Origin of the sequence: Campylobacter sp. JMF_08 NE1, assembly GCF_027737875.1 — a bacterium.
Taxonomy (GTDB): Bacteria; Campylobacterota; Campylobacteria; order Campylobacterales; family Campylobacteraceae; genus Campylobacter_B.
Window position 1 is genome coordinate 57672 of record NZ_JAOVUC010000007.1, and the last position, 46184, is coordinate 103855.

Annotated in this window: 46 protein-coding genes (1 of these 46 only partly in view); 17 read left to right on the forward strand and 29 right to left on the reverse strand. The window is 41.3% G+C overall.

Annotated features, from left to right (window positions below; translation table 11 throughout):
• The 3 genes in view from OFN91_RS06610 to OFN91_RS06620 are tightly spaced (each overlapping or abutting the next) and all read left to right on the forward strand, a layout consistent with a single transcriptional unit that may run on beyond the window.
• Window positions 1–392, forward strand: partial view of an N-acetylmuramoyl-L-alanine amidase gene (locus OFN91_RS06610; protein WP_270873689.1) — the final stretch only. 1087 nt of this gene lie to the left of the window's left edge; only the last 392 of its 1479 coding nucleotides appear in the window; its start codon lies beyond the left edge, outside the window; its stop codon occupies window positions 390–392.
• On the forward strand, window positions 392–2353 hold the full coding sequence (gene mnmC, locus OFN91_RS06615; RefSeq protein ID WP_270873690.1) for an FAD-dependent 5-carboxymethylaminomethyl-2-thiouridine(34) oxidoreductase MnmC: 1962 nt from the start codon (window positions 392–394) through the stop codon (window positions 2351–2353). The genes OFN91_RS06610 and mnmC overlap by 1 nt, the downstream gene beginning before the upstream one ends.
• Entirely contained in the window at window positions 2350–2709 is a 360-nt protein-coding gene (locus OFN91_RS06620) for a hypothetical protein (RefSeq protein ID WP_270873691.1), read from the forward strand. The genes mnmC and OFN91_RS06620 overlap by 4 nt, the downstream gene beginning before the upstream one ends.
• 286 nt (window positions 2710–2995) lie before the next feature.
• On the opposite strand, the gene OFN91_RS06625 is transcribed toward OFN91_RS06620, so the two are convergent.
• The 4 genes from OFN91_RS06625 to OFN91_RS06640 form a co-directional block, all read right to left on the reverse strand.
• Entirely contained in the window at window positions 2996–3622 is a 627-nt protein-coding gene (locus OFN91_RS06625; RefSeq protein ID WP_270873692.1) for a hypothetical protein, read from the reverse strand.
• Window positions 3610–4116, reverse strand: a complete 507-nt coding sequence (locus OFN91_RS06630) for a hypothetical protein (protein ID WP_270873693.1) — start codon at window positions 4114–4116, stop codon at window positions 3610–3612. The genes OFN91_RS06625 and OFN91_RS06630 overlap by 13 nt, the downstream gene beginning before the upstream one ends.
• 286 nt (window positions 4117–4402) lie before the next feature.
• A complete protein-coding gene (locus tag OFN91_RS06635; protein ID WP_270873694.1) occupies window positions 4403–6070 on the reverse strand; it encodes a formate--tetrahydrofolate ligase in 1668 nt (555 codons plus the stop codon).
• Window positions 6071–6092: 22 nt separating this feature from the next.
• Window positions 6093–6851 carry an exodeoxyribonuclease III gene (locus OFN91_RS06640; RefSeq protein WP_270873695.1) on the reverse strand — a complete coding sequence of 253 codons (759 nt, stop codon included), beginning with the start codon at window positions 6849–6851 and terminating at the stop codon, window positions 6093–6095.
• A 70-nt stretch (window positions 6852–6921) separates the two neighbouring features.
• On the opposite strand from OFN91_RS06640, the gene OFN91_RS06645 reads away from it, so the two are divergent.
• On the forward strand, window positions 6922–7287 hold the full coding sequence (locus OFN91_RS06645; RefSeq protein ID WP_270873696.1) for a diacylglycerol kinase: 366 nt from the start codon (window positions 6922–6924) through the stop codon (window positions 7285–7287).
• A 114-nt stretch (window positions 7288–7401) separates the two neighbouring features.
• On the opposite strand, the gene OFN91_RS06650 is transcribed toward OFN91_RS06645, so the two are convergent.
• On the reverse strand, window positions 7402–8211 hold the full coding sequence (locus OFN91_RS06650; RefSeq protein ID WP_270873697.1) for a hypothetical protein: 810 nt from the start codon (window positions 8209–8211) through the stop codon (window positions 7402–7404).
• A gap of 271 nt (window positions 8212–8482) precedes the next feature.
• Window positions 8483–9100, reverse strand: coding sequence for an MBL fold metallo-hydrolase (locus OFN91_RS06655; RefSeq protein ID WP_270873698.1), 618 nt, complete (start codon window positions 9098–9100; stop codon window positions 8483–8485).
• A gap of 133 nt (window positions 9101–9233) precedes the next feature.
• Between OFN91_RS06655 and aqpZ the strand changes: the two genes are divergently transcribed.
• Window positions 9234–9908, forward strand: a complete 675-nt coding sequence (gene aqpZ / locus OFN91_RS06660) for an aquaporin Z (RefSeq protein ID WP_270868151.1) — start codon at window positions 9234–9236, stop codon at window positions 9906–9908.
• Window positions 9909–10524: 616 nt separating this feature from the next.
• On the opposite strand, the gene OFN91_RS06665 is transcribed toward aqpZ, so the two are convergent.
• From OFN91_RS06665 to OFN91_RS06685, 5 genes are all read right to left on the reverse strand, one after another.
• Complete coding sequence (locus OFN91_RS06665) at window positions 10525–11238, reverse strand: metallophosphoesterase (protein ID WP_270873699.1); 714 nt, start codon at window positions 11236–11238, stop codon at window positions 10525–10527.
• Between the two features lie 100 nt (window positions 11239–11338).
• On the reverse strand, window positions 11339–12619 hold the full coding sequence (locus OFN91_RS06670) for a dihydroorotase (RefSeq protein ID WP_270873700.1): 1281 nt from the start codon (window positions 12617–12619) through the stop codon (window positions 11339–11341).
• Window positions 12619–13545, reverse strand: a complete 927-nt coding sequence (locus OFN91_RS06675; RefSeq protein WP_270873701.1) for an aspartate carbamoyltransferase catalytic subunit — start codon at window positions 13543–13545, stop codon at window positions 12619–12621. The genes OFN91_RS06670 and OFN91_RS06675 overlap by 1 nt, the downstream gene beginning before the upstream one ends.
• 51 nt (window positions 13546–13596) lie before the next feature.
• The gene (locus tag OFN91_RS06680; RefSeq protein WP_270873702.1) at window positions 13597–14238 is read right to left on the reverse strand and encodes a hypothetical protein; all 642 of its coding nucleotides are present in this window, start codon (window positions 14236–14238) and stop codon (window positions 13597–13599) included.
• 9 nt (window positions 14239–14247) lie between these two features.
• Entirely contained in the window at window positions 14248–15345 is a 1098-nt protein-coding gene (locus tag OFN91_RS06685; RefSeq protein WP_270873703.1) for a CinA family protein, read from the reverse strand.
• 119 nt (window positions 15346–15464) lie between these two features.
• Between OFN91_RS06685 and ileS the strand changes: the two genes are divergently transcribed.
• The 8 genes from ileS to OFN91_RS06725 all read left to right on the forward strand — a co-directional run bounded on the left by ileS (window position 15465) and on the right by OFN91_RS06725 (window position 24422).
• Window positions 15465–18227 carry an isoleucine--tRNA ligase gene (ileS, locus tag OFN91_RS06690; RefSeq protein WP_270873704.1) on the forward strand — a complete coding sequence of 921 codons (2763 nt, stop codon included), beginning with the start codon at window positions 15465–15467 and terminating at the stop codon, window positions 18225–18227.
• Window positions 18228–18326: 99 nt separating this feature from the next.
• On the forward strand, window positions 18327–19685 hold the full coding sequence (gene gatA, locus OFN91_RS06695; RefSeq protein ID WP_270873705.1) for an Asp-tRNA(Asn)/Glu-tRNA(Gln) amidotransferase subunit GatA: 1359 nt from the start codon (window positions 18327–18329) through the stop codon (window positions 19683–19685).
• 1 nt (window position 19686) lies between these two features.
• Entirely contained in the window at window positions 19687–21138 is a 1452-nt protein-coding gene (guaB, locus tag OFN91_RS06700) for an IMP dehydrogenase (protein ID WP_270865324.1), read from the forward strand.
• A complete protein-coding gene (metX, locus tag OFN91_RS06705) occupies window positions 21135–22241 on the forward strand; it encodes a homoserine O-acetyltransferase MetX (RefSeq protein ID WP_270873706.1) in 1107 nt (368 codons plus the stop codon). The genes guaB and metX overlap by 4 nt, the downstream gene beginning before the upstream one ends.
• Window positions 22231–22425: an exodeoxyribonuclease VII small subunit gene (gene xseB, locus OFN91_RS06710; protein ID WP_270859252.1), complete on the forward strand. Its 195-nt coding sequence runs from the start codon at window positions 22231–22233 to the stop codon at window positions 22423–22425. The genes metX and xseB overlap by 11 nt, the downstream gene beginning before the upstream one ends.
• Entirely contained in the window at window positions 22418–23242 is an 825-nt protein-coding gene (locus OFN91_RS06715; RefSeq protein WP_270873707.1) for a carbon-nitrogen hydrolase family protein, read from the forward strand. Before xseB ends, OFN91_RS06715 begins: the two co-directional genes overlap by 8 nt.
• Complete coding sequence (locus OFN91_RS06720; protein WP_270873708.1) at window positions 23239–23898, forward strand: HesA/MoeB/ThiF family protein; 660 nt, start codon at window positions 23239–23241, stop codon at window positions 23896–23898. Before OFN91_RS06715 ends, OFN91_RS06720 begins: the two co-directional genes overlap by 4 nt.
• An 8-nt stretch (window positions 23899–23906) precedes the next feature.
• Window positions 23907–24422: a phosphotransferase-like protein gene (locus OFN91_RS06725; protein WP_270873709.1), complete on the forward strand. Its 516-nt coding sequence runs from the start codon at window positions 23907–23909 to the stop codon at window positions 24420–24422.
• Between the two features lie 51 nt (window positions 24423–24473).
• Here OFN91_RS06725 and ribD read toward each other — a convergent pair whose 3' ends face one another.
• The 10 genes from ribD to bamA all read right to left on the reverse strand — a co-directional run bounded on the left by ribD (window position 24474) and on the right by bamA (window position 35834).
• Window positions 24474–25652 carry a bifunctional diaminohydroxyphosphoribosylaminopyrimidine deaminase/5-amino-6-(5-phosphoribosylamino)uracil reductase RibD gene (gene ribD / locus OFN91_RS06730; RefSeq protein ID WP_270873710.1) on the reverse strand — a complete coding sequence of 393 codons (1179 nt, stop codon included), beginning with the start codon at window positions 25650–25652 and terminating at the stop codon, window positions 24474–24476.
• Complete coding sequence (locus OFN91_RS06735; protein ID WP_270865330.1) at window positions 25645–26058, reverse strand: hypothetical protein; 414 nt, start codon at window positions 26056–26058, stop codon at window positions 25645–25647. The genes ribD and OFN91_RS06735 overlap by 8 nt, the downstream gene beginning before the upstream one ends.
• A gap of 38 nt (window positions 26059–26096) precedes the next feature.
• Complete coding sequence (rimP, locus tag OFN91_RS06740; protein ID WP_270873711.1) at window positions 26097–26516, reverse strand: ribosome maturation factor RimP; 420 nt, start codon at window positions 26514–26516, stop codon at window positions 26097–26099.
• Entirely contained in the window at window positions 26509–26874 is a 366-nt protein-coding gene (gene rbfA, locus OFN91_RS06745) for a 30S ribosome-binding factor RbfA (RefSeq protein ID WP_270859239.1), read from the reverse strand. Before rbfA ends, rimP begins: the two co-directional genes overlap by 8 nt.
• A 9-nt stretch (window positions 26875–26883) precedes the next feature.
• Window positions 26884–29556: a translation initiation factor IF-2 gene (infB, locus tag OFN91_RS06750; protein ID WP_270873712.1), complete on the reverse strand. Its 2673-nt coding sequence runs from the start codon at window positions 29554–29556 to the stop codon at window positions 26884–26886.
• 232 nt (window positions 29557–29788) lie between these two features.
• Complete coding sequence (gene thrB / locus OFN91_RS06755) at window positions 29789–30670, reverse strand: homoserine kinase (RefSeq protein ID WP_270862543.1); 882 nt, start codon at window positions 30668–30670, stop codon at window positions 29789–29791.
• 8 nt (window positions 30671–30678) lie between these two features.
• The gene (locus OFN91_RS06760) at window positions 30679–31089 is read right to left on the reverse strand and encodes a glycoprotease (RefSeq protein WP_270873713.1); all 411 of its coding nucleotides are present in this window, start codon (window positions 31087–31089) and stop codon (window positions 30679–30681) included.
• A gap of 51 nt (window positions 31090–31140) precedes the next feature.
• Window positions 31141–32025 carry a UDP-3-O-acyl-N-acetylglucosamine deacetylase gene (gene lpxC, locus OFN91_RS06765; protein WP_270873714.1) on the reverse strand — a complete coding sequence of 295 codons (885 nt, stop codon included), beginning with the start codon at window positions 32023–32025 and terminating at the stop codon, window positions 31141–31143.
• A gap of 48 nt (window positions 32026–32073) precedes the next feature.
• Entirely contained in the window at window positions 32074–33453 is a 1380-nt protein-coding gene (locus tag OFN91_RS06770; RefSeq protein ID WP_270873715.1) for a M23 family metallopeptidase, read from the reverse strand.
• Window positions 33454–33584: 131 nt separating this feature from the next.
• Complete coding sequence (bamA, locus tag OFN91_RS06775) at window positions 33585–35834, reverse strand: outer membrane protein assembly factor BamA (protein WP_270859233.1); 2250 nt, start codon at window positions 35832–35834, stop codon at window positions 33585–33587.
• 79 nt (window positions 35835–35913) lie between these two features.
• On the opposite strand from bamA, the gene OFN91_RS06780 reads away from it, so the two are divergent.
• The 3 genes from OFN91_RS06780 to OFN91_RS06790 all read left to right on the forward strand — a co-directional run bounded on the left by OFN91_RS06780 (window position 35914) and on the right by OFN91_RS06790 (window position 37638).
• Window positions 35914–36744, forward strand: coding sequence for a prephenate dehydrogenase (locus OFN91_RS06780; protein ID WP_270865337.1), 831 nt, complete (start codon window positions 35914–35916; stop codon window positions 36742–36744).
• A 270-nt stretch (window positions 36745–37014) separates the two neighbouring features.
• Window positions 37015–37446 (forward strand): hypothetical protein, encoded by a 432-nt coding sequence (locus tag OFN91_RS06785; RefSeq protein WP_270865339.1) that lies wholly within the window; start codon window positions 37015–37017, stop codon window positions 37444–37446.
• A gap of 9 nt (window positions 37447–37455) precedes the next feature.
• Window positions 37456–37638, forward strand: a complete 183-nt coding sequence (locus OFN91_RS06790; protein ID WP_270866612.1) for a hypothetical protein — start codon at window positions 37456–37458, stop codon at window positions 37636–37638.
• Window positions 37639–37825: 187 nt separating this feature from the next.
• On the opposite strand, the gene OFN91_RS06795 is transcribed toward OFN91_RS06790, so the two are convergent.
• From OFN91_RS06795 to accD, 5 genes are all read right to left on the reverse strand, one after another.
• A complete protein-coding gene (locus OFN91_RS06795; protein ID WP_270866611.1) occupies window positions 37826–38752 on the reverse strand; it encodes a tRNA dihydrouridine synthase in 927 nt (308 codons plus the stop codon).
• A 63-nt stretch (window positions 38753–38815) separates the two neighbouring features.
• On the reverse strand, window positions 38816–39817 hold the full coding sequence (locus OFN91_RS06800) for a LapA family protein (protein ID WP_270866610.1): 1002 nt from the start codon (window positions 39815–39817) through the stop codon (window positions 38816–38818).
• A 2-nt stretch (window positions 39818–39819) separates the two neighbouring features.
• Entirely contained in the window at window positions 39820–40176 is a 357-nt protein-coding gene (dksA, locus tag OFN91_RS06805) for an RNA polymerase-binding protein DksA (protein ID WP_270859227.1), read from the reverse strand.
• Between the two features lie 7 nt (window positions 40177–40183).
• Entirely contained in the window at window positions 40184–40636 is a 453-nt protein-coding gene (locus tag OFN91_RS06810; protein WP_270862535.1) for a 23S rRNA (pseudouridine(1915)-N(3))-methyltransferase RlmH, read from the reverse strand.
• Window positions 40636–41541: an acetyl-CoA carboxylase, carboxyltransferase subunit beta gene (gene accD, locus OFN91_RS06815; protein WP_270866609.1), complete on the reverse strand. Its 906-nt coding sequence runs from the start codon at window positions 41539–41541 to the stop codon at window positions 40636–40638. Before accD ends, OFN91_RS06810 begins: the two co-directional genes overlap by 1 nt.
• An 86-nt stretch (window positions 41542–41627) precedes the next feature.
• Between accD and recO the strand changes: the two genes are divergently transcribed.
• Window positions 41628–42242, forward strand: coding sequence for a recombination protein RecO (recO, locus tag OFN91_RS06820; protein ID WP_270866608.1), 615 nt, complete (start codon window positions 41628–41630; stop codon window positions 42240–42242).
• Window positions 42243–42249: 7 nt separating this feature from the next.
• Here recO and OFN91_RS06825 read toward each other — a convergent pair whose 3' ends face one another.
• From OFN91_RS06825 to OFN91_RS06835, 3 genes are all read right to left on the reverse strand, one after another.
• Complete coding sequence (locus tag OFN91_RS06825; RefSeq protein WP_270866607.1) at window positions 42250–42978, reverse strand: tetratricopeptide repeat protein; 729 nt, start codon at window positions 42976–42978, stop codon at window positions 42250–42252.
• Between the two features lie 47 nt (window positions 42979–43025).
• Window positions 43026–43805 (reverse strand): OmpA family protein, encoded by a 780-nt coding sequence (locus tag OFN91_RS06830; protein ID WP_270859222.1) that lies wholly within the window; start codon window positions 43803–43805, stop codon window positions 43026–43028.
• A 62-nt stretch (window positions 43806–43867) separates the two neighbouring features.
• Window positions 43868–46184 (reverse strand): YadA family autotransporter adhesin (locus OFN91_RS06835; protein WP_270873716.1); only part of this gene is annotated, 2317 nt, incomplete at its 5' end.

Here is a 46184-nt window from a genome sequence, read left to right on the forward strand (position 1 = left end):
CATTTTTTTTAAGCCCAGCCAAATCAGAGCGTAGCAAAAATGTCGCAGCATTTGAAAACCAAGGCGACATGGAGGATATGAACGCGTTTTCGCAAGAGACATTTTTAAATTTCTTAAATAGAGAAAAAATAATCGCCTCAAACAAGCTTGCAATCGATATCCAAAGCTATATGTTAAATTCCGTCCAAAAAAGCTACAAAAGCAAAGACGGCGGTGTCAGAGAGGGGCCGTTTTGGGTGCTAGTGGGGGCTACAATGCCAGCTGTGCTCGTAGAAATGGGCTATATCTCACACCCAAGCGAGGGCAAAAACCTAGGCACCTCTGCATACCAAGATCGCATAGCCCAAGGTATCGCAAACGGCGTAGATGCGTATTTTCAAAAGAATAAGTGATGAAATTTATCAACGACGCACCATTTAGTGAAATTTACGAGGATTTTTATTTTAATTTCAAAAATCCTCTTGGCGAGAGTGAATATGTCTTTATAAGCGCGCTAGATACGGCGTTTGCGAGTAGTGCGCCTATCATCGTGGGCGAGCTAGGATTTGGCGTAGGGCGCAACTTTTTGCTCTGCGCAAAAAAAGCACTTAAATTTAACAAACGCCTACACTTTGTCTCAATCGAAAAAAATCCACTAAACAAAGACGAATTAACCGAAATTTGGGCTAAATTTAGCGAACTCTCATCAGTTTCTAAAATTTTAATCAAAAAACTCCCGCCCCTTACCAAGGGAATCCACCGCATAAATTTTTCCAAAAAAATCACGCTTGATCTTTGCATTGGCGAGGCTAGCGAGCTAATTGGTGAGCTTGATTTCAAGGCCGATGCGTGGTTTTTAGACGGATTTTCACCCGCAAAAAACGAAACCATTTGGAGCAAAGAGATTTTTGCCGCCCTTACGCCACTTTGCAAAAAGGGCGCGATTTTAGCGACATACACAAGCGCTGGCTGGGTGGCAAAATCACTGCGCGAGGCAGGGTTTTTCGTCGAGAAAACAGACGGATTCGACACCAAACGCCACATGATTAGGGCGAAATTTTTGCGCGAAGATGATGAAGTAGAGAATTTTTATTTTGCTAGAAATTACCCAGAAATTTTGCCAATACAGTTTTCAAATTTCGCCGATTTATCCGCCACGCACTGCCTATACGACCCTAATTCATACGATGAAGAGCGCGCACCGCAGGCGCAAACCCCCACAGCAATCGTAGTGGGAGCAGGAATTGCTGGGCTTTGCACGGCTTTTAAGCTTAAAAAGGCCGGTTTTAGCGTCAGCGTGATAGATAAAAGAAGCGAAGCTGGGCTAAATGGTAGCGGGAATTTCACAGGCGTATGCGCCCCACTGATCACCAAAGAGGGCGTGAAGCTTGGAGAAATGCACATACACGCATTTGATTTGGCTCTTAGCTTTTATGCCAAACACGCTCCCAAAAAGCTAGCTAGCCTGCTTGGGGCGCAGGATTTTGCCTATGATAGCGAGCTTTTATCGAGATACCAAAGCGCAGGAAACCCCGAAATTTACGAATTTAAAGCGCACTCAAAACCATATCCAAGCATAATGATAAAAAACGCCGTCCTAGCTCACCCGCACAAGCTCTGCAAACATTTCGCCAAAAAACTCGGCGTCAAATTTAACCACGAAATGCTAAATTTCAAAAAGCAAAATGAAAAATTCGAAGTGATTTTAAAAGACCGCGCAAGCCTATTTTGCGATATTTTAGTCCTTTGCGCAGGAAGCGAGAGCGAGGAGTTTTTCGGTCGCGGCGCAGTATCACAAAACGCCAAATTTAACCTAGATCCTAGCGTGCAAATCAGCTCCGTGCGCGGACAAACCACGCTAATTCGCCCGCTAATCAAAACCAAATTTCCACTCAGTGCCTCTGGCTACATCTGCCCAGCCGTGGGCAAAAGGCAACTCATCGGCGCAACTTACGATAGGAAGTGCTACCACGACGAAGCAAGGGCAATCGACGATGTCAAAAATCTAGAAAGCGTTGGCGAGTTTTTGAGCAAAAAGGCCAAAATCATCGGCTCTAAGGTCGGATATAGGGGATATAGTGGCGATAGATTTCCGCTAATTGGCCCAGTGTGCGAGCCAGAAACTCTGGCGCGAGATTTCAAGGATCTGCCATGGAGCAAAAACAAAAAATCCGCCAGACGCGCCAAATTTATCCCAAATTTATATCTTAACACAGCGCATGGCGCGCACGGGCTAAGCACCGCAGTTTTGGGCGCAGAGCTTATATGTGATTATGCACTTTCGCGCCCGCTTTGCGTGCCACGCTCGATCGCAAACGAGCTAATGCCATCGCGCTTTTTGATTCGCAAACTCAAAAAAGGACTAATCAAATGAAAAAACTAATCCTAATAATTCTAATCCTTTTTGCCCTCAGCGCGCTCACACTTTACGGCATTTCGAGGACAAATCCAAATTTGTTTGCCGAGATTAAAATTTTAGCTATTTTGCTAAATACCGCGCTTTTCGCCCTTGCGCTTGTGATAATCGCAATCAAAGAAAAGGACGCCGTGCGCTTTCCGTTTCTCACGGCTGTGATTTTGGCGCTGTTTTCTGGGCTCATAAACGGCGCGATAATCTTTAAAAACCGCTACTATATCATCGCAACGGCGGTTTTGTTTATCGTTTTTGTGGTCTATTTGCAGATCAAACACCGCAGATTTTCGAATAAAATTTACAAAACCGAAGAATAGTTAAATTTTAATTCAATAATAAATTTTGATAAATTTTAAATTTAGCGAATTTGAAATTTTAAAATTTCCCCATTTCGCTGGCGCAACCCCCAAACCCTGCCCCGAAATTTCGCATTGTTAAAAAGGCGTTTTTGGCGCATGATTTGTCATTGCGAGCGCGCACCGCGCGCATGGCAATCTACGAGTAAAAAATTTCTACCGCTAAATTTGCTGTCATTGCAAATACACCTTACTCACAATGACACATTAACAAATTCACAAATTTTGTAAGTTGAGAATTTGTTACTCATCTTTTATCCTTTTCATTAAAATTTTTGTTTATCAAATTTTGTTTTAAAATATCGATAATTTCATAATCTTTATATCCACAAGTCCAATCACCACCTTCAAACAAGCCCTTTTCAGCGAATAATCTAAATAAGAGAAAATTTTTCATATAAACATCATAAATTTTTGCTATGACTTTTTCTTCATTATTTTTGTTATAAACATTCCAATGATGAAATGTGCTAACGAAATTATTTTGATTGTTATTTGTTTCTACGCGACTAAAACGCAAATTTTCAATATCCAAATTTGTATAATTTTTATCTATAATTTCCATATAATAGCTTTTAGAAATTTGACATTTATAACCAAATGTAGCAAATTTGGCTATGTCATAAGCCGATAATCCTAATAAAATAAGAGCCGAAACAACTAAATATTTTTTATTAAATTTATTCATTTTTTTATCAATTATCACCAATATAATCAACATTGGAATAAGTGGAAAAATATACATAAATAATGGAATAAGCACAAGCAAAATACAGATAAATTTTATGGTTTTATTTGTATTTGTAAGTATGATTTGTTTAATTAAAATTGCAGAAACAATACTTATAAATAAAATTAGGATTAAAATTTCCATTTTTTATCCTTTGTATTAAAATTTTTTATACTCAAATACACTAAATTATTTCTTATTTCACTTTCTTGTTTAGGAGTTAAACTATGAAGTATTATTGTTGGGAGAATTTTAAATATTCTTTTTTTAAAAACAGCCACTACTTCTGTAACCCCACAATATCCATACGAAAAAAATCTATCGATTTGCTTTGCTTGCAATGTAATTTTAAATCCCAAAATATCCATATAAATCATTTTATCTTCGTAAATTTCAAAATAATCAAAAAATATTATAGAATATAAAATTTGCAAAATTATCAAAGAAATATATACACAAACAATGTTTAAAATTATGCTAAAAATTGAAATACCTAAAACAAAATTTGGAATAGCAAAAATTATCGGTAACCAACAAATTAGCAAATAAATAAACAAATCAAAAGCTACATACAATGGATTTCTTTTATCCAACCTATAAAGTAATTTTGGTTCGTTTTTATTCTCTAAATTTTCCATTTTTTCCCTCACTCACACTTCTTACTTTGCCCTGCGTCTCGTCCCGACCTGCCCTGCTTCGCACACCACCGCTCGCTCGAAATGACAGCAAATCTAGCGCAAGGAATTTTAAAGTCGTAGATTGGCGCGCGCGGTATGCGCGCTCGCAATGAAACTAAATTCGCGCTTTGATAATTTTCACTCGTAGATTGCTTCGATGACTTCGTCATCTCGCAATGACAATGGCGAACAAATTTGCATAATTTGCAAATTTCGGGGCAGTGTTTAAAAAGCCCTCGCTAGCGGATTATGATAACCCGCTAATTACGCCATCGTCACTGATTTTCATATCCAGCGCGCTAGGGTGTTTGGAAAGTCCCGGCATTAGCATGATTTTGCCAGCCACAGCCACGATAAACTTAGCCCCAGTTCGGATTTGCAAGTCTTTCACCCTTAGGCTAAACCCGCACGCGCGACCCAGCGCCTTTTCATCATCGCTGAAACTATACTGCGTCTTGGCGATACACACATCATAATCTTCTAGCCCAAGCGCGCGAATTTGCTCCAACGCCCCAAGTGCGGCCTCTTCGAAAATAACCTCTTTTGCGCAGTAAATTTTAGTGGCGATTTTTTCGATTTTTGTTTTTATATCATCGGTTTTATCGTAAGTGTAGTTGATATTTTTTAGGATTTTGCACTCGGCAAGGACGAGTTTTGCCAAATCCGTCGCCCCAACTGAGCCTTTGGCGAAATTCTCGCAAAGCGCCATTTTGACACTGCGCGCAGTGCAGTAGTTGCGCACGAACTCAATCTCTTCGTCGCTATCGAAGCTAAATTTATTCAGTGCGACAATCGGATTTAGACCGAAATTTTGCAAAATTTCAATATGCCCGCCTAAATTTTCGATTCCCACCATAAGCGCTTCTAAATTTGGCTTAGTGATTTCGTCTTTGGCTGCGCCGCCATTGTATTTGAGCGAGCGAATCGTAGCCACCAAAACCACCGCATCAGGGGCGATACCTGCGCGCGGACATTTGATATCGAGGAATTTTTGCGCGCCAAGCTCAGAGCCAAATCCAGCCTCAGTTACGACAAAATCGGCTAGGCTCATCGCCGTTTTTGTAGCAATTATCGAATTGCACCCATGAGCGATATTGGCAAAAGGCCCGCCATGCACGAAAGTAGGCGTATGTTCGATACTTTGAAATAAATTTGGCTTAATCGCCTCTTTTAAAAGCACACTCACAGCCTGCTCACAACCCAAATCTCGCACGAAAATCGGCTTGTCATCTTCATCGTAAGCCACCATGATATTTGCGATATTCTCTTTCAAATCTGCCAAATTTTTCGACAAACACAAAATCGCCATAATCTCGCTAGCAGCGGTGATATTAAAGCCGTCTTTGCGCTCTACGCCATCAAATTTACCACCCTGCCCCACGGTGATTTGGCGCAGTGCGCGATCGTTCATATCCATGCAACGCTTCCAAAGCACGGTTTTGATTTTAAGTGGATTTCCTTGATAAATCGAGTTGTCGATAATCGCGCTTATTAGATTGTTTGCGCTAGTAATGGCGTGAAAATCGCCCGTGAAATGCAAATTTAGCTCCTCCATGGGTGCGAGTTGCGAGTATCCTCCACCTGCTGCGCCACCTTTTATGCCAAATACTGGACCCAGAGAGGGCTCACGAAGTGCCAAAGCCACGCTTTTACCCAGCGATTTTATCGCGTCAGCTAAGCCAATCGAGGTCGTGGTTTTGCCCTCGCCATAAGGAGTTGGACTAATGGCTGTAACTAAAATCAGCTTTGCGCCCTGCGCGCCTTTTTCGCCGTGTATGCTATACTCGCGTCCCGTAATTTTCGCCTTATAAAATCCATAAGGCTCGATTTCATCTTTTTTCAGACCTAGTTTTTTGCCGATTTTTGTGATTTTTTTAAGTTTTGCATTGTGCGTAATTTCGATATCGCTTAACATTTTTTCCCCTTAAATTTAAATTTTACAAATCAATCTCAATGCCGATTGGGCAGTGGTCGCTACCTGTGATATCAGCGCGGATAAAGGCGTCTTTGAGGCGCAAGCGCAAATTTTGCGAGATAAAAAAATAATCAATCCGCCAGCCAACATTTTTAGCGCGTGCATTAAATCTATAACTCCACCACGAATAAGCATTTTTTTCATCGCCGTGAATTTCGCGGTAAGTATCGATAAATCCGTGATTTATCACCTCATCAATCCACGCTCGCTCGATAGGCAAAAAGCCAGAAATTTTAGAATTTGCCTTTGGGTTGGCTAGATCAATTTCCCTGTGAGCGGTATTGACATCGCCACAAAATATCACGCCCAAACCCTGCGCGACCAGCTCGTCGATATAACGCAAAAAATCAGCGTAAAATTTCATCTTATACGCGAGGCGCTCATCGTCCTTTTGGCCGTTTGGGAAGTAGATATTTAGTAGCACCACATCGCCAAATCTATGCTCCAAAACCCGCCCCTCATCGTCGCTAGCGAAGTTGCATTTGCTAACCTTGCTAGCAAATTTAGCTAGGCTTGCCACGCCAGAATACCCAGCGCGCGTGGCTGAGTTCGTATCAATCTGCGAAAATCCAAGCTCATAAAGCTCTTTTGGGATATTTTCTGCGCTCGCTTTTATCTCTTGCAAGCCCAAAAAATCGGGCTTTTCATCATCAAGCCACGCAAATGCGCCCTTGCCAAGCACGGCTCTAAGCCCATTTACATTCCAGCTCATTAGCTTCATTTTTACCCTTTAATTATCAAAATTTGGCTATGATTATGCCTAAATTTAACTAAAATTTAAAAGGAAAAAAATGAGAAATCAGCCAAAATACAAATTTTTCGCAAACTGGGGTTATGCTTTGGCGGGGCTAGCTGAAATTTGGCGTAGTGAGCGGAGTTTTCGGCTAGAAATTTTTGTTTTTGCGCCACTTTTGGTTTCGCTATTTTTTTGGAATTTTGGCTTAGTTTGGAATTTGGCTTTGGTTTTTGGCGCGGTTTTTACGCTAGTGGTAGAGTGCATAAACTCATCAATCGAGCGAGTAGTTGATTTAGCAAGCCCTGATTTTCACCCGCTTGCAGGGGCTGCCAAAGATACCGCCAGCACCGCTGTAATGCTTACTTTAAGCCTAAATTTCGCCCTGTGGGTATGTGCGATTTGTGGTAAAATTTTTGGCTAAACACTGCGCCGAAATTTTAAAATTTAAAATTTTTGCACCTAATTTGTCATTGCGAGAATTTTGCGTTAGCAAAATTCGTGGCAATCTACGACTTTAAAATTAGTTTATTGCATATTAGCCAAATAAATATTCTTTTTGTTCTAAAAATATTTTTTCCATATCGCCGTAATCTAAATGTCCGCAATTATCTATTTTTTTTGAATATTTTAGATTGCATTTTTGTTTGTATTTATATTTTTTTAACTCGTTTCCTATAATATTTTTATCTTTAAATTTATCGCCAATATAACCAAAAAGTGAATAACCATTAAAAATATCAATAGTGTCATCTTCACATAATAATATAAAATTGTCTAATAAAACACGATTGCGACCAAAATACTCAGAGAAAAAAATCGGTCTTGCAAAACCTGCCGTCATCTCTTTTAAATTTACCGATATATATTGGTTTGGGTCTATTTGCGTGGCTTTTAATATATTTAAAATTAAATCTCCTGCAACGCTATCTGCATAAATATCCCTATTATCGTATGCTTCTTTTAATTTATAAATCCAATTATCTAAATTTATATCATCGTCAAATTTATAATACCCTATATCTATATTATTTGCTCGCTTATTTTTACCTAGTGTCTTAATTCTATATTCGTCTAATTTATTTTCTATTTCTAATTCTTTCTTTAAATATTCCACAACGGCTCTTTTATACAACTCTTCTTTATCTAAAATCCTATTTTCTACTAAACAATAGCCCCGATTATATTTGTTGTAATCCCACAAACTCACTATTTCAAAGCCGTATTTTTTAGAATAATTTGGCACAGTTCTAATAAAACCAAGACATAAAATAATCGTTATAATTGCAACAAACCAACTTATTTTTTTAAATTTGGTATCGAACAATTTTTTAAATAAATTTTTCACTTTTATTTCTTTTTATAAAAATTTCTTTGCAAATTTAAATTCGGTCAGTATCGTTTATCCACGATACGAAATTCTTTAAATTTGCGATTTTGCAAATCTGTTATTTTACTTTTGGCGATTGGCTTCGCCTACGGCTCCTCCAAAACAAGCGAAGCGCTTTTTGCGAAGCAAAAATGTTTCTGTGAAATGCCCCTTCGCTTCGCTCGGGTCGCTACGCTCATTTTGCTTCGCTCGTTAAACTCGCTCGCAATGACAGTGTGTGCAAATTTTGCTAAAACCTCGCCCTTTCTGCCCCCACGCTCGAGGGCTCTCCATGCCCCGAGTATAAAATCACCTCATCTGGCAGGCTAAAAATCTTGCCCTCTATGCTAGCTTTTAGCTCGCCGTAATCCCCGCCCGGCAAATCCGTGCGCCCAAAGCCCGCGCGAAATATCAAATCCCCACAAAACGCCAAATTTTGCCCCGCGCTATAAAACACCACGCTATCGCTCGTATGCCCTGGCGTATAAATCACAGCTAGCTCGCACGCCCCGTTAGCTAGCGCGACCCTTTCGCCATCTTTTAGGGGCGTGAAATCCTCTATGATTATCTCTTCGCCCGTAAAATTCGATAGATTATAGTCTGGCTCGCCCAGATACACGCCTGCGTTTTCGTGCGCGAGTATCGGCGCACCCAAAGCCCGCGAGAGCTCGCTAGCTGCGCCAATGTGATCGAAATGTCCGTGCGTGAGCAGGATTTTTTCGATTTTGAAATTTCTCTCTTTTATAATCCCCAAAAGCTTGTCCGCTTGCGCCCCAGGGTCGATTACAAACCCTGCCCCACTCGCCTCGTCGATAAAAAAATAGCAATTCTCGCTGATATAACCTGCCACTTCCACGCATAAAACCATGTTTTCTCCTTGAATTTCTCCAAATTTTACGGATTTAAATTTAACCAGCCATTAAATTTAGCCAAAAATTATCCTTGATTTACCAAAATGCAGTAAAATACGCGCTTTTGCAAATTTTTTCAAAGGAGAGCTTATGAAAAAGCTTTTGGCCGAGTTTCTTGGCACATTTTGGCTAGTATTTGGCGGTTGCGGAAGCGCGATTTTCGCCGCATACAACATCGGATTTGTCGGCGTTTCAATCGCCTTTGGTTTGACCGTGCTAAGCGGTGCTTACGCATTTGGACACATTAGTGGCGGACATTTTAACCCAGCAGTTTCAGTGGGCTTGCTATGCGGCGGCAGATTTAAAGCTAGCGAGTTAGCAGGCTATGTCATCGCGCAAGTGCTAGGCGCGATAGCAGCAGGCGGTGCGCTATATCTAATCGCAAGCGGAAAGGCTGGATTTGACATCAGCGCAGGGTTTGCGACCAACGGATACGGCGAGCACTCACCAAACGGATATTCAATGCTAAGCGCGCTAATCGCAGAAATAGTTCTAACCGCATTTTTCCTAATCGTCATCATGGGCGCGACAGATAGGCGCGCGCCAAGTGGCTTCGCACCGATTGCGATCGGACTAGCCCTCACACTAATCCACCTAATCTCAATCCCAGTAACAAACACCTCAGTAAATCCTGCCCGTTCAACTGGCGTGGCACTTTTCCAAGGTGGCTGGGCGCTTAGCGAGCTATGGCTGTTTTGGGTAGCGCCAATCATCGGTGGCGCAATCGGCGGAATTATCTACAAAACTTTTTTGGAAAAAGAGTAAAATTTCGCTAAATTTGGCGTAAATTTCGCCTCGCCCCTTGTGAATTTTCGCAAGGGGCTTTTTAAATTCTTTAAATTCTTAAATTTCCGCTTCGCAACCCCCAAACACTGCCCCGAAATCGCAAAGAAATGCGAAGCATTTCCGTAAAAATAAAACCAGCTAAATTTTAAAAAGCAACGCTTTTTAAAATTTAGCCACCTTGTAAAGCGTCGTCGGGGGTTGGGGGTTTGTAAGGGGGAAGGGGCGCGACCTCGCAATTCAAGCCCCCTTCCCCCTTACGAGAAAAGAAAATTTAGTCTAAAATTTAGAAAATAATTCAATGCTAAATTTGGATTGAATTTTGCTTTAAATTTTACTGGATTGCTTCGCTCGTTACACTCGCTCGCAATGACAGCAAATTTGCAAAATTTAAATTTTATGCTCGTAGATTGCTTCGTCGCTTCGCTCCTCGCAATGACAAATTAGGCAAAATTTACGCTTGATTTGTCATTGCGAGAATTTGCGTAGCAAATTCGAAGCAATCTACGAGTTTAAAATTTCGGGGCAGTGTTTGGGAGTTGCGAAGCGGAAATTTAAAAAGCAAATTTTAAAAATCAAAATTTTAAAAATCAAAATTTTAAAAATCAATGCAATCTTGGATAAAAAGTCGCTTGGAGGGGAATTCCATAGCGCAAAGGCGGGCGTTTTTGTAACCGCGCTTTTTGAAAACACAGCCCAAATCGATATTCGCGCTGTAATCATTGATAAATGGCTCATCTTGTGGCGTGTGGCCATAGACATTGAAAATACCCGCATTATCGGTGTAATCGTCGCGCCCGCTCAACACATGCGCCTCGAAATCGTCCTTTACTGCCACGAAGTCGCGAAATTTCCACATATTTCCCACAGCCGAGTGCGACACCACGAGAGAGCGGGAATTTTCGTCGAAAATATCGTATTGCAAAAACACGGGCAAGCTTTGCAAATACTCTAAATGCTCGCCCAAAAGCGCGCTAAATTCGGGCGCGAAATACGATTTCATCGTATCGCTACCGCCACTTTTGGCAATCCAGTTGATATCATCGCTTGCGCCGATTACGATTTCGCGGTCTCTCACGCACCTTTGCGCGCTGGATTTTGCTAGCAAAAATCTGCGCTCGTGGTTTCCGCGCACGCAGTCATAGCCGTGCGAGCGCACAAACTCGATGACTTTGGCGCTCTGAGGACCACGATCGCACAAATCGCCCACGAAGCAAATTTTGCTATCAAATTTCGCTGGCAAACGCGCAATCAGCGCCATTAAACTCTCATAGCAACCATGCACATCGCCGATAATGTAGATATTTTGCATAAATTTACCTTTGAATTTTTAAAAGAATTATATTAGAATTTTTAAAATTTAAAATTTAAAAAAGGTCAAATTTAACCCAAATTTGGGTTAAATTTGAAATTTACGCTACCACATTTGGGAAGTCAAAGACCACTTTTCCGCTTTTTATCGTTAGCACGCACGCACCTTTTAGCTCTTTGCCAAAAAGTGGCGAATTTTGCGATTTTGACTTGTTGAGTTTCGCGTCGTAAGTGTATCTTAGCTCAGGGTCGATTATAGCGATATCGGCTAGCTTTCCGACAGCGATTTCGCCTTTGCCAGAGAGTTTTAAAATTTGGGCTGGATTATACGAGGTGAGAGCGACCATTTTTTCATAATCAATCACGCCCTCATCAACTAATTTTAGCGTCAAAGGCACGAGCGTTTGAAGGCCTAAAATCCCAAACGGAGCCTTGTCAAATTCGACAAATTTATCGTCCCAGCTATGCGGTGCGTGATCTGTGGCGATGACATCTATTAGTCCGCTTTTTAGCCCCTCTCGCATAGCCTCTACATCGGCATTTGTGCGAAGTGGCGGGGACATTTTAAAATTCGTATCATATCCCATAAGTTCGCTTTCATCATAAGTGAAATGGTGTGGCGTAACTTCGCAGGTTACATTAATGCCCTCTTTTTTGGCTTGATCGATGAGTTTTAGCGACCAGGCTGAGCTGACATGCGCCACATGCAGGTGTCCGCCCGTTTTTTTAGCAAGCAAAATATCGCGCGAAACCATAATCTCCTCTTTTTCACTTGCCATGCCTTTAAGCCCTAGTAGCGCGCTCACCCTGCCCTCGTTCATCACTCCACCATGACAAAGTGAGCAATCCTCGCTGTGATTTATGACAAAAGAGCCAAAATGCGCCGAGTATTCGAGGGCTTGTCGCATGACTGAGCTATCGGTAACTGGAAGTCCATCGTCGCTAAATGCCACGCACCCAGCCTCGATCATATCGCCCATTTCGACGATTTTCGCGCCCTTGCAATCCTGCGAAATCGCTCCGATTGGAAGCAGGTCGATTAGCCCCCTATCGCGCGCTTTTTTAATCATTGCTTTTGTGATCGCGGAATTATCATTTACTGGGTTTGTATTTGCCATAGGCATAGCGGTCGTTACGCCCCCTGCTACGGCTGTTTCGCTACCTGTGATGACATCATCTTTATACTCAAAGCCCGGATCTCTAAAATGCACATGCATATCAATTAGCCCCGGCATGACAAGCTTGCCAGTCGCGTCGATGATTTTATCTGCGCTTGGCTCGTCTTTTGTAAGTGCTGAAATTTGGTCATTTTCTATTAAAACATTTATCTTTTCGCTTCTGTCGTGGTTAATAACGGTGCCATTTTTGATTAAAATTTTCATTACAAGCTCCTATTTAAATTTATCGTGTGAAGCACCGCCATACGCATGGCTGCACCGTTTTCGACCTGATCGAGAATGCAGGTAAATCGCGGATCGTCCGCGACATCTGAGTTGATCTCCACGCCACGATTTATCGGGCCTGGGTGCATAATAATCACACCCTCTTTGGCTACTTGCATACGCTTAGCAGTTAGTCCAAAAAATTTGCTATATTCTCTAACACTTGGAAAGCTTGGCTCGCCGTCTTGGCGCTCTAATTGAATTCTTAGCATTATTATCACATCTGCACCCTCGATCGCTTCCTCGACGCTTTTGCAAATCCTGCACCCAAACGCCTCGCAGTCTCTTAGCATCATCGGAGGACCAAAAAGTCTGACATTTATGCCTAGTTTTTTCATCGCCCATGCATCAGATCTAGCCACACGAGAGCGGAAAATATCGCCGATGATAGCGACTTCTAATCCTTCAAATTTGCCCTTGGCTTCGTGGATTGTGAGTAAATCCAAAAGCGCTTGTGTCGGGTGCTCATTTAGTCCGTCTCCTGCATTTACGATTGAGGCGTCGCAGTTAGAGGCGATAAATTTCGCAGCACCGCTACTTGCGTGGCGCACGACAAAAATATCACTGCGCATGGCTTGCATATTTTTTATCGTATCGATTAGAGTTTCGCCCTTTTTGGTGCTACTTGAACCTGCGCTGAAATTTATGGCGTCCGCACCAAGGCGTTTGGCGGCGATTTCAAAGGAAATGCGCGTTCTAGTGGAGTTTTCGAAAAAAGCATTAATCACGGTTTTTCCACGCAAAGAGTCTGATTTTTTGATATCCAAGCGGTTTAGGGCTTTAAACTCTTTCGCCAAAGCGATGAAATCGTAAATATCGTCTGCGCTTAAATCTTGCGTGCTAAGCAGGTGCTTTAATTTATACATTTTGCCTCCTAAAATGGTTAAAATTTTCGCTGTATTTTACGCAAATTTGACTTAAATTTTTAAATCCTCGCCCTGCGAATTTTCATAATGTTTTTCAATTTTTTTGCCATTATTAATCATATCGCCAAAGATATTTAAAATCTGTCCGAAACTCGAATTTGCATCCTTTGCCAAATCCATTAAATCCTTTTCAATCCCGCCTAATGAGCCATTTAAATCGCGCACAATTTTCTCGCCTTTTTTGGCTAAATCCTCAAATTTATCCGCATTTTTTTTCGCAAATTCATCAATGATTTTTGGTGCTTCCTTGCTTAATCTTTCCAAATTTTCGCCCAAAATTTTAGCCGTTGCGGCAAATTCATCAATCGTTTCGTTGATATCTTTTGAAATTTTGCCCTCAGGCTTTGGCACTAGCTCGATTTGAACCTTTGGTTTAGCGTTTTGGCTCAAATTTGCCTCTGGCGCAGGCTCGCTTGAAGCAGTGCTTCCTGGCGCAGGTTTAGGGGCGCTTTCGCTAGCCGATAAATTTTTATCCAAATTTATCTGTATTTTTGGCTCATTTTTCTCAACCATTTTTTGAGATTTTTTTTCGATCTCTTTCTCGATATCTAGGCCGTTTTGGCTAGATTTGTCGCTGTCACTGCACGCACTAAAAATAAGCGCGCAAGCAAGCAAAATTCCACATTTTTTCATACTCTCTCCTTAGTTTAAAAATAAATCACTTCTTAATTTCAAAAGCAAGCAAACTGCGATATTTGCGGCCTCTTCGCGGATATAGTTGCGATCTCCGTTTAGGTGAAATTTGCCGATTATCTGTCGCCCACCAAGCTCTTTTGCCCCGATAAATACCGTTCCTACGGGCTTTTCATCGCTTCCACCCCCAGGTCCAGCTATCCCGCTAATGGCTAGGGCAAAATTCGCCCCCGAACTCTCCAATGCCCCGCCAAGCATACCTGCGACGCATTGCTCGCTCACTGCGCCATAATCTTGCAAAACCTCATCGCTCACATCTAGCCACGCGCGCTTTATCTCGTTTGCATAGCTTACCACTGAGCCGTCAAAAATATCGCTCACACCGGCTATTTCGCCAAATTTAGCTGCCAAAAGTCCAGCCGTGCAACTCTCTGCAAATGTGATTTTTGCGCCGATTTCTCGCAATTTCTCCACGGCGTGAGAGATGAAATTTTTAGGCGCGATAAATGAGTTTGCGTAATATTTGCTCACGCTATCTAAAAATTTATCCAGCGCGCCAAATTTTTGCTCGCTAGCGCGCACAAAGAGCAAAAATGAGCTGTATTCGCTAATGATAAATGAAATTTTATAGCTTAACGCTAGGCTTTCAAGTCTAGCTTTTGCACTCGCATAGTCTGTGTCAAATAGATAAAACCCCTCGCCCTCGTTTAGTGGATCTTGCAAAATTTGGGGCAGTTTTTGCAAGGGGTCTGCTTTTAGCACATTTACAAGGCAACCCTTAATATCTAGCAAAAAACTATCCTTTACCGCAAATTTAGCTGCTGATGGGGCTAGTGTGCCACAATCTTTAAGCTCCAAAGTATCAAGCGTAAGCGTGGAGAGGATTTTGCCTGCGATTGCATAAGCCACTTTTGTCGCAAAAATCGTGATATAATCGTATTTGCCGAGCATTTTTTCTATCAAAAATGGCAAATTTTTATCGTTTTCATTTATAAATTTAATATCATCAATCACGCCGAAAACCTGCTCGTATTCGCGCAAAATATAGCTAAAAAATGGCGGATTGTAGCGGATAGCTTCGCCGATGATTAAAATCACATTTTTCATAAATTTCGACCTTTAAATTTTTGCCATTATAGCATAAAAAATTCTTGCATTTTCAGTCCTTTTTAAAAGCCTTTTTGCTACACTTACCAAATTTTTTAAAACACAATTAAAGGTTTTTTATGGATTACAAAGAAACACTTTTTCTCCCTACTACGGACTTCCCTATGCGAGGCTCTCTCCCAGCGAACGAACCAGCGCGATTTTCTAGCTGGTATAACGAGCGAGCAATTTATGAAAAAATGAAAGCCAAACGCAAAAACGCGGGCGTCAGCTTTAATATCCACGACGGCCCACCTTATGCCAACGGACACCTGCATATCGGCCATGCGCTGAATAAATTTTTAAAAGACATTATCACAAAAACCCACTATTTTTTCGGTGAAAATATCCGCTATGTCCCGGGCTGGGACTGCCACGGCTTGCCGATTGAGCAACAAGTAGAAATCAAAATGGGCGACGCGAAAAAATCAGCTACCAAGCACGAAATCCGCGAGCTTTGTCGCGCACACGCAAAGGAATTTATCGATATCCAAAGAGATGAATTTAAAAGCCTTGGCGTAATTGGGGATTGGGAAAATCCATATTTGACACTGAAATTTAACTTCGAAGCTGAAATTTACAAAACCCTTTGCAATATCGCTAAAAAGGGTATTTTAATCGAGCGCAGTAAGCCTGTGTTTTGGAGCTGGGCGGCAAAAAGCGCGCTAGCTGAGGCGGAGGTCGAGTATAAGGACAAAGAGGATTATTCGATTTATGTGGCTTTCGATTTAAGCGATGAAGCAAACGCCAAAATCGGCGCAAAAGGCGCAAAGGCCGTGATTTGGACGACTACGCCTTGGACACTTCCAGCAAACGGCGCAATCAGCCTAAATCCAAACGAAACCTATGTCCTAACAGCCGAAAATTTCATACTTGCAAAACCGCTTTTAGAAAATTTAATCGGCGCAGGTATCACAAATGGCGAAATTTTAAAAGAATTTAGCTCAAAAGAGCTAGAAAATTTATACGCAATCAACCCGCTAAATGATAGAAGCTCAAAATTTATCCTAGGCGAACATGTCTTAATGGACGGCGGAACAGGCCTAGTTCATACCGCCCCAGGACACGGCGAGGACGATTATTTCGTAGGCTTAAAATACGGCATAGAGGTGCTAATGCCAGTCGATGAGGCAGGGTGTTTTGATGAAACACTGCGCGCGAAGGGGCTATTTAGGGCTGGCGTCGTAGATGAAATGGTCGGCATGCACATTTTCAAAGCAAATGAAAAAATCGTCGAAATTCTTGGCGATGCAGTGGTAAAAGTCGGCAAATTTACCCACTCATACCCACACTGCTGGCGCACGCATAAACCAGTAATTTACCGCGCTACAAAGCAATGGTTCATCGCTATGGATAAGGAATTTAGCGGCGGAAAAACACTGCGCCAGATCGCGCTTAGCGAAATCAAAAAGATCAAATTCTACCCAGCCACTGGCGAAAATCGCCTCACAGCGATGATTGAAAACCGCCCTGATTGGTGTATTTCAAGGCAGAGAGATTGGGGTGTGCCGATTGCGTTTTTCCGCGATCGTGGCACAAAAGAGCCGATTTTCGACGAAAAAATAATGGATCATTTATACGAAATTTTCAAAGCCAAAGGCGCCGATGCGTGGTGGGATAGCGAAATTCGCGATCTTTTACCGCAAGGTTCTGGCTACAACCCTGAAAATTTAGAGAAAGTTACCGATATTTTAGATGTTTGGTTTGATAGTGGCTCGACTTGGAACGCTGTGCTAAAAAGTGGCGAATACGACGCAGGCGCGTTTCCAGCCGATATGTATTTAGAGGGCTCAGACCAGCACAGAGGCTGGTTTCAAAGCTCACTTTTGCTAAGTTGCGCTGTAAATGAGTTCGCTCCGTATAAAAGCGTCCTAACTCACGGCTTCACCGTCGATGAGAAGGGTCAAAAAATGAGCAAATCCGTAGGCAACATCGTCCTTCCACAAAAAGTCGCCAAAGAATACGGCGTGGAGATTATGAGATTATGGGTTGCGCTAAGCGATTATTCCACAGATTTGAAAATCAGCGAAAATATCCTAAAACAAGTCAGCGAGCAATACCGCAAAATTCGCAATACAATTCGCTTTTTGCTAGCAAATGTTAGCGACTTAGAAGAGCTTGAAACCTCAAATTTCACAACCCTTGATAAGTGGATTTTAACCCGCGCAGTAAGGACTTTTGGCGCGGTTGAAGAGAGTTTTAGAGAGTATGATTTCTCAAAAGGATTTAACCAACTTCTAAATTTCCTAAGCGCAGATTTAAGCGGAATCTACCTTGATATCATCAAAGATCGCCTTTACTGCGACCATATCGACGAACCAAGACGCAGAAGCGCACAAAGTGCGCTAGTGCTAATCACCAGAGCGCTACTGCCTCTGATTGCGCCTACGCTAACTTACACAATCGATGAAGTAATGCAATACGCACCAAGTATCGTTAAAAACGGCAAAGAAGACGCTTTTGATTTGGTTTATGCGCCGATTGAATTTAGCGATTTTGTCGAATATGATGAAATTTTAGAGCAATCAAGAGAGAAGTTTTTCGAAATCATCGACGCCCTCAAAAAAGACAAAATCATCAAATCGACCCTAGAACTCGCTTTGCAAACTAGCTCAAATGAAATTTTATCTTACGATATTTTGGGTGTGAGTGATTGGTTTATGGTAAGCGATGTAACATCGCTAGATGGCAACAGCGACAATGCTTTGGCAGAATTTCGCATAGGTGATGAAATTTTCCGCCTTGTAAAATCTGATAAATTTAAATGCCCAAGGTGCTGGAAATTTAGCGCAAAAGAGCAAGATTGCCTATGCCCAAGGTGTGCAAAGGTGCTAAATGCTTAGTTCGCCTCAACATTTTAGTATAGTAGTTCTCACAATCGCGCTAATCTTTGTCTGTATAGGCGTGGGAATAAAATTTGTAATAAAATTTAAGGATAAAAAATGATAAGTTTAAAAGAGGCTTTGAAACTGAGCCCTAGCGAAATTTTGGCACTTCGCGCAGATTTAAAAAGCCAAATCATAGCCAATAAAAACCTTGGCGCGTATGTCGAACAGCTCAGTGGCGATGAGCTAAACGAAAGTGGCGCAGGTGTGCCAATCGCGATTAAAGATAATATTCAAGTCAAAGGTTGGAGCGTAACGGCTGGTTCTAAAATCCTGCAAGGCTACATTGCGCCTTATGACGCAACCGTAATCAAAAAACTAAAAGAGGCAAATTTAGCTCCATTTGGGCGCACCAATATGGACGAATTCGCCATGGGAAGCACGACAGAGAGTTCGTATTATGGCAAAACTCTAAATCCACTCGATCACACTCGCGTCCCAGGCGGAAGCAGTGGCGGAAGTGCCGCTGCTGTGGGAGCTGGACTTGCAATCGCAGCCCTTGGAAGCGATACTGGTGGCTCTATCCGCCAGCCTGCTGCGTTTTGTGGCTGCGTGGGATTTAAGCCAAGCTATGGCAGGGTTAGCCGTTACGGGCTTGGGGCATATTCATCTAGCCTAGATCAAATCGGACCAATCACGCAGAATGTCGAGGACGCGGCGATTTTATACGATATCATCGCTGGACACGACACTATGGATAGCACAAGCTACGCTGGCGAGTTTATCAGCACGGCTGATAAATTAAATAGCGAGCGCAAACTTACAATCGCAGTCATCGAAAACTACCTAAACGAGGCTAGCGACGAGATTAAAACTGCGCTAAATTTAGCAATCGAAAAACTAAAAAGCTTCGGACACAAGATAATTTATAAAAATTTGTTAAATTCCAAATACGACATTGCGACTTACTATATCATCGCCACAGCCGAAGCTAGCGCAAATTTAAGCCGATATGACGGCGTGCGATACGGAAATCGCGCAAAGGCGTCAAATTTAAACGAACTTTACGCAAACACCCGTGGCGAGGGATTTGGCGACGAGGTCAAACGCAGAATGCTTCTAGGAACATTTGTGCTAAGTAGCGGATATTATGACGCTTACTACATAAAAGCGCAAAAAGCCAGAGCCTTTATCAAGGCTGAATATGAGGAAATTTTAAAAGAGGCTGATTTGATTTTTATGCCGATTGCGCCTGATGTGGCGTATAAATTTGGCGAGTTAAACGACCCGCTAAAAGCTTATCTTAGCGATATTTACACAATCGGCGTAAATTTAGCAGGACTTCCAGCGATTTCCGTGCCAGTGGCTAGAAATTCACAAAATTTAAATATCAGCGCACAACTAATAGGACGCGCTTATGACGAACAAACGGTCCTTGATGGCGGGTTAAATTTAGAAACAATCATAAGGGGTTAAGATGAAAATTTTGAAAAAAGCTTTGACATTTGAAGATGTTTTGTTGGTGCCACAATACTCTGAAATTTTACCAAAAGATGTAGATTTAAAGACGAAATTTACCAAAAATATCACTCTAAATACGCCACTTGTGAGTGCTGCTATGGATACGGTTACCGAGTATCGCACAGCTATCATGATGGCTCGCCTTGGAGGGATTGGCGTAATCCACAAAAACATGGATATCGAAAGCCAAGCCAAAATGGTTAAAAGAGTGAAAAAAAGCGAGAGTGGCGTCATCATCGATCCGATTTTTATCAAAGCCACGGCCAGCGTGCAAGATGCGCTAAATTTAATGGCTGAATACCACATTAGCGGAATTCCAGTCGTCGATGACGAGCATAAATTAATCGGAATTTTAACTAACCGCGATTTGAGATTTGAAAGCGATACCTCAGCGCGCGTTGGCGATAAAATGACTAAAATGCCACTAATCACGCTCAAAAAGGGCTCGACGCTAGATGACGCTGAGAAAGTTTTCCGCAGCACCAAGGTAGAAAAACTTCCGATTGTTGATGAAAACAACCATTTGGAGGGCTTAGTTACCATAAAAGATATCAAAAAACGCATCGAATACCCTCTTGCAAACAAAGACGCTTATGGCAGACTTCGCGTAGCAGCCGCCATTGGCGTAGGTCAGATTGATCGTGCAAAAGCCCTTGTCGAAGCAGGCGTAGATGCGATTGTAATGGATTCTGCTCACGGACATACCAAAGGCATCATAAACACCCTAAAAGAGCTTAAAAAACAGCTAAATGTCGATGTCGTAGTAGGAAATGTCGCGAACCCAGAGGCTATCAAAGATATCGCCGAAGCTGGCGCAGACGCGATAAAAGTCGGTATCGGACCGGGCTCAATCTGCACCACTAGAATCGTCGCAGGTGTGGGCGTGCCACAATTTACCGCAATTGTAGATTGCGCAAACGAAGCGGCTAAATTTGGCGTTCCAATCATCGCAGACGGCGGTATCAAATACTCAGGCGAAATCGCCAAAGCCCTAGCAGCAGGTGCTAGCTCAGTAATGATGGGAAGCGTGCTAGCTGGGTGCTACGAAACCCCTGGCGAGCTAATCACCTTCCAAGGTCGCCAGTATAAGACATACCGCGGTATGGGCTCAATCGGTGCTATGCAAAAAGGAAGCTCTGATAGATATTTCCAAGAAGGCACCGCCAAAGAAAAACTCGTCCCAGAAGGCATCGAAGGACGCGTCCCTTATGCTGGTATGCTAAAAGATGTAATCTTCCAACTAGTAGGTGGTTTGCGCAGTGCTATGGGGTATTGCGGAAGCAAGGATATCCCTACCTTGCAAGAAAAAGCTGAATTTGTCGAAATCACAAGCGCAGGACTTAAAGAGAGCCATGTCCATGATGTCATCATCACGCAAGAAGCGCCAAACTACCGAGTTAATCAGTGAAAATCCAAACCAAAACCCACTATTTTAACGAACCGCTCTATTTAGAGAGCGGTCGTGTTTTTTCTAAATTTCACCTAGCTTACGAAACTTACGGCGAGCTAAATTCTGATAAATCAAATGTCATTGTCATCACACACGCTCTAACCGGTAGCGCACACGCTGCTGGCAGATATGAGGGCGAGAGCAAGGCTGGCTGGTGGGACAGCCTAATCGGCGATGGCAAGGCAGTGGATACGAGCAAATTTTTCGTCATCTGCATAAATATCCTCTCATCGCCCTTTGGCTCGACCTGTCCGCTAGATATCGACGATAGCACCGGCAAGGAGTATCGCACACGCTTTCCTGTGCTTGTCATCTCAGATGTCGTAAAGGCGCAGGTTAGATTGCTAAGCGAGCTTGGGATTTCGCGCGTAAAAGCCGTAATCGGCGGGAGTTTAGGCGGTATGCAGGCTCTGTGCTACGCAATCGAATACCCAAATTTCGCCGAAAATATTTTCGCACTAGCTACCACTTATGCGACGCAGCCTTGGGCAATCGCCTTTAATAAAATCGCAATCAGCGCGATTAAGAGCGATCCAAATTTCAAAGGTGGGTATTATGACAAAGATGAAATCGCTAAATCCGGCCTAAACGGCATGGCAGTAGGTCGCATGGCTGGGCATATTAGCTTTTTAAGTCCAGCGTCAATGAACGAAAAATTTGGGCGAAATTATGTAGAAACTGACGGACTTTACGAGCTTGACGGCAGATTTCAAGTAGATCGCTACCTAGACTACAATGGGGGAAATTTCTCTCATCGCTTCGATCCGCTATGCTACCTTTATATCGCAAAAATGATGAATCTTTTCGACTGCACGAGGCATTATGGCTCGCTAAAAAACGCCATGGCGCAAATTCGCGCGAAACTATTTTTGATTTCGTTTTCTGGCGATATTTTGTTTCCGCCAAATTTAATGGAGGAAATGTATAAATGTATGATTGATCTTGGCGCGAAAGAGCGCGTGTTTTACACGCAAATCGACAGCGATTACGGACATGACGCATTTTTGGTCGAGGTGGAAAAATTTGACTATATCATTAAAAGGGTTTTAGATGCAAGATAATTTCGAAGAAAAAATGAAAAAAATAGGCGAGCTATTGGAGAGCTTAAACGACAAAGACATCACGCTAGATCGCTCTGTGGAGCTGTATAAAAGCGGAATTTGCCTGCTAAAAGAGGCGAAGGAAATTTTAGAAAACGCCAAGCTTGAAATCACGCAAATAAACGAAGGTGCGCAAAATGATTAAAATCTGCGCTCTACAACTCGCCACGCTTTCGATGAGCGAAAATCGCATTGATTATTATATGAAAATAGCCCACGACAACGGCGCAAAAATCGTGGTTTTGGGCGAATACACGCTCAATTCGTTTTTTACCGAGCTAAAACACATGCCAAGCTCAATCACGCAAAAACAAAGCGAACACAAAATAGAGCTAATGCAAAATTTGGCCAAAAAATACGACCTAAACATCATCGCGCCCATAATCCGCCAAAGCAGTAGCGAGACTGGCGAAATCGCATGGATCAAATCCTGCGCGCATTTTAGCCCCTCTGGCGTGAAATTTTACGATCAAACTATGCTGATAAACTACTCGCACTGGAACGAGGACGAGTTTTTCCTAAACGCTAAAATTCACGAAAACGGCAAATTTGAGCCACTGATTTTCGAGGTTGGCGAGGCGAAATTTGGCGTTTGTTTTGGATTTGAAGCGCATTTTGATATGGTGTGGCAACGCTTCGACCACGAAAGCGTTGATTGCGTGCTAATCCCCACAGCTTCGACATTTGAGTCAAATTTGCGCTGGGCAGAACTGCTTAAAATGCGAGCCTTCACGCACTCGGCGTATATCGTGCGCACAAACCGCATAGGCGAGGCGAAATTCGGCGATATGGACTTTAAATTTTATGGTGGCAGTTTCCTAGCGAATCCTTACGGCGAGATTATCAACGAATTGCGTGACGAAGAGGGCGCGCTAATGTGTGAAATAGACCCAGCAATCGTGCGCGAAGCTACGGAATTTTGGGGCTTTAAAGCAAATTTGAAAAACAAAGGCTTTGCGTGAAATTTTTCCATAGACAAATCCAGCTTTGGGGCGAGGATACCCAAAACTCCCTAGCGCAAAAATCCGTCCTAATCATCGGCTCTGGCGGGCTTGGAAGCTCATTTGCGTATGCGCTAGGAGCCAGCGGAATCGGGCGGATTGACATTGTCGATTTCGACACAGTGTCACTTCATAATATCCACAGGCAAATTTTATTTTCGCTAAGCGATGAGGGACGATACAAGGCCGATATTTTCAAAGAGCGCGTGCAGGCTCGATACGATGGAGTGCGTGTGAATACGCACAAAATGAAAGCTGATGAATTTTTTGCTAGTTGCGCGGATAAATTTGACCTGATTTTAGATGCGACTGACAATCTCGCCACTCGCGCGCAAATCGACGAGTTTGCCAAGCAAACTGCCACGCCATGGGTGTTTAGCTCGGTCGATAGCTTTCAGGTGCAGGTCTGCTTCGTAAGCGAGGCAAATTTCAAATTTTTCCCAAATTTGGGCGCCACGCCAGCTGGAATTGCTGCGCCGATTGTGATGTTTGCAGCGAGTTTTGCGGCGAATTTAGCTTTGCGCTATTTAGCGGGTTTGAGCGTGAAAAAAGACACGCTTTATTATCTAAATTTTTTCTCGGGCGAATTTGAAACCAAAAAAATCGCTCTTGTTTAAGGCAAAAAATGGTTATACTCATAACGGGCGCTTCGCATACGGGAAAAACGCTTTTGGCACAAAGATTGTTGGAAAAGTATAAATTTCCGTATTTTTCAATCGATCACCTAAAAATGGGGCTAATTCGCTCAAAAAATACAAATCTTACCCCAAATGACGATGAAGCACTAACGCCCTATCTATGGCAAATCGTGCGTGAAATAATCAAAACTGCGATTGAAAACGGGCAAAATTTAATCATCGAAGGTTGTTATGTGCCGTTTTCTTGGCGGAGCGATTTTAGTGAAAAATATTTGCGCCAAATTCGTTTTATAGCCCTAGCGATGAGCGATAAATTTATCGATGAAAATTTTGATGAAATCAAAAAACATAGCTGTGATATAGAAAATAGGCTTGATGATACAACCTGCACAAAAGAAAATTTAAAAGCGGATAATCAAAATTTTATAAACGGCTTTGCCAAAAACGGCGAGAAAATCGTTTTGATTGATGATGATTATGAAAAAACTATAAGTAAGCTTTAAATTTACTCGGATTTAGGTATTCACAAAAACAAAAAATACCAAAGTGCTTTTTCAATATTGTTCATTTTTTTCTTTTTTTTCTTGGATTTCTAGCTCATACCAGCCGTATTCGTCGCTACCGAATTTGGCTGTGAAAAGTGGCTTAAATTTCAAATCGCTTTTGAAATTTTCACCCATTTTAAGCTCGTTTGAGCGGAAAAATAGAAATAAATTCACGCTTTTAGCAATTTCATTTAGTAAATTTTGCCCACCTTCAATCATCACTAAGCCCGAATTTAAGGCAGTTTGCAAATCATTTGTGATTTGCACATTTCGGCCCTCAACGCCAAAAAGCGGAATAGTTTTATCAAATTCGCTTTGCCTAGAATAGATAAAAATATCTGGATTTTTTCCGCTTAAAATCAGCCTAGTATCGAGCTTCGGGCGGTCGGTGCGGACGGTATTTCCGCCGATAAGCAAAGCGTCGCAAACATTGCGTAAATAGTGCGAAAATGTGCGAGATTTTAAATTTGAAATTTCGCCCGTAATCACGCCGTTTGCAGAAAAAGCTAGCTTAAAAAAGCTAAAATTTCCGCCATTTTGCCACGCTAAAAACGGCTTTAAAAGCGCGCCGCACTCGTCTTTTAAAACGCCAAATTCCACTTCCACGCCACTTTGCGCTAAGATTTCGCCACCGCCACTAGCTTTTTCGTTTAAATCCGCCACGCCGATTACGACTTTTTTAAAGCCCAAATTTTTAAGCAAAAAGGCGCATGATGGGGTTTTACCGATATGGGCGCAGGGTTCGAGAGTAACAAAAGCAATGGCATTTTTTAGTAAATTGCCATGATTTTGCGTGATAAATTCATAAACGAAATTTGCGTTTAAATTTTTAAACTCTAAAATTTGATTTGCAAAGCGTGATTTTGCGGATACTGCACCGAAATTTTCAAAAAAATCGCCATAGATTAGATTTTGCGGATTTTTGCAAATTTCGCTCAAATCCACGCCAAATTCGCTTTCATAAATTTGCAAAAATTTATTTAAAAATTCATCGCTTATCTCACAAAGTGCCACAAAAACGGCATTTGCTTCGGCGTGTAAGAAACCTGCCTTTTTATGAGAATTTATGCTTAAAATTTTGCCGTGCGTATCGGCTACTACGCACCCCACAGCAGGATTTGGAAAGGTTAAAATTTGATACTTCCACGCTTCATTTAGAGCCAAATTCATATAAAATTCGTCAGTCATTTTCTAATCTTTTTAGTTCGTCGCAACTCTCTTTAACGCCTAAATCACAAGCCTTTTGAAAATATTTTCTAGATAATTCAATTTTTTCATCAAATTCTTCTAAATAAGCTAAATTATAGCAACTAGGACCATAATCTAAATCGCAGGCTATTGTGTAGTAATCTCTTGCATATTTGTATAATTTATTTTGAGTTAAATAAACACCAAGATTATGACAATAGCTCAAATCTTTTTTATTTTCACAAGCATCTGCTGCGTAAATTATGAATTTTTCTTTATTTTCATCTATTTCTGCTGCATATTTATCGCAATCTGGGTCGCCTACTTGACAAAATTTATCGCCTTGATCATTTGCAAATAGAAACATAAATCCTACCACGAAAAACAATAAAAGAATTTTTTTCATTGAATTACCTCAAAATTTGATTTTAAAATTTACAAATTTTACCACTCAATATAAGTTTTCGCCTTTTTTATGTCGCTAAATTTAATGCAAATTTCGCCGTCGTCGGTGTCTAAGTATAAATTTTCATCTTCAAATTTAAGAATTTTTCCGCAAATTTTATCTTTTTCGCTCGTGGTTATTTTGACTAACTCGCCCACGCTTTTGCTAAAATGCTCCATTTTGCTTAGTTTTCTCTCCAACCCAGGACTCGATACTTCTAAAAAATACTCGCCCGAAACAGGCGGTTCTACATCGAAAATCGGAGATAAAATGCGACTTAGTTTTTCGCAATCTTCTAAGCTCACGCCACCTTGCTTAGTTACAAAAACTCTATAAATCGTTTTGCCGTTTTCACTAGCTGTTTCGCAATCGTAAAATTCCAGCCCACACTCGCTGGCAAGAGCGTTTAAATCAACCATTTTTATTTAAATCCTTACTAATTTTTTCAAACAAATCGTCCATTTTATTTTGGTATTCGAGCCTATCGTCGAATTTGAAGTGAAGCGCAGGTGAGCGAAACCAGCCCTCGGCTTCCATACAGTGGTTTTGGATAAAACGGCTTACTTTTTTGAGTTTTGCCAAGATTAGCTCTTGTTCCCTTTCGTCTAAGCCCATTTTATCGAGATATACAAAGGCGTCATAGCGTCCTCTTTTGCACTCGACATCGGTTACGCAAAGCCCGTGCAAAAACTCATCATCAAGCTGCGATAAAGCCTGTGGAATCAGCTCTTTTAGGACACTTGCGGTTCGTAGTCGTCTAACTTCGTGAGCGTTCATAAATCACCTTTATAGCGTGGCTTGTTCTTCTTTTTCTTTGAAGCTTTCGATGAAATCCCCAACGCGCATATCATTGTATCCGTCTATGCCAACCCCGCACTCAAAGCCCTTAGCGACCTCTTTTGCGTCATCTTTGAAGCGTTTTAGTGAGCTAATATTTCCTTCGAAAACCACCACGCCATCGCGGATTACGCGAATTTTAGCTCCCCTTTGGATACTACCTTCTGTAACCATACAGCCCGCGATTTGTCCGATTTTTGGCACATTGATGACTTGGCGAATTTCAGCTTGACCAAGGTCTTCTTCTCTGATAATCGGACTCATCAATCCGCCCAAAATCGCCTTAACATCGTCAAGCAGGTTATAAATGACATTGTAGGTTTTGATCTCTACACCGCGTTCTTTGGCTTTTTCTTTTACTTCGCCTGTCGGGCGAATATTAAAGCCCAAAATCACGCAGTTTTCACTCGCACTTGCCAAACCCACATCGTTTTGCGTGATACCGCCAACGCCTGAGTGTATGATATTTACCTTAACTTCGTCGTTGCGAAGTTTTTCTAAACTTGCCTTAATAGCTTCAAGAGAGCCCACCACATCGGCTTTTACGATAACAGGAAGCGATTTTAACTCGCCCTCTGCGATTTTTGCGCTTAGTTCGTCGATTGTAACTTTTGTCGATTTTGATAGCTCTTTTTGGCGTTGGTGCTCGTAAATTCGGCTCGCATACTCTCTTGCTTCTTTGTCACTTCCAACGCCAATTAGCGTTTCACCAGCTTCTGGAACTTCGCTAAGACCGATGATGACACCACACTCACCCGGAGCAATCGAGCTTAGCTTTTTGCCTTTATCATCATTTAGAGCTCTAACCTTTCCATACGCCACACCCGCAACTACCGTATCACCCACTTTTAGTGTGCCGTTTTGGACAATGACGGTAGCGACAGGACCGCGACCCTTTTGAAGCGAACTTTCGATAATGGTTGCTTTTGCTTGGCGAGTTTTATCGGCTTTTAATTCAAGCAAATCGGCTTGAAGCAAGACGATTTCAAGCAAATCCTCAATTCCCATACCTGTTTTAGCTGAAATCGGCACAAATTCATAGCTTCCGCCCCACTCGGTCGGCATTATATCAAGTTCCGCAAGTCCTGTTTTTACCAAATCAGGATTTGCGTTTTCTTTATCCATTTTATTGATAGCGATGATTATCGGCACACCGGCAGCTTTGGCGTGATTTACGGCTTCTTTTGTTTGTGGTTTTACGCCGTCATCTGCCGCAACCACGATGATAACAATGTCGGTAACTTCTGCACCTCTGGCGCGCATAGATGTAAATGCTTCGTGTCCAGGGGTATCGATAAATGTGATATTTCGTCCGTTTTTCTCGACCATATACGCACCCACATGTTGGGTGATACCACCTGCTTCGCCACTTACGACGCGTGAATTTCTAATGAAATCAAGCAAACTAGTCTTTCCGTGATCGACATGCCCCATAATGGTAATTACTGGCGCTCTTGTGGTTAAATTTTCTTCTACAACCTCATCTTCGTAAGCCTTGACATAGTCGAATTCTTCGGCTTCATTTACGATATTTACCTCAATGCCAAATTCTTCTGCCAAAATCTCAATCGCATCTTCGTCCAAAAAGTCATTTTTAGTCGTCATCATACCAAGCAAAAATAGCTTTGAAATGATTTCGCTAGGCTGTTTTTTGATTTTTTCGGCAAATTCATAAACACGAATTTCTTTTGGGATATTTACAGAAGTTACGCTCTGTTCATCATCTTTTTTGACGACTTTTTTATGTTTTTTTCGACTTCCACGGCTAATGCCCGTATCGTTTCCGTAAAACTGCGTTTGCGAACCTTTGTAAATATTTGGTTGATTTTTGGTTTTTGTTTTGTTTTCGACTTGAATAGGCTTAACGGTGAGATCCGGCAAAACTACCATATCTTCATCATCATCGATGACAATGTCCGCTAGTTCGTGGTCGCTAACCAAATCGATTTTTTGGGTATCCTCTTTTTTAGAAACGGCGATTTTTTTCTTTTCAGCTTTTTTCTTTTTCAAATTTAACTCAGCGTTTGAGAAAATCGCTTCCAAGCTAGCGCTTACCTTTTCGCGACTTTCGCTTGGTTTTTCCACTTTTGGTGCTTCGGTGTCTTTTTTCTTTTTGACTATCACCAAACCACGGCGCTTTTGCAAACTCTCGCTAGCTAGGCTTTCGCCACTATTTATTTGAGGGGTTTGCGCTTCGGGCTTGGATTTTGGCTCGGTTTTAATTTCGGCTTTTGCTTCGATTTTTGTTTCGCTTTTTGATTGAGAGTGCGGCTTTTCCTCTTTTGGCTCAGGTTTTGGCTCAGACTTTGGCTCTTTGCTTTGAGAATTTTCAGCCTTTGGCTCTGTTTTTTTGCTCTGAGTTTTTTTAGGCTCATCTTTTTTGGTTTCGCTCTGCTTTTTTGGCTTCACAGGAGCTTTTTTAGCACTGGATTTTGGCTTTAAAGACTCTGGCAAAATTCCTGTTTGAATATACTCATATATAGCCGCTGCTTCTTCGTTGCTTACCTTGTTTGACGCGGTTTTGACCTTAGTATAGCCCATTTCTTGCGCTTTTTCGATAATGTCTTTGCTTGCGTATCCAAGCTCAGCCGCGATGTCACTGATTTTAACTCCCTCAGCCATTTAAAACCCTCTCCTTAATAATCTCAAAATTTTCATATTTTCTAAATTTTGATAAATATTTAATAATTTTTTCTTTTTGATTTATACATTGATTGCAAATATAAAATTGCCGTTTTGAATTTTCTTTTTTGAAATTTTGCACAAAGGCATTAAGCCCCGCCTTAGCAAATCTACCTCTACAAATAACGCACATTCTTATCGGTTTATTCATAAAATTATATCTTACTTTTTCTTAGCTAATATTAAAGCCGTTATTATCTATATTTAAAATTTCTACCTTGAAATTTTTAAATTTATCCGCCAGCGCATTTTTTATCTTTTGCGCGTCGCTAGCATGGGCTAAATTTAAAAATGTCGAGCCACTACCGCTGAGAGAACTCATAATCGCGCCATTTGCGTAAGCCACTTCGCGCACGCTAAACAGCTCAGGTAGCGCGCTCATACGCACCTCCTCGTGCATTTTATCCACACAAGCAAGCCTTAGGCTATCATAATCTTTTTTCATAAAACACGCCGTCAAAAACGCAGCGTGCGAAAGGTTGCTCACGCAATCTTTGATAGTAAAACTCTTAGGCAATTTTCCACGAGATTCGTTTGTAGGCATTGGCGTATCTGGGATAACGACGATAGCCTTGATATCAGCGTCGATCTCGCACTTTTGCGAATAGACATTTTTGCCAGAAGTTATGCTCGAAACAAACCCGCCATAAGTCGCCGGGGCGATATTGTCAGGGTGGTTTTCGTATTCTAGGGCGAGATTTAAAATTTTGCCCCTATCCACGCTAAATCCACGCATATAATACGCTGCCGCGATTGCTCCGACTATCACAGCCGACGAGCTTCCAAGACCGCGCGAAAATGGGATATTGTTTTGAAATGAAATTTTGAAATTTTGGTTTGGATTTCCGCCTAGTTTGGTGTAAATTTCGCGGAAAATGTTTAAAAACGCATTATTTTTTTTAAGCCACGCCTTTTCGCTTCCGTATCCGTTTAACGAGATACAATGAAAGCTATTTTCGCAAATCTCTACTTCGTTAAAAAGCTCTAAACTAAGTCCTAGTGCGTCGAAGCCTGGTCCCAAATTTGCGCTGGTGGCGGGAATTTTTATAATCAAATTTTCTCCTAAACTGCATCAATAATGTAATTTGGTAGTATATCATTGCTTTTATTTAAAGTTGATAAATTTTGCGGTAATTTCATAGGAACAGGCTCTAATTTTGCCATTTTTATCTCGCCATTTTCGTAAATGTATGAAAATGCCTTGTTTGCCCTAATCGGCAAAAATCCATTTAGCTCAAATCCACTGACCGCGTAAAGTGGCAAATTTAGGGCGATACTAAGCGTTTTTAGCATTACGAAGCTAACTTTTATACCCATAAAAGAGCCGGGTGTGTTCGCATAGATAAGCTCTGAAATTTTATACTCTTTTAAAATTTGAGAAAATTTTTCTACCAAAAATTCATCGGCTTTTTGCCCTGGCGCGCTAGAAAATTCTAAAATTTTGTCATTTTTCTCGTAAATACCGACAAGCACGGGCGAAGTGAGTGCTACGACTAAAACGCTGATTTCTTTGATGTTTTGCCCTTACGCGAAAGCTTTTTGATACTCTCTTACGATTTGTGCGTTTAGCTCGACTAATTCGTAATTTTTAGCGTCGCTAAATACAGCCTCGGTGAGCTTATGATTTAGATCATGGCTTCCAGCAAATGATGTGTAATCGCCCAAAATAGGCGCTCCACTAAGTGCCAAATCGCCAATAGCGTCTAAAATTTTATGGCGGACAAATTCGTTTTCATAGCGCAAACCCTCTGGGTTTAAAATTTTATTATCGTCGATTACGACGGCATTTTCTAGGCTTCCACCAAGTGCTAGCCCCATAGAACGAAGCGCTTGAACATCTTTTAAAAATCCAAATGTTCTTGCCCTAGAAATTTCTTTAATATAAGCCTTTTTGCTAAATTCAAAGACATGGTGCTGTGTGCCGATAATCGGATTTGCAAATTTAATCGTATAATCAAATTTAGGCCTTGCGCTTGGGCTTAGGCGGACGAATTTATCGCCCTCTTTGACCTCGACATCGCGTTTGATGATAATGACTTTTTTATTCGTATCTAGCTCTTTGATCCCAGCCTCGTCCAAAAGCATACAAAAACTCGCCGAACTTCCGTCCATTACAGGGATTTCGTTCGCATCGACGATAATGCGAATATTGTCGATTCCATAGCTTGAAATCGCGCTCATTAGGTGCTCTATCGTAGAAATATAGCCCTTTTCATTGCCCACGACAGTTGCCATTTGGGTATTTACGACATTTTCGGGCGTTGCTTTAAAACTAATTCCAAGGTCGCTTCTATAAAATACTATTCCGCTACCTGCTTCCAAAGGCTCCAATGTAAGTCTGATTGGCTCACCTTTATGCAATCCGATACCGACACTATGGACTTTTTTAGCTATTGTTCTTTGTCTCATTTTTCCCTCATTTCATTAATTTTTGCATTATAGCGAAAAATTTGAAATTTATTTTCCTTTTTCGATAACTTTTTTTGCACTTTCGAGCACATCGCTCACATTATCTTTGATCCACTTCGGATCCATCCACTCCTCCGGCCTTACTTCCACGCCCTGAACCACTATACCAAAGTGCAAATGATCGCCAAAAGCAAAGCCAGTGGCGCCAGTTTGGGCTAAGATATCGTTTGGTTTGACCTGATCGCCCACACTAAGGGCTGAATTCGAGCAGTGCGCATACACACCATAAACTCCAAATCCATAATAAACGCCCAAATTTAGGCCATAAATTCCATTATCTTGCAAGAACACGACCACGCCATAATTACTCTCTTTGATATCCGCATTTGCCACGCTAGCAAGATCAAGCCCCATGTGCCAGCTCTCGCTAACTTGCTCGCTGTTTAAGAAAAACAGCCTGTGATCGGCGAAACTCGCTACCGCAGCGCCCTTTGCAAGCGGATAAAACGGACGAAGCGAAAACTCGCTTATCATATCCTCATGCACCCTGCTCGTAAATGCGTGCAGATCCTTGGCGTTTTGCTCCCGCAAAGTCTCATTTACAAATTTAAATTTATCCAAATCGCTCATAGAGTTGAAATTTTGCGCATGTTGGCTGGCTAGATCGCTAACCTTGCCTGAGAGAAAATTTTCGCTAAGTTTGATTTGCGAGACCTTGTATTTTTTGTCGCTGTAAAAGTAGCGAATCTGCGACGAGCTGACATTGCCAGCCTTGTCTGTTGCTACGATTTCTGCGCGAAATTCATCTTCGTTTGCCGGCCAGGCTACAAGCGAAGCGTAATAGCCTTCTTTGACAAACGGCGTAGCTTTGAAAATTTTGCCGTAATTTGTGCGGATAAAAACCTCATCTAGCATTTCATCGCTAGCGCTAAAAACAACCACAGCCGAGCCGCCTTTGGTGATTTTATACGAATTTGCGACCAAATTTATCAAAGGTTTTTTGTTGTCGATGATGATATTTACGACTTTATCGGTTTTGTTACCTTTGGTGAAATTCCACGCGCTAATATCGCCAGCTTCGATGTGTAGTTTGTATTTTTTATCTTTATTTAGGATTAAATTTTTTGGAAATTCAACTGCAATTTCTAGCTCTTTTTGGCTTATGCCATACTCTTCGTCTTTTAATGGAGTTAAATTTTCCCCGTCATTTAGGCTTACTTTTATTGATTTTACGCCTGTGTCATCTGAAATTTTAACCTTCAAAGGCGAGATTAAATTCCAGTAAATTTCATCTGCGATTTCGATTTTAGGGGGATTTTGTTCAAATTTAGGCGAGGTTAAAAAATGAAAAACTCCATAAGCTATCGCCAAAATTAGTATTAAAAAAATGAAAATTTTAGGATTTATTCTGCTTCGATTTCTATACATAAATTACCTTGATTTTAAATTAAAGCCTGATTTTACTGAGTTTTTGTAAATCGTAAGTAAAGGATTGGTTAAATTTCATTAAGGTTAAATTTTGGGTAAAAGTGAAATTTACCCAAAATTTACGCCAAATTTTAGTTAAATCTAGCTCCAATGCTAAATTCGAAACTATTTGTCTTATCGTGTGGTTTTTCGTTAAGCGGTTTTGTGAAATACAGCTGCAACGGCCCCATCGGTGTCAGCCACTCGATACCAGCACCTGCGCTATATCGCTCTTCCTCGTTCCAGTCATTGTCGCCTATCATACCATAATCGAAAAATGTTACAAGGCGCATTTTCATACGATCGATTAGAGGGAAGCTTAGCTCGACTGAGTTGTTGAAGCTTTGCATACCACCGGTTTCGACATAACGGCAGCTACCACTAGCTACGCAAATTTCTTTACGCGGAATCGATCTAGAATTATATCCTCTCACCGTCCTAATACCGCCTAGGAATAGTTTTTCGTTGATTGGAAGCGGATCGCCTCTATCCCAAACATATCCAGCCGCAGCTTTGTAGCGGAAAATCAAATCGTAATCGATATAATCACGCAATCCAAAGTAGTAATTAAAGCTTCCTTTGGCTTTGGTAAATTCGATATCTCCGCCAAGTCCAGCGTATTCTAGGCTAGCTGTGGCTATGATACCGCTTCGTGGCAGATAGTAATCATCTGTGCTATTGTATGTAAGCGCTGGTGTAATCGAGCTTTTTATGCTTTCATGGTTACGATAACCAGCGGCTGCGTAGTATTCGTTTAGCCCTTCGATTTCTGTCTTTTCTAGGTAGTATGTCAGACTTGCGCTTAAATTTCGTCCTAGCTTTCTGCCAAGCGTCAAGGCAAATCCGTAAGATTTCTCCTCGTAATCGTCCCAGTCATAATCATTAGCAAAGACCATACCGCCTAGGCTGTATTCTGAATCGAAAATTCTAGGATTTGTAAGGCTCACTCTACCGCTTAATTTATCATCTGATTTTTCTACCGATACTGAGCCACTTAGTCCTGTTCCAAAGACATTTCTATCGCTAATTCCACCACTTAGTAGCAATCCATCATCGCTACCATATCCGATACCGCCTGTAATCGAGCCGGTTGGGGTTTCTTGGACTACGACTTCTAAATCTAGCTGATCGTCGCTCACCCTAGTTTCTTTGATTTCGACATTTTCGAAATATCCCGTGCGTTTAAGAGCCGCGATAGAATCAGCGTAATCGGTTCTGCTAAATAAATTTCCCTCGGTTAGATACATTTCGCGTCTAACGACTTTATCTTCTGTTTTGTCGTTGCCAGAGATTGTTACATTTCTGATATAGACTTTATTTTCAGGTATGATTTTATAAGTTATGCCTATGGTTTTAGCCTCTCTGTCTTGATCGGTTTGCGGGACAACCTTGACATAAGCATATCCTTGATCAGCGACTAAGGTTTCGATTTTTTGGATATCGCGACGCATCCAGTCCGAATTCATCGTGTCGCCCTTTTCGAGTTTTAGATCGCTTATAACCTTTTCTTTATCCATAGTTACATTTTCTGGGCAGTCGATATCTATACTGCTGACCTTATAACGCTCGCCCTCTGTTACATAATATGTCAAATCCGCGGTGTAATCGCCAGTATCGGCATTTACGATTGGGGCAGATACCCTAGCGTCGAGGTAGCCTTTTTTGTAGTATTCTTCTTGGATTCTATTTGCGTCGTTTGGCAACTCATTAGCTTTTAGCTGTCCGTCGTTAAAGCCCCATAGCCAGCCAAATACTTCGCGTTGTTTGTTTGAAACAGCTGGTTCGATATCATCGTAATCTAGCTTTTTAGCGCCGATCAAATTTACCTTTTCGATGATGATGTTTTCGCCTCTATTGACATCGACTATGACATGCACGGCGTTTCCTTCGCTATCAAGCGGTTTTGGGGTAACTTCGACAACAGTGTCAAAAAAGCCCTTTACTTCGTAAAATTGCTTGATTCTAGCGGCAGCGTTTTTTGCCAAAACCTCATCATAGACCTGTCCTGGGCGAAGTCCGATTAGATTTTTGATAGCGTCTTGGTCGTTTGTAACGACATTTTTGATATCGACTTTGGCCACGCTTGGTTTTTCTTTTACGCTAATTGTTACATTTCCGCCCTGTTCGCTAATATACACATCTTCGAAATAGCCCTGAGCAAAGAGATTTGAGATCGCTCGGTTTGTGTTTTCGCCCGTGATTTGATCGCCTATTTGTAGGCCAGAAATAGCAGCTGCAACTTGCGGAGATAGGTGTTTTAAACCCTCGAATTTAATAGTTTGGATTTGCGCTGCACAAGCAACAGAAACCCCACCTAATAATAAAAACAAACTTTTTCTCATAAAATTTTACCTAGAAATGAAAATAATTGCGTATAATAGCATATTAAAATTAATCAAAAAGAATTTACAAAGGAAAATTATGAAAATAGGCATTATAGGCTTAGGTTTGATAGGTGGCTCGCTCGGGCTTTGTATGAAAAAATCAAAGATTATTAGCACGGTTAGCGGATACGATATTTCTAGGGAAAACGAAAAAGAGGCCTTGGAGCTGGGGCTGGTGCATGAAATTTTAAGTATCGAAGAGATGAAGCAAAAATGCGATGTGATTTTTCTCGCAATCCCAGTCGAGGCGATTATCACGACGCTAGCCCAGCTAAAAGACGCGCGCAAGGAAACCACAATCATCGATTTAGGAAGCACGAAATTTAAAATTTTGCAAAGTTGCCCGCCAGAGATTAGAGGAAATTTCATCGCCGCTCACCCTATGGCAGGCACGGAAAACTCAGGCCCAAGCGCGGCGTTTTCAGAGCTACTAAACGGCGCAGTAGTCGTCATCTGCGACGATAACAACGCCGATGAAATACATGTCAAACGCGCGGTTGAAATTTTTTCGTTTGCGGGTATGAAGATTGTCTTTATGGACGCGCTCAGCCACGACCACCATGTGGGGCTCATCTCGCACCTGCCACACGCGATTAGCTACTCGCTCGTAAATAGTGTCTTAAAAGAGGAAAATCGTCGAAATATCATAAATTTAGCCGGCGGAAGCTTCACTGGCATGGCAAGAATCGCCAAATCAAGCCCTGAAATGTGGGTCGATATCTTCAAACAAAACAAAGAAAATTTGTTAAAATCGATAGAGTCTTTCAAAAAAGAGCTTCAAATTTGCACCGATATGATCGAAAACGAAAAGTGGAGCGAGCTAGATAGCTGGATGCACAGCGCAAGGACACTGCGCGAGATTTTGTAAATTTGCCTGATTTGTCGCGCAAGCAATCTACGAGTTTGAAATTTATCTAAATTTTGTTAGATTGCAACGCTAGGCTCGCAATGACGCGGTTGTAATATTTTGGTTATTTTTTCTCACTGCAATGGTTAATTAAAGGATTAAAAATGATGAAATTTGATAAAAATATAAAATTCGGTTGGCAAGGATGCCCACCCTACGGTGCTTTACAAATAAACAATTTACCAAATACTAAAAAGAAAATAGAATTAAAGTTTAAATAAGGAGTTTATAGTGAAAGAATTAGTTATAAACTCCAAAATGTTTAGTAATAAACAAATAGATTACATATATAAAGAATATTTTGGGTATCATACAGAAGCATTATATGGGTGGGGAAACGATTTCTTTTCAAAACAACTAAAAAGAGAGCTAACCGATGCCGAAGAAGCAGAAATATTTCTTGCACTTTTTAAAAGACTAATTGATGACGGAATAATTTTAGTTCGATGTCCTATTGATAATGAAACAGAAAAAGAAATTCGAGGAATTAAATTTTGGAATACAACATCAGACAAAATAGTTGAATACATAAGAGAAGTGTTTCCTAAAAATTTAATACACTTAAAAGGTTTAGAGGGAACCGATGATGAATATATACATTTTTGGTATCAGCGTTGCCCCTATATTGGTTGGGTAGATAAAGAAACAGGAAAAATTTATTAAAGGGTTGAAATGTTTGGAACATATAAAAACAAAGATGAATTAAAACTAAAATTCAAATTACTAAATTCAAGCTTTGTTTCTTTATTTTTATATTTTATGATTTTACAAAGTTATGGAAATATTGTAAATTTTGGTGGTATCCAAATCTCGGTCAGTATCGTTGATACTGAATTTTTAAATTTACAAATTTAAACTATTTCTGTTTTTGTGGCACCAAATTTAATCCTTTAAATTCATTGCCACAAATTTAAAATTCAAGGTCAGTGTTGTTGTAAAATTTCAAAACTTCGTTCAATGATAAATTTAAGTTAAATTTTGCTTCGAATTTTACTGGATTGCACGATGAGCGCGTCATCTCGCAACGACAAAAAACCAAAATTTAAAAAAACTCCAAAATTTTATCTCGCATTAAATTTACATTTTCTATGTGATTTATCTCTTCGCGAAATGCGCTAGCGTTTGCGTAGCCCTTGGAGTATTCGTGCAGGTGTTTGCGGAAAATCGCCACGCCGTGCGTCCCATAGTGCGCTATCATCTGCGCAAAATGCTCCAAAATAATCTCTTTTTTCAGCTCTGCGCTAGCACTTTGCCCCTGTTTAATCTCGGCGAAAACCCACGGGTGCCCGATACTTGCCCTGCCTATCATAAGCCCGTCTGCGCCGGTCGTGCTTCGCACAAATTCGGCATTTTGCGAGCTAATGTCGCCGTTGGCGATGAGCGGGATTTGCACGGCACCTTTTGCCTGCGCGATTGCGTCGTAATCGACCTGCGCGCTGTATCCACCAGCCCTCGTGCGCCCATGCACCGCGATAAAATCAGCCCCGCCTCGCTCCACCGCGCGCGCGATATTTTCGATATCAACGCTAGCAAAGCCAAGCCTAACTTTCGCGCTTACGAATTTTTTGTTTGAGTGAGTTTTGATGATTTCTAAAATTCGGGCCATCTTGTCCAAATCCAGCAAAAGCGCGGAGCCTGAGTTTTGCTTCACGACCTTTGGCACAGGGCAGCCGCAGTTGAGATCAATCCCGCAAAATCCGTCAAATTTATTCAAAATCAAAACCGCCTTTTTTATCACTTCCTCGTCGCTTCCGGCGATTTGGACGAAAAAGGGCTCTTCTGCTTCGTTTTTTTCTAGCATTTTTAGGGTTTTGTCGTTTTCAAACACCAGGGCATTTGCGCTAATCATCTCACTTATCGTCGCATCAGCGCCGAATTTTTTCACCACACCGCGCAGTGGCGGATCTGAAAACCCAGCCAAAGGGGCTAAAAAAAGCGGTTTTGTCTCGAAAAATTTATTTAAATTCATTGATTGTGTAAAAAGGGCGCGAATTTGCAAATTTACAAAATTTACAAATTTGCGCCCCGAAATTTAGAATATCAGCGAAGCTGGCACTGATTTGCCATTGTCGCGTAAAAATAGCAAAATTTGGAATTTATCAAATTCGTCGCCGTCGCTCATGTGGAGCTGCTCTCTTAGCTCATCAATCATACCAAGCTCATATAGCGCATACAAATACGCCTCTGTCGCGCTTGAATTTTGGTTTTTGAGCCTTTCGAAAAAGGTTCTGTATTGCTCCGGATTTAGGTGGTCTTTGAGCTTTTTGGCAAAATAAATGAAGTCTTTGTCGCTGAATTTATCGCTATTTATGAGATTAAACAGCTCCTCGCTACTGACCTCAAACTCGCTCTCATCAGCAGCTCTTTCTACGATACGCTTGATATCGTCGGTGTCTTGGAATTCTTTATAGGTTTTAATCGCGCTATAATCGCCCTTATCGACTAAAATTTTATATGCTTTTTTGGTGATTTGATCGTTATAAACGCCCTTTGTTTTTAAAATTTCGCGCGCATAATCAGGCTCGGCATCAAGGCGGTTTAGCTCGTTTTGTAAAAACATACCGTTTGATTTAGGGAGTTTGTATTTTTTCAAATCCACGACCTCGCCGTTTTTTACCTTTTCGACGACATCAACTATCTCTTTTAGGCTTTCGTTTTTGATATCAAGCTCGCTACTATCATACCATGGAGACAAAATTTTAGTTATATCGCTTGGATCTTTGAAAAACTCTGTTTTGAAATTTCGGTTCGTCTCTAATCCTAGCAAAACCTCTTTTGTCATCTCATCATACGAGCTTACATCTTTTTGTATAGCGCGGTTTTTGCGATAAACCATAAAACCATAAAAGCCCAAATGACAAAGTGCAAGTATCATATACAAAGCTAATGGCAGCACTACCCACACAGCCACAGGCAGTGTGAGAGAGTATCCAAGCACGCTTAGGGTGTAGCTCGCGCTTTCTTGCGTGAAAATCACAGCTGCGATGATACCGATATATATCACTGAATATACAAAAAATTGTTTTGCCTTCATCATTATCTCCTTTGTGCTTTTTCGGCAAGTTCTTTGCAAGAAATACATAGTCTTGATTCTGGGCGGACTTTTAGCCTTTCTGGGCTGATTGGCTCGCCACACTCCAAACACTCGCCATAAGTGCCGTTTTCGATGCGTTCTAGCGCAGAGACTATTTTATTTAGGCTCTCTCTTTGTTTTAGCCCAATCGAATACTCAATCGTCAAATCCGTATCCATGCTAGCTACATCAATCTCATCTGTCGCGCCGTGCTCTCTAAGCTCCTCGATATCTTTTGTCGCGCTGTTGATATTAGCGCTTAGCTCGGCTTTTCTTTCTTCTAAAAGTTTTTTGTAAATTTTCAACTCACTTTTTTTCATTTTACCCTCACTTATGGTATGGATGATTTGCATTTATACAAAGCGCACGAAAAATTTGCTCAAAGAGCATAAGCTTTGCAATTTTATGTGCCAAAGTTAGCTTTGTTAGGCTGATGATTTTATCGCATTTGCCCTTAAAATCATCGCTTAGCCCGTAAGCACCGCCTATGAAAAATGAAACCAAATTTTTCCCGTCTAAAATTTTAGCAAATTCCATACTATCAAGCTCTTCGCCCCTCTCGTCAAGGGCGATATTATAACCTTTTAATCTAGGCATATAAACCTCGTCATACGCCCTAAGCGCGCTGGCTCTATCAATCGTCTGAGCCTTTGCGATACTAGCGTTAAAGAAAATTTCATCTTTTATGCTAGCAAATTTAGCCGACATTTTGCGATACTCGTTTAGCTCGCTCGCAAATTCGTCGGTGCCTTTTTGTATAGAATTAACGATAATCTGCACTATTCGTCTTCTTCGCCGTGCGTATCAAATAGCCCCTCATCGCTACTATCATCGAGTTGGACTGGGGTATTTGTTAGCATATTTACCATATCGCTTAGATACTGACGCATTTGCGCTCTTGGCACGATAGCGTCGATTAATCCATGTTCTAGCAAAAATTCTGAGCGTTGGAAACCCTCTGGCAAATCTGCTCCGATTGTTTGTTTGATGACCCTTTGACCAGCAAAGCCAATCAATGCACCCGGTTCAGCGATGATAATATCGCCTAGCCACGCAAATGACGCACTAACTCCGCCCATCGTAGGATCTGTCAAAACAGAGATAAATGGGATTTTGTTTTCGCTTAAAATTTTAAGCGCAGCCGAAGTTTTGCTCATTTGCATTAGCGAATATGTGCTTTCTTGCATTCTAGCTCCACCGCTAGCTGATACGATAATCAAGGCTTGCTTTTTATCAAGCGCGCGTTTGACGGCTCGCACGATTTTTTCGCCCTCTACCGAGCCAAGGCTTCCACCCATAAAATTAAAATCAAAAACGACTAATTGCACAGGTTGTTTTGAAATTTTAGCCTCGCCAGCGACGACAGCACTCGTTCTGCCTGTCTTTTCCTGCCCCTCACTTATGCGTTTTTTGTATGATTTTTTATCAACAAATTTAAGCGGATCAACGGGTTCGAGGGTTTTATCACACTCTACAAACGAACCCTCATCACAGATTAGCGCGATTCGCTCATCTGCGCTAAAACGCATGTGATAGTTACATTTAGGACAGACATGGTGGTTTTGTTCCACCTCCTTAAAATACATCAAAGAAGCACAACCAGGACACTTAACCCAATGCGCAGGTGCCTCAGAAGCTTCTGGTTGGGCTCTACGAATCTTTGAAAACAAATCTCCAAAATTCATAATATTCCTTTAATTTTGCAAAATTAAACTCTCAATTTTAACCTATTTTTCTTTATTTAAATTTAAAATTTCGCTAGAATATAACCATGCAAGGATTTATATTAAAAGTCACAAAAATCAAAGACGAAGATTGTATAGTAGATGTGCTATGCGCTGACGCCTTAGTGCGCGCGTATCGCTTTTATGGTGCCAGACACCCAAATATCACACAAGGATACAAAATAGATTTTGAGCTAGTCTCAAACCAAAATTTCCTCCCGCGCCTAAGCAATGTCATGCACCTAGGATACGGCTGGCTGATAAATAGAGAAAAACTCATTTTTTGGCAGCAATTCATCAGGCTACTGGGCGCGCATTTAAAGGACGCAAACGAGCTTGATAAATTTTACTATGAGCTTTTAAATACCGCTGCTTCGCGCTTTGGCCGCCAAAATCCACGCCGAATAATTATCGAAAGTTACGCTAAAATTTTAGAATTTGAAGGCAGACTTCACAGCGAGCCATTTTGTTTTTTATGCGACGAAGAGATTAGCGGCGCAGTATCACTCACACGCGGATTTTTGCCCGCTCACGAGCATTGTTTGCACCAAAAAGGCTTTAACTGGGGCGAAATTTTAGAATTTCTGCAAAGTCAAAATTCGCTAAATTTAGAAGATGACGCAGTTGAAAGGCTGTATGCCATCACGCTTCAAGGCTTTTAAATTTAGGCTATTTGCTTAGCTTTTTATACTCCGAGCATGAAATTTTATCACCCATAGCGCAGGCTCTGGCGTAGTAGTTTTTCGCCCCTTCAATATCGCTTTGACCTTGGAAAATAATGGCTAAATTTCGGCACGAAGTCGCTACATCTAGCTTGCAAAGCCTATCTGTGTAAAAAATCGCTGATTGGATATTTTCAGGCGTGCCTTGGGCTTTAAAATACAAATTCACCAAGGTTTCGCAAGAATCTTTATTGCCGTTTTTGCAGTCATTATCCAGCCTTGCCACAGCTTTTGTGTTTTCTAGCGTCACAAGGGCATTTTCGCAGTATTCGTCCTCGCCATTTTTGCACAAAAACGCGCGAATTTCACTTAATCTTTTTTTGTTTTTATTCGAAGCAGAGTGCAATCTCTCAGCCCCTTTGCACGAAAGGACATTTTTTTGCTTACAGCCGTTTTCGTATAAATTCAAGGCTGCGTTTTTATCCGCCTTGATTCCAAGGCCGTTTTCTAACATTTGCGCGTAAGCTACGCAGGCATTATCGTGCTTTTTATCGCACGCTTTTTTAAAGAACAAAACCGCGCCCTCATCGTCTTTGGCAGTGCTTTGCCCCATATAAAGCAAAAGTCCCACCTCATAGCACGCCTGCGCGTCGCCCTTTTCGCACGCGATAAATTTCGTATCTTCGATAGCAAATAAATTTGAGAAAAATAAAAAGATTAAAATTAGTTTTTTCAAACTAACCCCTTTGAAGTGAAATTTGGGCTAAGATTAGCCCAAATTTGTTAATAAATAGTTTTGATTACGACGCGTCTATTTGGTTTGAGGCACTCTTTTAGCGCGGCACCTTTTTCGCCTGGGCAGAATTTGACCTGATCTGCCTCGCCCATGCCGATAGCTTGGATTTTGCTAGCTGGGATTCCATTTGCGATAAGCTCGTTTTTGACCATATTTGCGCGTTGTTGTGATAGAGTTTTGTTGTAAGCGTCGCTTCCTAGCGGATCAGTATAACCATAAACCTTAACGCTTCTTACCATATTTACATCGATATCTTTGGCGACAGCTGCGATTTTTTCGTGGCCCTCGGCTTTAAGGTTGTCTTTGTCGAAGTCAAACAAAAAGTCAGATTCTAGCTCGACATTTTGGTTCGGTAGCTGCACAGGGGCTACATCAGCACAACCTTTTGGATTATAAAATGTGCTTCCTACGCGATAATCTTTGTCATAGATGATTTTGAATTGGCAAATTTTATCAGGATCGCCAGCTTTTTTCTTTAAATTAAATACATAATCCCACTCTCTAACCGCATACAAGCCCTCTTGGTGGTGCGGGTGGCCGATTAGGAAATATACTTGGTCTTTGCTCATACCCTTTTCTACTTTGCCTAAATTTTCGGCATTTGGGTGAGTTGGAGCATCAATCCATGTTTTGTTCATATCCAAAAAAGTCACATCGTCCCATTGCATGACGCCGTCTTCTGGGATATTGTCGCTTACATGAGTGGTGCAACCACTAAAAAATAAAATTCCAGCCAAACTTAGAGCTGATAGTAATGATTTTTTCATTTTTTACCCTTTAAATTTAAAAAAAGCGAAACCGAAATTCATCGGTTTCGCACTAGGCTACCTTAGAAGTGGAAGCCCAAAGACGCGCCTGCGCCAATGTTGTCTTGCGTATCGACTGAGATAGATGATTTAAATACCCATTTACCATTGTCTGACATTTTTGATAGACCAATAGATAGAGCACCCTCATCTTGATAATAACCAGTACCCACACTTAGCATACCCTTACCAGGGATTGTAGATTGTGGTAGGTTGCCGATAGCGATAGCAGAAGCGATACCAGCCCTAGCCTCATCTCTAACATTATCAATTCTTTGATTGATATTTGTTATGTTGCTACCCAAATGCTCGGCGATACCCTCGATAGCAGAGTATAGTTGTGAGCCGTTGATCGCATCGGTGCTGTCTTTGCTGATTAGACCAGGTGCGACATTTTGGATACGGCGAGTTTCATTAGCATTACCAACGCTTACTACGCCTTTGACTTGGTTGCCACCAGCAAAATTATTCACACCGATTTTAACATACTCGCCGTTTGCATTTCTAGCTTTAACTTCTGCACTGTTGTAGCCTGTTGTGTTACCTTTTGTTCTATTTGTTCTACCTTCGTCATCTGCTACATAAGCTGTTCTGCTACCTAGAAATAATGAGTCTGCAACTGTGCTAGTTACATTGTTACCAACTACAAATGTATCATTTGTAGATACGGTATTATTATTACCCACAGCGTAACTTCCAGTTCCAGATACAGTGTTTGGATCACCAAACGCACCAGAGTTGTTGCCTGTTACTGTATTTCCAGTTCCGATAGCGATAGAGTTACTTCCTGTAACGGTCGAACCAACACCGATAGCAATAGAATTTGTGCCATTTGCTCCTACGCTTGCTTGATAGCCTATCGCAGTAGAGTATGAACCAGCAGCTGATGAATCCACTTCGTTTTCTCCTTGTTTCACAGGGGTAACTTTTCCGTCATTTGTGTGGAAGAACTTGATACCTTGCTCGTTCATCTTAGAAATAGCCTCTGCGACACTATTTGTCCAGTATTCTGTTCGAGTATGGACATTGTAAGTTTTAAGCAATGGTTGATTGTTTTTATCAACTACGACTTCATAATCCTTACCATTGATATTGATAGTATCGTAATGGATATTTTTGTTGCCCTCTGGGTCGTCTGTCGAACCAATAATATAATCTTTTAATTGATCGACATTAACAGCGTCTGTGCCATCAACACCACGAGCAACATTTTTGATTTGAACTGGGCTATCGATTTCTTTGCCGTTGTCATCATAAGTAACCATACTTACAGTGCCGTCAGAATTTTGTTTAGTAGCGACTTTCAAGTCATAGTTCTTGCCACCGTCAGCATTTGTTGTCTCAGCAATTTTTACAGAGCCATTTTCTGAGCTAACAGTATTTGGAGCCTTGATTTTGCTTTCAACTTCTTTTAGTTGAGACATATTCACTGCGTCTGTATCATCCTCACCAGCTGCGACATTTGTGATTTTTGTAGCACTTCCGTCAGCTTTGCTAACTTTGATATTATCGCCGTCATTTGTGATTTTTGGACCGTCATTGAATTGGACACTGTTGATATTGATATCTTTGGCTAGCTCGACAATCAAATCTTTTCCGTCATTGATAACGCCGATATTACCAGTGCTTAGATTATCGATACCTTTATCGTGTGTGCCTTTGACAGTAACTGTCTCATTTAGAGCTTTGGCGATAGGTTTGCCAGTGCCTTTTTGGTAATTGCCGTCAAATTTCAAGCCGTCTTCCATAGTAGCAACTTGTAGCTCGACAGGGTCACCATTTTTATCTGTTGTAGTGTAGATAATTCTGCCCGGCTCTTCATTACTTAGAGTATCTTTACCCTTAGCTACTGTGATTTCGGCGTCTTTACCATCTTTACCATTGATACCGATAGTTCCCTCGCCATCTTTTGCTCCAATAGTTACACCATCATTGCCATCTTTGTCGATAACTTTGATTTGACCATCTTCGCCAGGTTTGCCATTTTCACCTTTTTCACCTATTGTTAGGTTATTAGCAAGTTTTAGGTCATAGGTGTTGTTATCTTCACCGCCATGAGTAAGTTTTAGGTTACCACCTGTGTAAGCACCTTTTGTTCCAGCCTCTGTGCCACCATCAACAGTAAGATAAGTTCTATTACCCTCAGCTGCCTCTTTTAGTTGAGATACATTGACTGCGTCTGTATCAGCTTCACCAGGAGCTAAATTTGTAATCTTAACTGCTCCTCCGTTTTCATCACCAACTTTGATATTACCATTGCCGTCACTGCTGATTTTTGGACCATTATCACCGAATTGAACACTATTGAAATTTGGATTATCAATAGTTGCTACTGTTATA

Bases quoted from the DNA above. Each gene is read 5' to 3' on its own strand.
- mnmC (WP_270873690.1), top strand. From the start codon at position 392: ATGAAATTTATCAACGACGCACCATTTAGTGAAATTTACGAGGATTTT.
- OFN91_RS06620 (WP_270873691.1), top strand. From the start codon at position 2,350: ATGAAAAAACTAATCCTAATAATTCTAATCCTTTTTGCCCTCAGCGCG.
- OFN91_RS06625 (WP_270873692.1), bottom strand. From the start codon at position 3,622: ATGGAAATTTTAATCCTAATTTTATTTATAAGTATTGTTTCTGCAATT.
- OFN91_RS06630 (WP_270873693.1), bottom strand. From the start codon at position 4,116: ATGGAAAATTTAGAGAATAAAAACGAACCAAAATTACTTTATAGGTTG.
- OFN91_RS06635 (WP_270873694.1), bottom strand. From the start codon at position 6,070: ATGTTAAGCGATATCGAAATTACGCACAATGCAAAACTTAAAAAAATC.
- OFN91_RS06640 (WP_270873695.1), bottom strand. From the start codon at position 6,851: ATGAAGCTAATGAGCTGGAATGTAAATGGGCTTAGAGCCGTGCTTGGC.
- OFN91_RS06645 (WP_270873696.1), top strand. From the start codon at position 6,922: ATGAGAAATCAGCCAAAATACAAATTTTTCGCAAACTGGGGTTATGCT.
- OFN91_RS06655 (WP_270873698.1), bottom strand. From the start codon at position 9,100: ATGGTTTTATGCGTGGAAGTGGCAGGTTATATCAGCGAGAATTGCTAT.
- aqpZ (WP_270868151.1), top strand. From the start codon at position 9,234: ATGAAAAAGCTTTTGGCCGAGTTTCTTGGCACATTTTGGCTAGTATTT.
- OFN91_RS06665 (WP_270873699.1), bottom strand. From the start codon at position 11,238: ATGCAAAATATCTACATTATCGGCGATGTGCATGGTTGCTATGAGAGT.
- OFN91_RS06670 (WP_270873700.1), bottom strand. From the start codon at position 12,619: ATGAAAATTTTAATCAAAAATGGCACCGTTATTAACCACGACAGAAGC.
- OFN91_RS06675 (WP_270873701.1), bottom strand. From the start codon at position 13,545: ATGTATAAATTAAAGCACCTGCTTAGCACGCAAGATTTAAGCGCAGAC.
- OFN91_RS06680 (WP_270873702.1), bottom strand. From the start codon at position 14,238: ATGAAAAAATGTGGAATTTTGCTTGCTTGCGCGCTTATTTTTAGTGCG.
- OFN91_RS06685 (WP_270873703.1), bottom strand. From the start codon at position 15,345: ATGAAAAATGTGATTTTAATCATCGGCGAAGCTATCCGCTACAATCCG.
- ileS (WP_270873704.1), top strand. From the start codon at position 15,465: ATGGATTACAAAGAAACACTTTTTCTCCCTACTACGGACTTCCCTATG.
- gatA (WP_270873705.1), top strand. From the start codon at position 18,327: ATGATAAGTTTAAAAGAGGCTTTGAAACTGAGCCCTAGCGAAATTTTG.
- guaB (WP_270865324.1), top strand. From the start codon at position 19,687: ATGAAAATTTTGAAAAAAGCTTTGACATTTGAAGATGTTTTGTTGGTG.
- xseB (WP_270859252.1), top strand. From the start codon at position 22,231: ATGCAAGATAATTTCGAAGAAAAAATGAAAAAAATAGGCGAGCTATTG.
- OFN91_RS06715 (WP_270873707.1), top strand. From the start codon at position 22,418: ATGATTAAAATCTGCGCTCTACAACTCGCCACGCTTTCGATGAGCGAA.
- OFN91_RS06725 (WP_270873709.1), top strand. From the start codon at position 23,907: ATGGTTATACTCATAACGGGCGCTTCGCATACGGGAAAAACGCTTTTG.
- ribD (WP_270873710.1), bottom strand. From the start codon at position 25,652: ATGACTGACGAATTTTATATGAATTTGGCTCTAAATGAAGCGTGGAAG.
- OFN91_RS06735 (WP_270865330.1), bottom strand. From the start codon at position 26,058: ATGAAAAAAATTCTTTTATTGTTTTTCGTGGTAGGATTTATGTTTCTA.
- rimP (WP_270873711.1), bottom strand. From the start codon at position 26,516: ATGGTTGATTTAAACGCTCTTGCCAGCGAGTGTGGGCTGGAATTTTAC.
- rbfA (WP_270859239.1), bottom strand. From the start codon at position 26,874: ATGAACGCTCACGAAGTTAGACGACTACGAACCGCAAGTGTCCTAAAA.
- infB (WP_270873712.1), bottom strand. From the start codon at position 29,556: ATGGCTGAGGGAGTTAAAATCAGTGACATCGCGGCTGAGCTTGGATAC.
- lpxC (WP_270873714.1), bottom strand. From the start codon at position 32,025: ATGAGACAAAGAACAATAGCTAAAAAAGTCCATAGTGTCGGTATCGGA.
- OFN91_RS06770 (WP_270873715.1), bottom strand. From the start codon at position 33,453: ATGTATAGAAATCGAAGCAGAATAAATCCTAAAATTTTCATTTTTTTA.
- bamA (WP_270859233.1), bottom strand. From the start codon at position 35,834: ATGAGAAAAAGTTTGTTTTTATTATTAGGTGGGGTTTCTGTTGCTTGT.
- OFN91_RS06780 (WP_270865337.1), top strand. From the start codon at position 35,914: ATGAAAATAGGCATTATAGGCTTAGGTTTGATAGGTGGCTCGCTCGGG.
- OFN91_RS06790 (WP_270866612.1), top strand. From the start codon at position 37,456: ATGTTTGGAACATATAAAAACAAAGATGAATTAAAACTAAAATTCAAA.
- OFN91_RS06795 (WP_270866611.1), bottom strand. From the start codon at position 38,752: ATGAATTTAAATAAATTTTTCGAGACAAAACCGCTTTTTTTAGCCCCT.
- OFN91_RS06800 (WP_270866610.1), bottom strand. From the start codon at position 39,817: ATGAAGGCAAAACAATTTTTTGTATATTCAGTGATATATATCGGTATC.
- dksA (WP_270859227.1), bottom strand. From the start codon at position 40,176: ATGAAAAAAAGTGAGTTGAAAATTTACAAAAAACTTTTAGAAGAAAGA.
- accD (WP_270866609.1), bottom strand. From the start codon at position 41,541: ATGAATTTTGGAGATTTGTTTTCAAAGATTCGTAGAGCCCAACCAGAA.
- recO (WP_270866608.1), top strand. From the start codon at position 41,628: ATGCAAGGATTTATATTAAAAGTCACAAAAATCAAAGACGAAGATTGT.
- OFN91_RS06830 (WP_270859222.1), bottom strand. From the start codon at position 43,805: ATGAAAAAATCATTACTATCAGCTCTAAGTTTGGCTGGAATTTTATTT.